This is a genomic window from Pseudomonas quercus (genome assembly GCF_012033695.1).
Lineage (GTDB): Bacteria > Pseudomonadota > Gammaproteobacteria > Pseudomonadales > Pseudomonadaceae > Aquipseudomonas > Aquipseudomonas quercus.
In genome coordinates this window covers 57,672-115,342 of record NZ_JAAVJI010000008.1, presented here as the reverse complement: position 1 = coordinate 115,342, position 57,671 = coordinate 57,672, and the positions used below count along the sequence as shown (strand labels likewise).

General features: G+C 62.8%; 36 protein-coding genes and 3 pseudogenes (2 of these 39 cut by a window edge). 23 read left to right on the top strand and 16 right to left on the bottom strand.

Annotation, left to right across the window (positions count from 1 at the left end; all coding sequences use genetic code 11):
* Together HBH25_RS14375 and HBH25_RS14370 are read right to left on the bottom strand one after the other, a co-directional pair.
* Nucleotides 1-1,499, bottom strand: the start of a protein-coding gene (locus HBH25_RS14375) for an ATP-binding protein (RefSeq protein WP_168084602.1). Its footprint begins 2,161 nt before the window's first position; only the first 1,499 of its 3,660 coding nucleotides appear in the window; it begins with the start codon at nucleotides 1,497-1,499; the stop codon falls past the left edge of the window.
* Nucleotides 1,493-2,119: a response regulator transcription factor gene (locus tag HBH25_RS14370; protein ID WP_168084601.1), complete on the bottom strand. Its 627-nt coding sequence runs from the start codon at nucleotides 2,117-2,119 to the stop codon at nucleotides 1,493-1,495. The genes HBH25_RS14375 and HBH25_RS14370 overlap by 7 nt, the downstream gene beginning before the upstream one ends.
* 174 nt (nucleotides 2,120-2,293) lie before the next feature.
* Here HBH25_RS14370 and HBH25_RS14365 point away from each other — a divergent pair, with 174 nt between their 5' ends.
* Nucleotides 2,294-3,343, top strand: coding sequence for a DNA topoisomerase IB (locus tag HBH25_RS14365; RefSeq protein WP_168084600.1), 1,050 nt, complete (start codon nucleotides 2,294-2,296; stop codon nucleotides 3,341-3,343).
* A 43-nt stretch (nucleotides 3,344-3,386) separates the two neighbouring features.
* Here the strand turns inward: HBH25_RS14365 and HBH25_RS14360 are convergent, their stop codons facing one another.
* Nucleotides 3,387-3,539, bottom strand: a complete 153-nt coding sequence (locus HBH25_RS14360) for a hypothetical protein (RefSeq protein ID WP_168084599.1) — start codon at nucleotides 3,537-3,539, stop codon at nucleotides 3,387-3,389.
* A 118-nt stretch (nucleotides 3,540-3,657) separates the two neighbouring features.
* Here HBH25_RS14360 and HBH25_RS14355 point away from each other — a divergent pair, with 118 nt between their 5' ends.
* The 5 genes from HBH25_RS14355 to HBH25_RS14335 all read left to right on the top strand — a co-directional run bounded on the left by HBH25_RS14355 (nucleotide 3,658) and on the right by HBH25_RS14335 (nucleotide 7,564).
* Entirely contained in the window at nucleotides 3,658-4,458 is an 801-nt protein-coding gene (locus HBH25_RS14355) for an SDR family oxidoreductase (protein WP_168084598.1), read from the top strand.
* A complete protein-coding gene (locus HBH25_RS14350) occupies nucleotides 4,451-6,274 on the top strand; it encodes a glycoside hydrolase family 15 protein (protein WP_168084597.1) in 1,824 nt (607 codons plus the stop codon). Before HBH25_RS14355 ends, HBH25_RS14350 begins: the two co-directional genes overlap by 8 nt.
* A 13-nt stretch (nucleotides 6,275-6,287) precedes the next feature.
* Nucleotides 6,288-6,518, top strand: a complete 231-nt coding sequence (locus HBH25_RS14345) for a hypothetical protein (protein WP_168084596.1) — start codon at nucleotides 6,288-6,290, stop codon at nucleotides 6,516-6,518.
* 272 nt (nucleotides 6,519-6,790) lie between these two features.
* Nucleotides 6,791-6,982 (top strand): carbon storage regulator CsrA, encoded by a 192-nt coding sequence (gene csrA / locus HBH25_RS14340; RefSeq protein WP_168084595.1) that lies wholly within the window; start codon nucleotides 6,791-6,793, stop codon nucleotides 6,980-6,982.
* Nucleotides 6,983-7,099: 117 nt separating this feature from the next.
* Nucleotides 7,100-7,564: an FAD/FMN-containing dehydrogenase gene (locus HBH25_RS14335; protein WP_168084594.1), complete on the top strand. Its 465-nt coding sequence runs from the start codon at nucleotides 7,100-7,102 to the stop codon at nucleotides 7,562-7,564.
* A gap of 42 nt (nucleotides 7,565-7,606) precedes the next feature.
* Here HBH25_RS14335 and HBH25_RS14330 read toward each other — a convergent pair whose 3' ends face one another.
* The gene (locus HBH25_RS14330) at nucleotides 7,607-8,509 is read right to left on the bottom strand and encodes a polyprenyl synthetase family protein (protein ID WP_229631948.1); all 903 of its coding nucleotides are present in this window, start codon (nucleotides 8,507-8,509) and stop codon (nucleotides 7,607-7,609) included.
* Nucleotides 8,510-8,771: 262 nt separating this feature from the next.
* Between HBH25_RS14330 and fni the strand changes: the two genes are divergently transcribed.
* From fni to HBH25_RS14305, 5 genes are read left to right on the top strand one after another with little or no spacing between them, the layout of a single operon-like run.
* Complete coding sequence (gene fni, locus HBH25_RS14325) at nucleotides 8,772-9,815, top strand: type 2 isopentenyl-diphosphate Delta-isomerase (RefSeq protein ID WP_168084593.1); 1,044 nt, start codon at nucleotides 8,772-8,774, stop codon at nucleotides 9,813-9,815.
* Nucleotides 9,812-11,092 carry a glycosyltransferase gene (locus tag HBH25_RS14320; protein ID WP_168084592.1) on the top strand — a complete coding sequence of 427 codons (1,281 nt, stop codon included), beginning with the start codon at nucleotides 9,812-9,814 and terminating at the stop codon, nucleotides 11,090-11,092. Before fni ends, HBH25_RS14320 begins: the two co-directional genes overlap by 4 nt.
* Nucleotides 11,089-12,258 (top strand): lycopene beta-cyclase CrtY, encoded by a 1,170-nt coding sequence (gene crtY / locus HBH25_RS14315; protein ID WP_168084591.1) that lies wholly within the window; start codon nucleotides 11,089-11,091, stop codon nucleotides 12,256-12,258. The genes HBH25_RS14320 and crtY overlap by 4 nt, the downstream gene beginning before the upstream one ends.
* Complete coding sequence (locus HBH25_RS14310) at nucleotides 12,255-13,745, top strand: phytoene desaturase (protein WP_168084590.1); 1,491 nt, start codon at nucleotides 12,255-12,257, stop codon at nucleotides 13,743-13,745. Before crtY ends, HBH25_RS14310 begins: the two co-directional genes overlap by 4 nt.
* Nucleotides 13,742-14,665 (top strand): phytoene/squalene synthase family protein, encoded by a 924-nt coding sequence (locus HBH25_RS14305; RefSeq protein ID WP_168084589.1) that lies wholly within the window; start codon nucleotides 13,742-13,744, stop codon nucleotides 14,663-14,665. Before HBH25_RS14310 ends, HBH25_RS14305 begins: the two co-directional genes overlap by 4 nt.
* On the opposite strand, the gene HBH25_RS14300 is transcribed toward HBH25_RS14305, so the two are convergent.
* The 4 genes from HBH25_RS14300 to HBH25_RS14285 all read right to left on the bottom strand — a co-directional run bounded on the left by HBH25_RS14300 (nucleotide 14,619) and on the right by HBH25_RS14285 (nucleotide 20,779).
* A complete protein-coding gene (locus tag HBH25_RS14300) occupies nucleotides 14,619-15,149 on the bottom strand; it encodes a sterol desaturase family protein (protein WP_168084588.1) in 531 nt (176 codons plus the stop codon). The genes HBH25_RS14305 and HBH25_RS14300 overlap by 47 nt on opposite strands.
* 55 nt (nucleotides 15,150-15,204) lie before the next feature.
* On the bottom strand, nucleotides 15,205-18,003 hold the full coding sequence (locus HBH25_RS14295; protein ID WP_168084587.1) for a sensor domain-containing phosphodiesterase: 2,799 nt from the start codon (nucleotides 18,001-18,003) through the stop codon (nucleotides 15,205-15,207).
* A gap of 149 nt (nucleotides 18,004-18,152) precedes the next feature.
* Nucleotides 18,153-18,857 (bottom strand): FadR/GntR family transcriptional regulator, encoded by a 705-nt coding sequence (locus tag HBH25_RS14290; RefSeq protein WP_168084682.1) that lies wholly within the window; start codon nucleotides 18,855-18,857, stop codon nucleotides 18,153-18,155.
* A 125-nt stretch (nucleotides 18,858-18,982) separates the two neighbouring features.
* Nucleotides 18,983-20,779, bottom strand: a complete 1,797-nt coding sequence (locus HBH25_RS14285) for a thiamine pyrophosphate-requiring protein (protein WP_168084586.1) — start codon at nucleotides 20,777-20,779, stop codon at nucleotides 18,983-18,985.
* A gap of 136 nt (nucleotides 20,780-20,915) precedes the next feature.
* On the opposite strand from HBH25_RS14285, the gene HBH25_RS14280 reads away from it, so the two are divergent.
* Together HBH25_RS14280 and HBH25_RS14275 are read left to right on the top strand one after the other, a co-directional pair.
* Entirely contained in the window at nucleotides 20,916-21,851 is a 936-nt protein-coding gene (locus tag HBH25_RS14280) for a class I SAM-dependent methyltransferase (RefSeq protein WP_168084585.1), read from the top strand.
* A gap of 79 nt (nucleotides 21,852-21,930) precedes the next feature.
* Nucleotides 21,931-24,213 (top strand): putative bifunctional diguanylate cyclase/phosphodiesterase, encoded by a 2,283-nt coding sequence (locus tag HBH25_RS14275; protein WP_168084584.1) that lies wholly within the window; start codon nucleotides 21,931-21,933, stop codon nucleotides 24,211-24,213.
* Here the strand turns inward: HBH25_RS14275 and HBH25_RS14270 are convergent.
* Nucleotides 24,181-24,909 (bottom strand): DUF72 domain-containing protein, encoded by a 729-nt coding sequence (locus HBH25_RS14270; RefSeq protein WP_168084583.1) that lies wholly within the window; start codon nucleotides 24,907-24,909, stop codon nucleotides 24,181-24,183. The two genes, HBH25_RS14275 and HBH25_RS14270, sit on opposite strands and share 33 nt — an antisense overlap.
* Before the next feature lie 122 nt (nucleotides 24,910-25,031).
* Here HBH25_RS14270 and HBH25_RS14265 point away from each other — a divergent pair, with 122 nt between their 5' ends.
* Nucleotides 25,032-25,406, top strand: coding sequence for a DUF4124 domain-containing protein (locus tag HBH25_RS14265; protein ID WP_324616906.1), 375 nt, complete (start codon nucleotides 25,032-25,034; stop codon nucleotides 25,404-25,406).
* A gap of 957 nt (nucleotides 25,407-26,363) precedes the next feature.
* On the opposite strand, the gene HBH25_RS23780 is transcribed toward HBH25_RS14265, so the two are convergent.
* The 5 genes and pseudogenes from HBH25_RS23780 to pvdP form a co-directional block, all read right to left on the bottom strand.
* Entirely contained in the window at nucleotides 26,364-27,128 is a 765-nt protein-coding gene (locus HBH25_RS23780) for a methyl-accepting chemotaxis protein (RefSeq protein ID WP_425503048.1), read from the bottom strand.
* Between the two features lie 90 nt (nucleotides 27,129-27,218).
* Nucleotides 27,219-28,256: pseudogene (locus HBH25_RS23775) on the bottom strand (HAMP domain-containing protein); the annotation flags it as partial.
* Nucleotides 28,257-28,349: 93 nt separating this feature from the next.
* The gene (locus tag HBH25_RS14255) at nucleotides 28,350-29,216 is read right to left on the bottom strand and encodes a TIGR03915 family putative DNA repair protein (protein ID WP_168084681.1); all 867 of its coding nucleotides are present in this window, start codon (nucleotides 29,214-29,216) and stop codon (nucleotides 28,350-28,352) included.
* Nucleotides 29,213-30,433: a putative DNA modification/repair radical SAM protein gene (locus HBH25_RS14250; RefSeq protein WP_168084580.1), complete on the bottom strand. Its 1,221-nt coding sequence runs from the start codon at nucleotides 30,431-30,433 to the stop codon at nucleotides 29,213-29,215. Before HBH25_RS14250 ends, HBH25_RS14255 begins: the two co-directional genes overlap by 4 nt.
* 308 nt (nucleotides 30,434-30,741) lie before the next feature.
* Nucleotides 30,742-32,349, bottom strand: a complete 1,608-nt coding sequence (pvdP, locus tag HBH25_RS14245) for a pyoverdine maturation tyrosinase PvdP (protein ID WP_168084579.1) — start codon at nucleotides 32,347-32,349, stop codon at nucleotides 30,742-30,744.
* 408 nt (nucleotides 32,350-32,757) lie between these two features.
* On the opposite strand from pvdP, the pseudogene HBH25_RS14240 reads away from it, so the two are divergent.
* Nucleotides 32,758-35,256 (top strand): annotated as a pseudogene (locus HBH25_RS14240) (glycosyl hydrolase family 28-related protein); the annotation flags it as partial.
* Nucleotides 35,257-35,375: 119 nt separating this feature from the next.
* Here the strand turns inward: HBH25_RS14240 and HBH25_RS14235 are convergent.
* Nucleotides 35,376-36,113: an alpha/beta hydrolase gene (locus tag HBH25_RS14235; RefSeq protein ID WP_168084577.1), complete on the bottom strand. Its 738-nt coding sequence runs from the start codon at nucleotides 36,111-36,113 to the stop codon at nucleotides 35,376-35,378.
* Between the two features lie 192 nt (nucleotides 36,114-36,305).
* Here HBH25_RS14235 and modA point away from each other — a divergent pair, with 192 nt between their 5' ends.
* From modA to HBH25_RS14210, 5 genes and pseudogenes are all read left to right on the top strand, one after another.
* Nucleotides 36,306-37,079 carry a molybdate ABC transporter substrate-binding protein gene (gene modA, locus HBH25_RS14230; RefSeq protein ID WP_168084576.1) on the top strand — a complete coding sequence of 258 codons (774 nt, stop codon included), beginning with the start codon at nucleotides 36,306-36,308 and terminating at the stop codon, nucleotides 37,077-37,079.
* 12 nt (nucleotides 37,080-37,091) lie between these two features.
* Nucleotides 37,092-37,772, top strand: coding sequence for a molybdate ABC transporter permease subunit (gene modB / locus HBH25_RS14225; protein ID WP_420708510.1), 681 nt, complete (start codon nucleotides 37,092-37,094; stop codon nucleotides 37,770-37,772).
* Nucleotides 37,773-38,861: a molybdenum ABC transporter ATP-binding protein gene (gene modC, locus HBH25_RS14220; RefSeq protein ID WP_168084574.1), complete on the top strand. Its 1,089-nt coding sequence runs from the start codon at nucleotides 37,773-37,775 to the stop codon at nucleotides 38,859-38,861.
* 377 nt (nucleotides 38,862-39,238) lie between these two features.
* Nucleotides 39,239-39,664 carry a nuclear transport factor 2 family protein gene (locus tag HBH25_RS14215; protein ID WP_168084573.1) on the top strand — a complete coding sequence of 142 codons (426 nt, stop codon included), beginning with the start codon at nucleotides 39,239-39,241 and terminating at the stop codon, nucleotides 39,662-39,664.
* 116 nt (nucleotides 39,665-39,780) lie between these two features.
* Nucleotides 39,781-41,081: pseudogene (locus HBH25_RS14210) on the top strand (APC family permease).
* A 16-nt stretch (nucleotides 41,082-41,097) separates the two neighbouring features.
* Here the strand turns inward: HBH25_RS14210 and arfB are convergent.
* The gene (gene arfB / locus HBH25_RS14205; protein ID WP_168084572.1) at nucleotides 41,098-41,511 is read right to left on the bottom strand and encodes an alternative ribosome rescue aminoacyl-tRNA hydrolase ArfB; all 414 of its coding nucleotides are present in this window, start codon (nucleotides 41,509-41,511) and stop codon (nucleotides 41,098-41,100) included.
* 415 nt (nucleotides 41,512-41,926) lie between these two features.
* Here arfB and HBH25_RS14200 point away from each other — a divergent pair, with 415 nt between their 5' ends.
* The 3 genes in view from HBH25_RS14200 to HBH25_RS14190 are tightly spaced (at most 43 nt apart) and all read left to right on the top strand, a layout consistent with a single transcriptional unit that may run on beyond the window.
* On the top strand, nucleotides 41,927-54,472 hold the full coding sequence (locus HBH25_RS14200; RefSeq protein ID WP_168084571.1) for a BapA/Bap/LapF family large adhesin: 12,546 nt from the start codon (nucleotides 41,927-41,929) through the stop codon (nucleotides 54,470-54,472).
* A 43-nt stretch (nucleotides 54,473-54,515) separates the two neighbouring features.
* On the top strand, nucleotides 54,516-55,949 hold the full coding sequence (locus HBH25_RS14195) for a TolC family outer membrane protein (protein WP_168084570.1): 1,434 nt from the start codon (nucleotides 54,516-54,518) through the stop codon (nucleotides 55,947-55,949).
* Nucleotides 55,946-57,671: the 5' portion of a type I secretion system permease/ATPase gene (locus HBH25_RS14190; protein WP_168084569.1), read on the top strand. 434 nt of this gene lie beyond the right edge of the window; the window shows 1,726 of its 2,160 coding nt (coding positions 1-1,726); its start codon is at nucleotides 55,946-55,948; the stop codon falls past the right edge of the window. Before HBH25_RS14195 ends, HBH25_RS14190 begins: the two co-directional genes overlap by 4 nt.

Genomic DNA, 57,671 nt, shown 5'->3' with positions numbered 1-57,671 from the left:
TGCTGGCCTGGCCCTGCTGCGAAGGCATAGCGCCGAGGCGTGACGGGGACGACGGCGCCGATACGTAAGGCCTTGCCCGAACTGCCCGCCAGCATGGCCTGAGCTTGCAGATAAGGCAGCACGGCCCCCGCAGCTCGGCGGCTGATGACCTGTTCAAGGGCATGGCGTGCCGAATCCTGCAGCTGCCAGCGGATACCGGGCCATTGCTGAGCAAGGGTGTGGTGAAGGCCCAGTGATGCCGGGACAGCGATGACCTGCCCCTCCCATTCGGCCAGAGGCTCATGGGGTAGCGTGGTGTCGGCGGTGACGAGCACGGGTACCGTGCTTATCCACGAGCGGCCGAGGCGTAGGCCAGGCTCGTGCTCTGCGTCGAACGCCATGGTCGCACCCAGGTCTACGCTACCTTCCTCCAGCGCTTCTACGAGGGCTCCGTGTGAGGCCATGGGCACTGGCACGAAATTGATCCCGGTGCGCTGACCGATGCGTGCCAGGAGGTCGGCCGCCAAGCCCTTGAACTGCCCTGCCTCATTTTCGAAACTCAAGGGTGCGAATTCCTTGAGGTAGCCCACACTTACCTGTGGATGGGCGGCGACCCAATGGCGGGCGGTAGCATCCACTGTCAACGGCTGAGCCTCACTGAGCCTGGCAGCGCCACGGCTCCACGTCTCGATCACCTGACGTTTCCAGGTGTCGCTGACTGCCGCCAGGGCAACGTTGATAAGTTTGAGCAAGCGGTGTTCGCTGTCACGTACAAGAAAGGCCACACCCTCAGGCCTTGGGGGGAGAAAACTGACCTGCTCTCGCCCGGCCAATGGGCTTTGGGCCAGCTGGGCGGCCACTGTCGACGCATTGGCGATCACGGCATCGGCTTGGCCCAATGCAACGGCGGCGAGGCCGGTGAGCAATGACGGCGTGGCCTGCACCTGATACCCCGGTGCCAGCCCGGAGGCAGTGGCGACCGACAGGTAGTCGCCTGGAACGACCAGAACAGGCGTGCGCTCCCTGGCGTCCATGCCGGCTGCATCTACGCGCTGTACCAGAACCGGCTCATCAGTGGTATAGGGCTGGCTGCGTAGCACCCCCTCCACTACCTCGTCTGTGCCGCTGCCCCCCGCAAGCAGGTCAATATCACCCGCGCGAAGCGCCCCCAGCGCTTGGTCGCGCGTGTCAAAAGGTACGACGTCAACCTGCAGGCGAAGCGCCTCGGACAGCATGTTCACGTATTCGGCAGTGATGCCTTCATAGTGCTGGCCGTTGCCGAGCATACCCAGTGGGGGAGAGTCTATTCGGGTCACGCCCAACCTCAACGTGCGCCGGCGCCATAGCCAGCGACGATCGTCATCGGGCAGCTCAAGCTTCACCGCATCAGCCGTGGCACCTGAAAGGCGGGAATGCAACAGAGGGCCTTGAGCACACGCCAGGGGTGTGGCCAGCCCTGCAATCAAGGCCAGAATCAGTATCACAAGGCGCCTGTTCAGGCGCTGCGTTCGGGTCAGCACAGGTGATGCCTCCGGGCGATTTCCGCCAGTGCCACCACGGAGGGTACGCCCAGCTTCTCCATGAGGCGGTACTTGTAACTGCTTACTGTCTTGGCGCTTAGGGCAAGGTGTTCACCTATCAGCCGATTGGTGTATCCCTTGGCCAGGTGGTGCAGCACCAGGATTTCCCGGTCGCTGAGTTCTGCCAGGCATTCCCGCTCGCTGCGTAGCGCATCCTGGCGGCGCACGCTGCTGAACGTCACGTCTGGGAAGTAGCTGTAGCCGGCGCGCACGGCGCGTACAGCCTTGCGCAACTCCATCAGCTCGTTGTTCTTGGCCACGAACCCGCAGGCACCCGCCTTCATGCACCGCAACGAGTAGAACTCCGCCGGCATGGAGCTCAGGACGAGTACCCTGGTAGGGAGGCGCAGGCTATGCAGCCGCTGGATGACGGTGAGGCCATCGAGCAAGGGCATGGAGATATCGACAATGGCCAGGTCAGGGGTAAGCTCCCGGGCGATCTGCAACGCCTCACGACCGTTGTCTGTTTCACCCGCCACCTCAATGCCGTCCTGGCTGAGCAACAACCCCACGCTTGCCCGAATGAAGGGGTGATCATCGACGATCATGGCCCGGTACATGTCCACCTCCTTGGCGCTGTCGTCTATTTTTTCAGGAGTGCATTATCATGGCGGCGTACCCAGTGGGTCTGTAGGACGTGTCCGAGTGATTTGTAGGAAAGGAGGAAATTTTCTGCCAGGGAGCATTGAGGGCGATGGCGCGGTCCATCTATCAAGCCCTGAAGGACACCCGCCATGCCGGACATCGCTTTATCTGACCTCCCCCCAGACCTGCACTATGTCGATGACAGCCAGCCGGGCATCCGGCGGCGTAAGCTTAGGGGCAAGTTTGCCTACTACCGCCCGGATGGCGAGCGCATCACCGCTGCCGATGAGGTACAACGCATCAATGCGTTGGCCATCCCGCCGGCCTATGAGGACGTGTGGATCTGCCCAGACCCCTGCGGCCACCTTCAAGCGACCGGCCGTGATGCCCGGGGGCGCAAGCAGTACCGTTACCACGAGCGCTGGCGAGAAGTGCGGGACGAGAACAAATACGCGCGCATGCTGGCTTTTGGCAAAAGCCTGCCCATGGTGCGGCGTCAGCTGGAAGAGCACTTGGCCACCCCTGGGCTATCCCGCAACAAAGTCATGGCGACGGTGATTTCGCTGCTCGATGCCACCTTGATTCGCGTCGGCAATAGCCAATATGCCCGTGACAACCATTCCTACGGGTTGACGACCTTGCTCAACGAACACGTTGCGGTAAAGGGCAGTGCGATCGCTTTCCAGTTTCGAGGCAAAAGCGGCGTTGAGCATCAGATAAGCCTGAAAGACAAACGGCTGGCTCGCATCATCAAGCGCTGCATGGACTTGCCCGGCCAGCACCTGTTCCAGTACTTGGATGACGAAGGGGAGCGTCACCATGTCAGCTCCCACGATGTAAACGAATACCTCAAGGGGCTACACGGCAGTGATTTTACCGCCAAGGACTACCGTACCTGGGCCGGCAGTGCGCTGGCCTTGGCCATGCTACGGGAGCTTCACTGGCAACCTGAGCCTGACGCAAAAAAACATATTGTGGACATGGTCAAGCAAGTGTCTCGGCAATTGGGCAATACGCCGGCGGTGTGCCGCCGCTGTTACATTCACCCAGCGGTTCTTGAACGGTTTGTGCTGGGTGAGCTGGCGAAGCTACCCAAGCCTCGACAGCGCAAAGGCTTGAGGCTGGAAGAAGTTGCGCTGGCTACCTTTTTAGAAAACTTAGTCGACGTCACCGAAGCGCCTGCGCGTAAGGCAGGCTGAGGGGGGCGGTACCTGGCTTGAAAAACCAGGTACCTCAGCACGCCTATTGTGTGGGTACCGGTGCATTCCCCGGCTCATTCTTGTTTTCAGGCCGCTGCGCCTCCCCTTGCTCATTGAGCTTCTTGTGGGTTTCGCCCACTTTGGTAGCCTCGTCGGGGTTATGGTTCAGGTCTTCTCGCTCAGAGTGTTGTGTCATGGCCGTTTCTCCAAAGGGTCCTAAGGTTTGGCAACGCAAACATGAAGAAAGTTTGAGCTGAACTCATCAGCGTGCTCGCCAGTCCTCATAAAAGTGACTTTTGAAAGGCAACGTTCACATGCAGATCTCCCTAGACAAACAAGTGGCATTGGTCACAGGCGCAAGCTCCGGCCTAGGCTATGCGGCGGCCAAGGCACTGGCAGAAGCCGGCGCGGCGGTGGTGATCAACTACAACCGTCATGCCGAGCCCGCCGAGGCCCTCGCCCAATCGATTCGGGACGAAGGTGGCCAGGCAATAGCCGTTGGTGGGGATGTGAGCCAGGAAGCGGACGTAGAACAACTGTTCGCCGCCGCCATTTCAGAGTTTGGCGCTTTGGATATTCTTGTGGCCAACTCGGGCTTGCAAAAAGATGCGCCTATCACCGAAATGAGTCTGGAAGATTGGCGCACCGTGATTGATGTCAACCTCACAGGGCAGTTTTTGTGTGCCCGCGCAGCACTACGCCAATTCAAGAAGCAAGGCCAGAGCAGAACCGTTTCCCGAGCACTGGGCAAGATCATTCACATGAGCTCCGTGCATCAGGTCATTCCTTGGGCCGGCCATGCTAACTACGCCGCGTCCAAAGGAGGTGTGGACCTTCTGATGCGTACCCTGGCTCAGGAAGTTGGCGAACTCCGCATTCGCGTCAATGGCATTGCCCCAGGTGCGATCCGCACTGCCATTAATGAGAAGGCAACACAGGGCGATGCTGAGAAAAAGCTGCTCACCCTGGTGCCTTATGGCAGGGTGGGTGAGCCGGAGGACGTCGCCAATGCCATTGTATGGCTGGCCTCGGACCTGTCCGATTATGTACACGGGACCACGTTGTTCGTGGATGGCGGCATGAGCCTGTATCCGGAGTTCCGCAACAATGGATGATGCCCGTAAAACCGCCCAGGTACCGATACAACGCCACGGTGTGATCGGCAATATGCGCGCCATCGCGCTCGTCGCCGACACGGGCAGTATCGATTACCTGTGCTGGCCCGAGTTTGACAGCCCGTCCCTCTTCACTGCATTGCTGGATACGCCTGCAGCTGGCGTATTCGACCTTGCACCGCGATTGCCAGATGCCCGGCGCCTTCAGATCTATCTGCCCGGCAGTAACGTGCTGCGCACCCGCTGGCTGAGCCGCGATGCGGTAGTGGAAGTCACTGACCTGATGCCGGTGGTAGCGGACCCTGCCCTTCCGCCTCTGTTGCTACGTAGGGTCAAAGTCATCACTGGCGCGTCGCTTATTCGCATGCGTTGCAGGGTGCGCCACGACTATAGCCGCGCGGACACCCATGCTGAAGCGGATGGCAATGGCATTGTCTTCAGTGCGGCAGGTCAGCCTTCGGTCCGTATCACGGGTAACGTGCCGCTCGAACTGGACGATCACACGGCCATCGCCGAATTCGAACTCCAGGCCGGGCAAACGGTGGATTTCGTATTCGGTAATGCTGACGACGAACGGGTTGAGCCCAGCAACCTGGATTGCTTGCTGGATGAAACACTCACGTTCTGGCGGCACTGGCTGCGTAAAAGCAACTACCGGGGCCGCTGGCGTGAAAGTGTGGAGCGTTCTGCACTGGTGCTCAAGCTGCTCACTTCTCGTACTGAAGGCGGCATTCTCGCAGCGGCCACCTTCGGCTTGCCAGAGTTGCCGGGGGGTGAACGCAATTGGGATTATCGCTACTGCTGGATTCGCGATGCTTCCTTTACGGTGTACGCCTTTATGCGCCTGGGCTTCAATGATGAAGCCAATGCCTTCGTGCAGTGGGTGCGTAGGCGGGTGAGCTCTTGCTCTGGGGAACCTTCTCCCTTGCGCATCGTGTACGGCATTGGCGGTGAAAAGGAATTTCCCGAAGAACACCTTGACCACCTGGCTGGCCATTTGGCCTCACGCCCTGTACGCATTGGCAATCAAGCCTACGAGCAGAAGCAGCTGGATATCTATGGCGAGCTGATGGACGCCGTGTACCTGGCCAACAAGTACGGCGAGGCCATTTCTCACGAGGGCTGGGAAAATTGCCAAGTGCTTGTAAACCGGTTGTGCGAGCAATGGAACACAACCGATGTAGGTATCTGGGAAATGCGCGGGCCGCCGCAACACTTCCTGCATTCTCGGCTCATGTGTTGGGTGGCCGTGGACCGTGCCATACGGCTTGCCTACAAGCGCTCATTGCCTGCTCCCTTCGAACAGTGGGACCAGACCCGCCAGGCTATACATAAAGATATCTGGAATAACTTCTGGAATGCAGACGCGGGGCATTTCGTTCAAAGGTTAGGGAGTACGGAGGTAGATGCAGCCATGCTGCTGATGCCGCTGTTCCGGTTTGTAGGCGCAACTGACCCGCGCTGGCTCGCCACCCTGGAAGTGATCGAACGCGATCTGGTTCGGGATGGGATGGTCTACCGTTACCGTAACACTGAGGGTACCGATGGCCTCAGCGGCGAAGAAGGTGCTTTTACAGCCTGTTCCTTCTGGTACATAGAATGCCTGGCTCGGGCTGGGCAACTGGACAAGGCTCACCTTGAATTCGAGCAACTGCTGCGCTATGCCAACCCCCTGAACCTATATGCCGAGGAGTTCGACCGTAACGGTCGTCACTTGGGCAACACGCCACAGGCACTCAGTCACTTGGCGTTGATCAGCGCCGCAACGTTCCTGGATCGCAAACTCACTGGCGACAACAGCACCTGGCAACCTTGATGAGGAATTCACCATGCAAAGCGAACTTGAAAGAGTAATACTGACGCGCCTGCTTCATGCCCACCCTAAAGGTTTGGGCAAAGAAATTCTCGATGACCATCGGGGTGCCGAGCAGGTGCAGCTCTGCGTGCAAACGCTTCGAGACAAGGGGCTGATTCATACGCCTGAGGACGATAAGATGGTTTATCCGGTCAAGCTCAGCGCCTCGGGCGTTGAGGCTGCAAAAGCGTGCGAGCTTCCTTAGTGAGCCCGGCCCTTTGCCCTTTTGATCCAGCTCACCGGCCAAACGCGTAAGGGTTTTACTAAGTTTTCATGTTTTAACGCCTTACCCGTCTAGGCGCAGCGGCGGGTTACAGGCGATACTCCACGTCCGTTATCACGCCTCCTCTTGTAGTACTTTTCTTCACAGGGCGAAGGATTAATACGGAATTAAACTGTCCAACCCGCGTCTTTACAGTTCAAGCGTCGCATGTGCGTCGACAGACCGGATATTTAGCAAGACTCAAGGAGCATTAAATGCTGATACTCACCCGAAAGGTCGGCGAAAGCATCGTCATCAATGACGACATCAAGATCACCATCCTTGGCGTAAAGGGTATGCAGGTTCGCATCGGCATCGATGCACCCAAGGACGTGCAGGTTCATCGTGAAGAGATCTTCAAACGGATTCAAGCCGGAACGCCAGCGCCAGGCAAGACCGACCTCTGATTCCTCAACACACGATACTCTCTTTGGGCCAGACACTCTGCGGCTTACTCCTAACGTCGCTTCTCTAGGCCGGGCTCCCGCCCGGCCAGGCCCACGTCCTTCATGCCAGGCCTACCCATGCTCAAGCGTGTTACCCTCGCCCTTACCCTTACCTGTGCCAGCGGTTCCGCCCTTGCGTTGCAGCCAGGCGATCCCATCACGCCTTGGACCTTGCTCGATCAATTCGATCAGCCTTTCACCCTCACGAGCGATACTCGCGTATTGCTGATCGCACGCAGCATGTCGGCGGCGCGATTGGTCAACGCAGCTTTGGAGGCATCCTCAAAGGGTTACCTGGAAGGACGGCACACAGCCTACATTGCTGACATAGAGCGCATGCCGGCTGTTGCCCGAGCTTTCGCGGTTCCGGCTATGCGATCTGCCCAGTACCGCATTCTGCTGGACGCTGAGGGCCGCGTAGCGCCCCGCTACGAAGGTTCACGCGAGGGTGTGCAGTGGCTGGAGGTGCGCGATGGCAAGCTGGCCGCCCAGCGTCAGTTCAGTGACTCTGGTGAGCTACGAAAGGCACTTGAAGCGCTCTAGGCACGCTACCTAATGTGGAATCGCGAGCACGTGGCGCGCCTCTCAGCCGAAGCGGGCAAACAACTCGCTCACGAACAACCGCACCCCTTGCTCAGGTGCGTAAACCTTGCCTAGGAGCTGGTCAGCATTACGCACATGTTGACGCAGGCGGGCCTTGACGCCTTGGCAGCCGAGCACCGCTACCAGGGTGGATTTGCCAGCATCCTTGCCTACGTCTTTGCCGATCGAAGCGTCGCTCTTTGCACCGTCCTGAAGGTCGTCCAGGAGCTGGAAGGCCTGGCCAAGTTCCAGCGCGAAGGCACCGAGTGCTTGCCGTGTGCCATGATCGGCGCCCGCAGCGATGGCGGCCATTTGCAGCGTGGCATCGAACAACACGGCGGTCTTGAGTTCGTTTGTACGGGCGATGGCATCTGCGCTGCGCGCGCCGCGGCCTTCGCGAAGGTCCTCATATTGACCCCTCACCAGGCCTTGGCTACCCACAGCACGAGACAACTCGGCCACTAGCGCTGCACGCCGGTCAGGTTCGATGTCCAGGCTGGCGAGCAGGCCAAACGCGCGGCTGAGCAACGCAATAGCCGCTAGGATGGCAACGTCCTCACCAAAGCTCAAATGCAGCGTGGGCTTGCCACGGCGCAGCTTGGCGTTGTCCATGCAGGGCAGGTCGTCCAGTACCAGTGAGGCGGCATGGACCATTTCCACCGCACACGCCATGTCCACCACGGCAGGCCGAGACTCCCCCAGCCCTTGGGCAGCCAGTAGCAGGAGCAAGGGCCGAATGCGTTTGCCAGGCGCCAGCGTGCTTTCCCGCATGGCAGCTGTAAGCAACTCATGATGGTCGCCTGGCTCAGGCAAGAGCACTTTGAGGCGCGCGTTCACAGCCTCACGCATTCCGCCCCACGCGCAGGAAGATTGTTCGTCGAGCTGTGCGAGGTTGTTTGGGCTCATGCGTGCAATCCTTTTGGGCTGTAGCAGCTATGTTATAGGCAAGGCGGTAATCTGCATGCCTGAGGTAGGCCTGGGGCTCACCCTGTCGGGCCTGGCGCAAGCCGAGTATCGACCACAAAAATTTCAAGGTTACTGCATCCTGGGGGGAACGCATTCTGTCGGCCGCTGCCTTAACAGCGCGCGGACACTATACCAACCTTCTACAAAATAGCTGACCCTGCATAACTGACAGTGGAAAACCTGGAACGCTCCCGGAGCCGCGATGAACCCTGGCGATTTGCTAGACCGAAAGAACGACCACCTGGAAATTGTGCTCGACCCCACCCGTGCCATCAGCCAGGGGCGTACCGGTTTCTCACAATGGCGCTTCGAGCACTGCGCCCTCCCTGAGCTGGACCTGGAAGCTATCGACCTGAGCACCACCTTCCTAGGCAAGCCACTGAAGGCGCCGGTGTTGATCAGTTCGATGACAGGTGGCGCAGTCCGCGCCCAGGACATCAACCTCAACCTGGCCGAAGCTGCCCAGCATTTGGGCGTTGCCATGGCCGTGGGCTCCCAACGGGTCGCCTTGCAAACAGGCTTCGACCATGGGCTTACCCGCGCACTTCGCCAGCGTGCGCCTGACATTGTGCTACTGGGCAATCTGGGCGGCGCGCAACTTCGAACACCTCAGGGCCTGGACCTAGCCCGGCGAGCCGTGGATATGATCGAGGCTGATGGTTTGATCATCCACCTCAACCCGCTCCAAGAGGCTGTACAGCCAGGCGGCGACACGGACTGGCGCGGCACGGTCGATGCCATTGCACAGGCCGCCCTGCAGCTGGAAGTGCCCCTGGTTATCAAGGAAGTGGGCAGTGGGCTTAGCGCGGCCGTGGCCAGCCAATTGGCCCAGGCCGGGGCTGCGTGCCTGGATATTGCTGGCCTTGGCGGAACCCACTGGGCGGCGGTAGAAGCCGAGCGCGCTACTACGCCAGCGCAACGGGCCATAGCGGCTGCGTTCAGCAATTGGGGCGTTCCTACGGCTGAGGCGTTGCAGGCAGTACGCCAGCGCCTGCCTCACATGCCGCTCATTGCGTCAGGTGGTATCAGCAACGGTGTCGACATGGCCAAAGCCATTGCCTTGGGCGCTGACATCGTAGGCCAGGCAGCGGCCGTACTGGAGGCCGCGACCCAGTCTCCAGCAGCGGTTATCGAACACTTCCAGATCGCCCTTCGCCAGTTACAGATTGCCTGTTTCTGTACCAGCTCAGCTAACCTTGCACAGCTGCGTCAGGTGCCCCTGGTACGGGAGGTCGCGTCCCTGTGAGCCACTTTGGCGTGGTCGCGCCGCCTTTGTTCAGTCATTTTCAGGCCATGCAAGCCCTGGCGGCTGCGTTGATCCAGCGCGGGCACCACGTCACCTTTTTTCAGCAGGTCGAAGCGGGCGCGCTTATCCAGGACAGCACCATCGGGTTTCATCCTTTGGGCTTGAACACTCACCCCGTGGGCAGCCTGGCTAACGCCTTGCGCCATGCCGCCCGGCCCTCCGGGCTCTCCATACACCGCGTGATCCGTGACCTGGCTGCGAGCACAGCCATGCTCTGCGACGAGTTGCCTAAAGCGGTTACGGCGCTGGGTATAGATGCGCTGATCTGCGACCAGATGGAAGCCGCCGGTGGGCTGGTGGCCGAGGCGCTTGGCCTGCCTTTCGTATCTGTAGCCTGTGCCCTGCCCGTTAACAGGGAACCTGGGGTGCCCTTGGCCGTGATGCCCTTCAAGTGGGGTGAAGACCCGCGTACGCGCACCCTGTATGACACCTCCGCGCGGGTATACGACGCGCTCATGGCGCCCCATAGGCGTGTGGTGGCTGCGCGGGCGAAGGCGTTTGGCCTGCCGCCACGAGAGGGCCTTCACGAGTGCCTGTCAGGCCTCGTGCAGGTCAGCCAGACGCTACCCGGCCTGGAATTCCCCCGTAAAGCGTTACCCGCGTGTTTCCACCACGTAGGCCCATTGCGTTCATCCGATCACGGCACCGAAGCCTCCCGTTGGCCCATAGACCCTGGCCAGCCCTTCGTGTTTGCCTCGCTCGGAACGCTGCAAGGGGATCGGTATGGCCTGTTCAAGCGCATTACCAAGGCCTGCAGGGCGCTAGATGTGCAACTGCTGGTCGCCCACTGTGGTGGGTTAGCGCCCGCTCAGGCTCAGCGTCTTCACCACCTGGGTGCCACCTGGGTGACCGACTTCGCCCACCAACCCACTGTGCTGCGCCAGGCCAGCGCCGTGATCAGCCACGGCGGGCTCAATACCGTGATGGACGCCATTGCTGCGGGCACACCTATTCTCGCGCTGCCCATCGCCTTCGACCAGCCTGGTGTTGCCGCCCGTGTGCAACAGGCCGGGGTGGGCGTGCAGGCCTGGCACCGTAGCCCTTGGCAGGTCCTGGCCCGTCGGCTGGCCACGGTGCTCGACGCCTCCCGCTATCAAGGCGCCCTTGCGGTGCTTGAGGCCCAGCGTCAGGCCGCAGGCGGGGCCGCACGCGCAGCCACCCTTATCGAGAGCGCGGTAGCAAGCCGCCGCCCCGTGTACAGCGAGGCAACACCATGAAGCCCGCATGGGACCTTATCCTGGTCGGCGCAGGGCTTGCCAATGGCCTGCTGGCCTGGCGGCTGGGCCAAGTGCGCCCAGACCTGAATGTACTCGTGATCGAGCAGGCACCTGTGCTGGGCCTGGACCACACCTGGTCCTTTCACAAAAGCGACTTGAGCACGCAACAGTGGCAGTGGGTCGAACCCTTGGTCACCCACACCTGGCCAGGGTACGAAGTACGATTCCCTGCCCTGCAGCGGGCGTTCGAGGGCCATTACTGCACCGTCAGCGGTAGTCAGTTCGCCCAGGTGCTGACACAGGCCCTAGGGCGTCAGCTCATCACGGGCGCCGTTGTACGGCGGTTGACGCCTGATACGGTACAGCTGGAGACGGGTGAAACCCTGTATGCCCGCGCCGTGTTCGACGGCCGGGGCCTGGCCCCCAGCGACCACCTGTGGCTAGGCTACCAGAGCTTCCTGGGCCAGGAAGTGCTATTGGCGGCGCCACATGGCCTCACACGGCCCATTGTGATGGACGCTACGGTTCCACAGCACGACGGCTACCGATTCGTGTATGTACTGCCGCTGGCTGAAGACCGCCTGCTGATCGAAGACACCTATTACAGTGACAGCGGCAACGTGGACCCTGCCCTCTTGCGCCAACGCATCGAGGCATACGCCCGCCAGCAGAGCTGGACAGTGACCCAGGTGATCCGCGAGGAACAAGGCCGCCTGCCTATCACGTTAGGCGGCCATTTCGATGCCTTCTACGGCCAAGGGCACGGCGTAGCCCGGAGCGGCCTGCGCGCCGGGCTGTTCCATCCGGTCACCGGCTACTCCTTGCCTGAGGCTGTGCGCCTGGCCGATTGGGTGGCGGCGGTACCTGACGTGGCCGCAGACACCCTGCAGCCGCTTCTGTATCGTTATCGGCGTACCCTGTGGCAGCGCCAGCGCTTTTTCCGGCTGCTCAACCGTATGCTCTTCCTGGCCGGCCGGCCTGAAGACCGCTGGCGGGTGCTGGAGCGCTTCCACCGCTTGGCCCCTGGCCTGATCCAACGCTTCTACGCCGGCCAACTGCGGGCTACGGACAAAGCGCGCCTGCTGATGGGCAAGCCTCCCGTGCCCCTGATACCTGCTGTCAAAGCCATGCTTGCTAATGCACCCTCCGTACAGGAAAACCGATGACAGACACTCCAGTGACCGTGGTAACAGGTGCCGGCTTTGGTGGCCTGGCCCTGGCCATCCGCCTTCAAGCCGGTGGGCAGCAGACCCTGCTACTCGAAGCACGGGACAAACCCGGTGGGCGCGCTTACGTCTACGAAGACGAAGGCTTTGTTTTCGATGCAGGGCCTACTGTGATCACCGACCCCACGGCCATCGAGGAACTGTTTACCCTCAGTGGCAAGCGCATGGCCGATTACGTGGAGCTGCTACCCGTTACGCCCTTCTATCGTCTGTGCTGGGAGGACGGCAGCCGCTTCGATTATGCCAACGACCAGGTAGCACTCGAGCAGCAGATCCATCGCTTCAACCCTGCTGACGTGGCGGGCTACCGGCGTTTTCTAGACTATTCACGGGCGGTGTTCGAGGAGGGCTACCTCAAGCTGGGCACCGTACCGTTCCTGTCCTTCAAGGATATGCTTCGTGCAGGCCCCGCCTTAGCCAAGCTTCAGGCCTGGCGAAGCGTGTACAGCATGGTGTCGAAATTCATCCAGGACGAACGCCTGCGCCAGGCGTTTTCGTTTCATGCGCTGCTGGTAGGCGGCAACCCGTTTGCGGCGTCTTCCATCTACACGCTTATTCACGCACTGGAGCGGGAATGGGGCGTGTGGTTTCCAAAAGGCGGCACCGGCGCGCTGGTACAGGCCATGGTTCGCTTGTTCAAGGACCTGGGCGGCCAGCTGGAACTCAACGCCAAGGTAAGCGAGATCGAAACCTGTGACGGCCGGGTAAGTGGTGTGCGCCTGGTCGACGGCCGCCAGATCCCTGCGGTGGCACTGGCGTCCAATGCCGACGTGGTGAACACCTACAAAGACCTACTGGCCGGGCACCCCCGAGGTCGCCGCCATGGCAGGACATTGGAAGGCAAGCGTGCCAGTAACTCACTGTTTGTACTGTATTTCGGCTTGAACAGACTGGAGCCTGGCCAGGCGCACCATACGGTGTGCTTTGGCGCACGTTACCAGGCGCTCATCCAGGAGATTTTCCACGGAAAGCAACTGGCCGATGACTTTTCCCTCTACCTGCATGCACCGTGCGTGACGGACCCTTCCCTCGCCCCGCCTGGCTGCAGCGCCCATTATGTACTGGCGCCTGTGCCTCACTTGGGCAATGCACCTTTGGATTGGCAAGTGGAAGGCCCACGCCTGCGCGAGCGCATTTTCGATTACCTGGAAGCGCGTTACCTACCGGGCCTACGCAGCCATTTGGTCACCAGCCGGATGTTTACCCCAGAAGATTTTCGCGATGAATTAGGCGCGCACTTGGGCTCGGCCTTTTCCCTGGAACCCCTGCTTCGTCAAAGTGCATGGTTCCGCCCGCACAACCGCGATGCGGAGATTCCCAACCTGTACCTGGTCGGGGCGGGTACACACCCAGGGGCGGGCGTACCGGGGGTGATCGGTTCGGCTAAAGCCACGGCGCGTTTGATGCTAGAGGACCTGCGTTCATGAACCAAGCATTGCTGGACCATGCCAGCACTACCATGAAGCAGGGGTCCAAAAGCTTTGCGGCGGCGTCCAGGTTGTTTGACCCAGCCACCCAACGCAGTGCATTGCTGTTGTACACCTGGTGCCGGCACTGTGACGACGTGATCGATGGCCAGGCACTGGGGCACAACGGCCATGTGCCGCCTGCCGGCGAAGCCTTGGCCAGGCTCGAAGGTCTTAAAGACGCCACCGCCGCCGCCTACCGCGGCGAGCCCATGAGCGACCCTGCTTTTGCAGCGTTCCAGGCCGTGGCCCAGGCCCATGGCATAGAACAGCGCCATGCGTTTGCCCATTTGGAGGGCTTTGCCATGGACGTGGCAGGCCGCCGCTATGAAACCTTGGACGACACCTTGGAGTACTGCTACCACGTGGCCGGGGTAGTAGGCCTGATGATGGCCCAAGTGATGGGTGTGACCGCGCCCGCGACGCTAGCCCGTGCCTGCGACCTGGGCCTGGCCTTCCAGTTGACCAATATTGCCCGGGACCTCGTCGAAGACGCACGTGTGGGGCGGTGCTACCTGCCGGCACAGTGGCTCAGGGAAATGAACCTGTGCGCTGACACACTGGCCGCGCCTGCCCACCGCCTTGCCCTGGCCGTACTTGCCAAGCGCCTGGTGGACGCCGCAGAGCCCTATTACACTTCAGCCATTGCTGGCATTGGGGCGTTGCCGCCGCGTAGCGCCTGGGCGGTAGCGACTGCGCTGGAAGTGTACCGGGCCATTGGCTTGAAAGTACGTGCTGCTGGTGCTGCGGCCTGGGACCGGCGCCAAGGGACCCATACAGCCGAAAAAGTGGTGTTGTTAGGCAAGGCGGCCTACGTGGCCGGCAGGGCGCGGGTTACTGACCATCCACCTCGCCCTGAGCACCTGGCGCGCTTTGTGTAGCCAAAGGAGGCTTGCTGCCGGTTGCACCTGACCTTCCGCGCTTCAACTGCTGCTTGAGTACTGCCACCGGTGGCGCATACAGGAAGCCAAAGGATACGCACCCGTCTTTGCTACCCACGGCATGGTGAAGCCGGTGCGCCTGGTACAAGCGCTTGAGGTAACCTTTGCGTGGCAGGTAGCGCAAAGGCCAGCGGCGGTGAACAAGGCCATCGTGGGCGATGAAATACAACGCGCCGTACGCGGTCATGCCGGCGCCTATCCACTGCAAAGGCCACATGCCACGGGTGCCCAGCGCGATCAACACGATCGCCAGCCCGGCAAACACGATTGCATACAGGTCATTTCGCTCGAACCACCCGGTCCGCGGCTCATGGTGGGACTTGTGCCAGCCCCATCCCCAGCCGTGCATGATGTACTTGTGGGCATACACGGAGAACACCTCCATTGCCACCACGGTGACCAGCACTATGAGTGTCTCGACCATCTGCTTACTCCTCGACAGGCCTTGGGCAGCAGGCTGGCCTACAGGTTCCCACCCGTTACAACCAGCCCTGTTGCAAGGCCTCCACGGCCATGGGCCTAGCGAAGTGGTAACCCTGGGCCTGGCCTGTACCCATTTCCCGAAGCAACTTCAGTGCCTCGGCGTCCTCGACCCCCTCGGCGACTACAGACAACCCCAAGGATTCGGCCATACGCACAATGGCCCTGACAATCGCACGGCTACGGCTGCTGCTGGTGAGTTCGAGGATAAAGGATTTGTCGATCTTAAGCCCGGTGAACCGAAACTGATGGACGTAACTTAACGAGGAAAAACCCGCGCCGAAGTCGTCCAGTACTACCGACATGCCTTGATCGGACAACTTCTGCATGCTTTGACGGGCCAGCTCAGGCTCCGCTACCAGGGCCCCTTCGGTGAGCTCCAGGCAAATACGCCGGGGGCTGACGCCGAACGTCTCCAGTAGCTCAAGCACTTCTTCGGCAAACTCTGGGCGGGTAATGCTGTAGCTGGAGCAGTTCACATGCACTGGCGGCCAATGGCCGTTCTCGGGCCGGGCCAGGATAGAGGCGACACACCGCAGCATGTAGAGATCCAACCGGCCAATGAGCCGAAGGCCTTCCAGCGCAGGAAGAAATGCCCCAGGCGCCAGCACCTTGCCGTCTGGCTGCTGCCACCGAATCAATGCCTCCAGCGCCACAAGCTGGCCGGTGGCAACATCTACAATGGGCTGGAAATATGGCACCAGCTCATCATTGACCTTCATTGCGTTGCGCAACGCGCCTTCCCGGGCCACCTGATCGGAAAACTCCCGGCGTAGCTCCTGGTTGAACACCGCGTAGCTGTCCCTCCCGGCATTCTTGACCCGGTACATGGCCGTGTCAGCGTCGCGCAGCAAATCAGCAGGCTTTTGGTGAAATTGCTCGTCGGCGCTCACAATGCCGATACTGCAGCTGGAAAACACCGCTTGCCCATCGATATGAAAAGGCCGGTCAAAAGCAGCGAGAATGCATTCAGCAATGCTCACAGCCGTGTCCACGGGGGCGTCGGGTGCGAGCACGGCAAACTCGTCGCCGCCTAGCCTGGCCAGCAGGTCGGTGTCTCGCAGGCAGCTGCGCAGGCGGGCTGCCGCTTCCATCAGCAAATGGTCGCCGAAGTGGTGGCCACGGCTGTCATTGATCAGTTTGAAACGGTCCAGGTCCAGGAACATCACCACCAGTTGACGGCCCTGGCCACGAAACTCATTCCAGGCCTGGCCCAGGCGCTCCTGCAGATGGCTGCGGTTAGGCAGGCCAGTGAGGGCATCATGGGTGTTTTCGTGGTGCAGCTGCGCGTTGGCCAAGTCCAGCTCACGGGTACGGTCCTGTACCCGGGCCTCTAGCTTGAGGTTGGCGGCGTGCACGGCCTCGGCGGCGCTGCGCCGGGTCAGCGCGGTATCGATATGGCGCGACACGAAGGTGAGCAGTTCCTGGTCGCGCAATGTGTAGCGTATCTGGGGAATGTAACTTTGCACCACCAGCACGCCCCGCACCTGATCGTCATCGAACAGGGGGATGCCCAGCCAGGACTGGGAGCGCACCGGTTCATTGCTGCCCTCGATTTCGCCGGCCTCGGTCAAGCGGCTGGTGTCGTCGAAATCGATCAAGCAAGGGCGGCGCTGGCGGATGACATATTCGGTCAGCCCGCGGCGACCCTGGCGTGGTGGCGGGCGGTTATTCAGTACTTCGTCAATGTAATAGGGGAACGTGACTTCTTCGTGTGCAACGTCGTAGAGCGCTATGTAGAAGTTTCGGGCATACAGCAGCTCACCCACAATGGCGTGGAGCCTTGAAAACAGCTCTGCCATGTCCCCTTGCTGGCTGGACAGCTCGGCGATCTGGAACAGGGCGTTTTGGAGGTGCTCGGCCCGCTCGCGCTCCGTGACCTGCTGGCGCAGGGCATCATTGAGCTGAGAGAGCTCGCGGGTGCGCTCTGCCACCGTACGCTCCAGGTGAGCCCGGTGCAGGATGCGGTCAAGGGCCATGGCCACGTGGCGCGCCACCACCAGGAACAACGCCCGGTCCTCTTGGCTGTACACGCGGTCTACGTCGTACACCTGCATGGCAATCATGCCAAACACTTGGTCAGAAGCGTTCTTGAGGGGTGCGCCCATCCAGAATTCGGGGCGGTGACCCACGCAGTAGAACCGGTGCTCGGCGCTGGCCCGCGCGATGCCAGCCGCATCGATAAGCATGGGCTGGCCCGAGGTGAGCACGGCTCCGGTCAGTGACAGCCTGTCGGGGTCCAGGTACTCATTGGCGTCGGCCTCCACCGCCTCGATGTCGGTCGTGTCCACATAGTAAGGGTAGGTGACCTGCCCCGAGCGCTGGTCGTACAGGGCCAGGTAGAAGTTCTCGGCATCGATCAAGTCGGCCAACTGGCGGTGTACTCCCACCATGAAGGTGGCACGGTCATGAATGGAACTGGCCAGGTTGGTGATGTTGTACAGCACCCGCTGGGTATGCTGGGCACGAATCAAGGCATCGCTTTGCAGCCGCAACCCCAGGCGCATGGCCAGGGCAGCACACCGTGAGCCATCAGTGCCGTCCTCCATCGCCAGCAGCCAACCCAGCACACTCTCGCCTCGGCCGGTGGCCCAGCGACGTACCTTCGCCTCTCGGCAAAAGTCATCGAGGCCCCGCTCGTCCAAGGTCTGCGGCCACTCAGCGGCTGCTTCGCTTCGGCCAGTAAGCTGCAGATGATCACCCGCGCGGTAGAACGCCCACGCGTGGTCAGGAATTTCTTCACGTGCTCCGGCCAATAACCGGGCAAGGCTGGGCAACGTCGACTCCTGCGAACTCATGCATGCTCCAAGCTAAAACACGGATCCTGTTCACCGCGCCCGTAGCTTATAGCACCGGGCCACCACTTTGCTTCAAATTGTTTCAAGCAACCACTGTATTAAGGGCAACGGCCCCGGCCATTGTGCGGCAGCAACCCATGTGCTACGCCCTAATACGACTTGATCACCCTGGCCCGGCTATTGGCCAGGTGCACCCGCATGGCTGCCCGAGAGGCTTCGAAATCCTGGCGGGCAATGGCGTTGTAAATATGTTCGTGCTCGCCTACCAAGCGGCTATGGGCCTGCTGGCGGTCCAACCGCGCAATTGTCACGGTGTTGAGGCGGGCACGTGGAAACATGCTGGTACCAAAATGCGTGACTATTTCCACAAAATAACGGTTATTGGTGGCGTTGGCGATCTGCAGGTGAAACTGAAAATCTGACACCAGGGAACTACCCGTGTCGCTGGCACGTTCGAAGCGCTCCAAGGCCCGGGCCATGTCAGCCAATTGCACTTCGGTGCGCCGTAGCGCAGCAAGGCCAGCGGCTTCCACTTCAAAGCTCATTCGTACATCCAGAATGGCAGTGACGTCCTGAAGGGTGACCACTGTAGAAGGGTCCAGCCGTGGGGTGGCGCTGCCCAAAGCATTGAGCACAAAGGTACCAATGCCCCGGCGGGTTTCTACCAGACCCGCCACCTGTAACCGGGACAGCGCTTCTCGAACCACCGAACGGCTGACCCCACCCGCCTCCATCAGCTCCACTTCACTGGGGAGCTTGTCGCCAGGCTTTAGAGCCCCCTCGCCTATTCGCCGGGAAAAATCATCCACCAGGGCTTGAGCAAGGTTGCGGGGCCGGCCAAGCAGGCCGGGCATAGCAGAGGGTTCGGTTGCCAAGGCGTTCTGTCTTTGCCGGAAAAAGTGGCACTAGCATATAGGAATGCCAAGAAAAGTGGCCAAATGGCAACGTGTACTTAGGCCACACGTTGCCCTAGCGTCCGCTAGTCCTTCTTGTGACCGGGCAATACTGCCCCCAACACTTGCCGTGCGGTCTGCACCAGAATGCCCGCCTCGTTGGGATCGCCTTTGAGCAGGGCAGTTGCGAACTTCTTGGCCTGCTCCAACTTGATGTGAGGCGGCAGAGGTGGCACATCAGGGTCTGTCTTGAACTCGATGACCACGGGCACCTCGCTGGCCAGTGCCTGCTCCCATGCCCCCGCCACCTTGTCGTCGCTGTCCACGAAAATGCCCTTGAGGCCGATGGCCTCGGCAAAACGATGGTAAGGCACGTCCGGTATGGATTGGGAGGCTTCGAACTTAGGGTCGCCTTCCATCACACGCTGCTCCCAGGTCACCTGATTCAGGTCTTCGTTGTTGAACACTGCGCATATCCAGCGGCCGTTGCCCCACTGACGCCAGTACTTAGCCACCGTGATCAACTCGGCCATATTGTTCATTTGCATGGCGCCGTCGCCCACCAAGGCGATCACCGGGCGGTCAGGCCAGGCAAACTTGGCGGCGATGGCGTAAGGCACAGCGGCGCCCATGGAAGCCAACCCGCCAGAGAGCGAGCACTGCATGCCTTTGCGGATTTTCAGGTCGCGGGCAAACCAATTGGCGCATGAGCCCGAATCGCATGTGATGATTGCCTCATCTGGCAACTGCGGTGACAGTTCGTACACCACGCGCTGCGGGTTGATGGGGTTGGCGGTCACCAGCGCCCGCTTGGCGAGGGTTTTTTCCCAGCTTTCGCGCCAGCCTTCTACCCGCTTGCGCCAGGCACTGCGGTCTTTGTCCAGGAGTAGGGGCAGCAGCGCTGACAGGGTTTCGGCAGCATCGCCGGTCAGGTTTACTTCCATGGGGTAGCGCAAGCTGAGCATATCTGGCGCCAGGTCGATCTGCACGCCACGGGCCTTGCCTTCTTCAGGCAGGTACTCCGAATAAGGGAAGCCGGAGCCGATCATCAACAAGGTGTCGCATTCGGTCATCAGCTTGTAGCTTGGCTCGGTTCCCAGCAGCCCGATAGAGCCTGTTACCCAAGGCAGGTCATCGGGCAGCACGGCCTTGCCCAGTAGCGCCTTGGCCACGCCTGCACCCAGTTGCTGCGCCACTTGAATCACTTCATCTGCAGCACCCAGTGCACCTGCCCCCACCAGGATGGCCACCCGCTCGCCACTGTTGAGTACATCCGCCGCACGCTGCAGGTCCTGTTCGTAAGGCACCACCTTGGGCTTGCTGAACCCTACCCCTGAGTGAACGGTGCCATGGGCACGGGCAGGCTCGCTGTAGGGTTCTTCCTGGAGGTCGTTGGGCAGGATCAGTGCCGTGACCTGTCGCTCGCCCACCGCCGTGCGCACTGCCCGGTCCAAGAGGTGCCGTACTTGGGACGGTGCGCTGGCCTGGTGCACGAATGCACCGGCCACGTCCTTGAACAGGGACACCAGGTCCAGCTCCTGTTGATAGTGGCCGCCAATGGCCGTGCGTGCCTGTTGCCCCACAATGGCCAGCACGGGCATGTGGTCCAGGCGCGCATCGTAGAGGCCCGTCAGCAAATGGCTGGCCCCTGGCCCGGAGGTCGCCATGCACACGCCCAGTTCGCCTGTGAACTTGGCATGTGCGCTGGCCATGAAGGCTGCCATTTCTTCATGGCGGGCCTGCACGAACTCGATCTTGCCCTGCGCGCGGGCCAGGGCACCGAACACGCCATTGATGCCATCGCCCGGGTAGCCGAATATCCGGCGTACCCCCCACTGGTACAGCCGCTCGATCAGGAAGTCGCCAACGGTCATGCTGCTCATGCCTTCGCCTCTCAGCCAACAGGTACGTGTCACGTCTAGACTGCGGCCCGCCGCACCGGGGTTCCATTTTTTTCCGAAAACCTAGGCTGTGTCCGTTACACTCCCCGCCCCTTCGCCGTTGCTGAGCCCGTTTACCATGCACGCCACTGCCCTCGCCTCTTTACACCAGGCCCTACTGGACGTGCTGGCAGCGCCCCCGCCCGAAGCTCGGCGCGTGCTCCATGGCCGCGGCCGATGCTGGCCTGGCCTGGAGCAAGTGACGGTGGACTGGCTGGAGGGCGTCGTCCAGGTCACGGTATTCAAGGCACTGGAAGGTGATGGGCGGGCGCAGTTGATTGCCGTATTGCAGGCGGTCATTCACAGCAGTGAGTGGGTAGCGTGCGGCGCCACTGGCCTACTGCTGCAAGAGCGTTACCTGGAAGGCAGCCCTAGCCTTTGGCTCACCGGCAGTGCCCTGGGGCCGCTGCGTATTCATGAGCAGGGCCTGGCGTACTGGATCGAACCGGGGCGCGCTCAGAACAGCGGCTTCTTTCTCGACATGAGCGAAGGCCACCGCTGGGTGCGTGAGCAAGCAGCGGGCAAGCGTGTGCTGAACCTGTTTGCCTACACCTGCGCCTTCTCGGTAGCGGCCTTGGCAGGCGGTGCCAGCGCCGTGGTCAACCTCGACATGTCCAGCCCCGCGCTGGCCCGTGGCCGAGACAATCACCGCGCCAATGGCCAGGACCTGGCCAAGGTCAGTTTCCTGGCCCACGACCTGTTCAAGTCTTGGGGAAAGGTCAGCCGCCAAGGCCCCTACGACCTGATCATCGCAGACCCGCCTTCCTTCCAGCGTGGCAGCTTTATTCTCGCCCGAGACTACCCCAAGGTGTTGCGCAAGCTGCCAGGCCTGTTGAATGCCGAAGGGAAGGTGCTTGCCTGCCTGAACGACCCGGCCCTGCCCACGGCTTTTCTGCGACAAACCATGGCTGAGCATGCCCCTGAGCTTCGTTTTGTGGAGCGCTTGGCTAACCCTGTGGAATTTCCAGAGCGTGACCCCGAGGCTGGCCTGAAGGTGCTGGTGTTCAGCCGATAGCCAAGAAGCGGCTGGCCTTCATTTTTTTCGTCTATAGCCGATAAGCAGGGCATCAGCAACTTGCTCACCTGCCTGCCTTATGACGTTTTTCAACCTTGCCGCCCATCCCTCAGCACGCTCGATCAGGCGCGCTATTGCCTTGTTGCCGGTGGGCATACTGGTGGTGGCGTTGATCATGGCCTTGTGCATCGGCCAGCTGGATGTTCGCCACGCCAAACGGGAAATGCGGGCGGACGTTCGCCTTAGGCTTGCGGCGATCGGCGCGCAGGCACAAAGTCACGTTCGCTCAGCGTTCAGCGAATCGGAAGGGCTGGCCCAGTTGATTGCCGTGGACGGTGACATCAGCGCCCCGCGGTTCAGTGGCATGGTGCGACAGCTCACTGCCACCATCCCGTACCTGAGCCATATTGTGCTGGCGCCTGGGGACGTGGTCCGTGATGTTTACCCTCGGGAAGACAATGAAGGCCTCATTGGGGTGGACTTAAGTACCTTGTCTACGCAAGTGGCCCTGCTGGAGCGATCCCGGCAGGAACGTCGCAGCGTGCTGGCCGGCCCACTCAGGCTGCATCAGGGGGGCACTGGGCTGATTTTCCGTCGGCCCGTGTTTACGTCAGGGCACCTGGGGCAGGCGCAATACTGGGGCACCCTGTCTATTGTGGCAGGGGTCAAGGGCCTGCTGGATGCGACCGGGATTACAGACCAGGCGGGCCTGGAAATCGCCTTGCGGGGCTGCGACGGGCGCGGTGGCGAAGGCGCAATGATCTGGGGGGACCCGGCCCTGTTCGACGCTCACAACGTGGTGGCCGACATCGATGTGCCTGGTGGACAATGGCAACTGGCGGCGCGGCCGGTTGGCGGCTGGCCGACCATCGGCCTGATGAACTCTCAGTTGTTCGAGCTGTGCTTGATTGGGGGCCTGCTGCTGGCCCTGTTCTGTGCCCTGCTCGCCAGGGGGCAGTTGCTGCTGACGCGCCGCAACAACGACCTCAAGCATGAAGTTGCCGAGCGCCAACAGGCTGAGGCGGAGCTGGCCCGCATCGCTCACTACGACAGCGTCACCCAGTTGCCCAATCGGGTGTTGTTCCGGCACCACCTGGACCAGCATGTGCAAGACACCACGCCAGGCTATCGCTTCTCCGTGCTGCTGCTGGACATCGACGGCTTCAAGGTTATCAACGACACCTTGGGCCATGTGATGGGCGACCTGCTGTTGCAACAGGCCGCGCAGCGCCTTGAGCAGCACATTCTGCCGGGGGACAGCCTTGCCCGGCTGGGCGGAGACGAGTTCGGGTTCATATTCCTTCACGCTGAGGGCGCTACACCGGCGGCTGTTCGGGTAGAGCACCTGGTGCAGGCGATGCAACAACCCTTCGACCTGCAAGGCAACGCTGCCCTGGTGTCGGCCAGCATAGGCGTGGCCCTTTACCCCACAGACGGCAGTTGTGCCGCAGACCTGCTACGCCATGCCGACACGGCCATGTACAGTGCCAAGGAAGCAGGCCGTAATGGCCTGTGCTTCTATCAACCGGCCATGACCTCGGCCATTCGAGCGCGCGTGGTGCTGGAGCATGCCTTGCGCCGTGCGCTGCACAACGAAGAGTTCGAGGTGTGGTACCAGCCCAAGGTCCACCTGCGCACAGGCGTCGTGACCGGTGCAGAAGCCTTGCTGCGCTGGCGTGACCCGACCCAGGGCATGGTGTACCCGGATGTCTTCATCCCTATAGCAGAGCGCACGGGGCTGATCATTCCCATCGGCCAGTGGGTGGTCAACGAAGTCTGCCGCCAGCAACAGGCCTGGCGGCAGCGTGGTGTGTTCGATGGGCGTGTGGCCATCAACGTCGCTGCGCCTCAGATAGACCGCAGCGATCTCGTTGCCTGTGTACTCGCAGCCCTGGCCCAGTATCAGTTGCCCGCTGCGGCGCTAGAGGTGGAGGTGACTGAAAGCCTATTGATGGAAAGCCCGGAGCGAGCCCGCGAGGCCTTGGCCCGCCTGCAGGCTGAAGGGGTGAGCACAGCCATTGACGACTTCGGGACCGGTCATTCTTCCTTGGCGTACCTGAAGCTGTTGCCTGTGAACCACTTGAAGATCGACCGCGCATTCGTGCGAGACCTGCCCCATGATTTAACCTACGGTGCCATCACCGAAGCGATCATCTCACTCGGCCAAGCGCTGGCCTTTGACATCACGGCCGAAGGCGTGGAAACCGCCGAGCAATGCACCTTCTTGCAACAGGCAGGCTGCGCCTATGGCCAAGGCTATTATTTTGGGCGGCCCATGCCGGCGTCCGCATTCGAGGGCTGGCTGGCCAAGCGCGCCGTTGGCCACGCGTCAGTCGCGAGCCAAGCGCTCCAGCACCCCTAGGCCATCCGCAACGGCCGCACCCGCTGCAGTGTTGTCGAAGATGCACCACGTGGGCTGCGTCACTTGGCCAAGCCTGTCGGCCAATGCATCCAACGTGGCGGGCGAATAGGCTGAGTAATAGCGCTTTGGGGAGCCGTGCAGGCGAAGGTAGGCCACACCGGGCCGGCCTTGTGGGGCATGTTCGGCCAGGGGTGACGGATCGGCCTCTACCCACACGACCTGCAGCGATCGCAGCAATTCCCATGCCTCAAGCCAACTGTGATGCCTGGGTTCCAGCACGACCAAGCCGTGGTAACAGTGGCGCAGGGTACCGAAGAACGCCTGTGCGATGGCCGGCTCATAGGCCAGTGAAGGGGGCAGCTGTACCAGCAGGCCACCCAGCCGGTCTTCCAGCGCGGTGCATTGAGTCAGAAAGTCGTTCAGTAGGCTTTCACAGCCCACCAAGCGGTGCTCGTGGGTGATCTGCTTGGGCACTTTGACCGAGAAGCGGAAGCCGTCAGGCACCGAGGCTGCCCATTTGGCATAGGTGGCAGGCCGGTGGGGCCGATAGAACGATGAGTTGATTTCGGTAGCGTTGAAGCGGCTGGCGTAGCGCTCCAACTGGCTGCCAGCTGCGTCGAAACGCGACCACTGCGCGCGCGGCAGGCTCCAACCGGCGCACCCCAGGTACAGCACGGAGGAGGATAAGGGCGTCATGCAGGTGTGACTAGTCAGGCCGTGCGAGCGTTCCGTCGGCCCGGATTGTGTCAGGCCGGAGGCTGCATTACCCTGCCGCCCATGACGTTTTGCCACTATGGATGACCTTGATGCGCCCTGGAGTGCTCCTATCCCTTGCCATGCTGTGTGTAGCCCCTTGCGCGTGGGCAGATGCCTACAAATGCACCGGCCCCGATGGCCGGGTGGGCTTCAGCTTCGTGCCCTGCCCTGTCATGCAGGGGGATACGCAATGGGCCCGCAAGGTGCAGCAGGCACGTTGGGTGAGCGCGAACCCGGAGGATGCCAAGCCGGACGTGATCAACAAGCGCGCTACTGACATCCTTCGCGCCAGCTACCGTACCAAGGTGCGCTACACCGTGCACTACCTTCCTGGCAACGCGCCCGCACCGGTCAAAGCGCCTAAGGTCAAACCCAAGCCGCTGCGCTGTCAGCAGCAGACCGGCCATACCGCCTGCGACGGCCTGGCACGGCCCTGACGGCCTTTGGCTGAACCGGTCTGCGCCTTATGCAGTCCCTTCGCAGGCTGGCGCCTGCTCCCACAGGGTTCATAGGGCTTTGGTGATTGATCCTGGCGGATCCTCCTGTTGGACCGGGCGCCGCCGAAGGCGGAGGCCGGGAAGCTGCGGTTCCTTCGCAGGCTGGCGCCTGCTCCCACAGGACTCGTAGGGCTTTGGTGATCGATCCTGGCGGATCCTCCTGTTGGACCGGGCGCCGCCGAAGGCGGAGGCCGGGAAGCTGCGGTTCCTTCGCAGGCTGGCGCCTGCTCCCACAGGACTCGTAGGGCTTTGGTGATTGATCCTGGCGGATCCTCCTGTTGGACCGGGCGCCGCCGAAGGCGGAGGCCGGGAAGCTGCGGTTCCTTCGCAGGCTGGCGCCTGCTCCCAGGGTTCATAGGGCTTTGGTGATTGATCCTGGCGAAGCTTCTTGTTGGACCGGCCGCAGCCGAAGGTGGAGGCCGGGAACTTGCAGTTCCTTCGCAGGCTGGCGCCTGCTCCAACAGGGCTCATAGGGCTCTGGTGATTGATCCTGGCGAAGCTTCTTGTTGGACCGGTCGCAGCCGAAGGTGGAGGCCGGGAACTTGCAGTTCCTTCGCAGGCTGGCGCCTGCTCCCACAGGGTTCACCGGAGGTTCCGGTTATTGAACTCCGGCGGCGCCTCCTGTTGGACCGGCCACAGCCGAAGGCGGAGGCCGAGAACTTGCGGTTCCTTCGCAGGCTGGCGCCTGCTCCCACAGATTTCATAGGGCTCTGGTGATTGATCCTGGCGAAGCCTCCTGTTGGACCGGCCGCAGCCGAAGGCGAAGGCCGGGAAGCTGCGGTTCCTTCGCAGGCAAGTGCCTGCTCCCACAGGGTTCACGGGAGGGCCGGTTATTGAACCCCGGCCGACCCCCTATGAGGGACAGGTAGCAGCCGGGGACCCATAGACGACGCGGCTTTAGATCCTGAAACTGCCCACCAGCTGTTTCAACCGGCCGGCCTGCTGTTCGAGGTCGGTACAGGCCCGTAGCGTGGCTTGCAGGTTTTCAACACCTTCCTGGTTCAGCATGTTGATTTCAGTGATGTCCACGTTAATGGCTTCCACCACAGAGGTCTGCTCTTCGGTAGCGGCTGCCACGGACTGATTCATTCCTTCGATTTCGCTGATGCGCTGCGTTACGCTGCCCAGCTGCTCTCCCGCCTGGTTGGCAATGCTCACACTCTGATCACTTTCATGCTGGCTGTCGTTCATGATCGCTACCGCTTCCTTGGCGCCCACTTGCAGCTCTTCGATCATGCCCTGAACCTGCTGGGCCGATTCCTGAGTGCGGTGTGCCAGGTTGCGCACTTCGTCGGCGACCACGGCAAACCCACGGCCGGCCTCGCCTGCACGGGCTGCCTCGATGGCCGCGTTAAGGGCCAACAGGTTCGTCTGCTGGGAAATACCGGTAATCACTTCAAGAATCTGCCCGATATTGCCGGTCTTGAGGTTCAGCTGTTCGATTTTCTCGCAGGCGCCGCTGATCTTCGAACCCAGGCGATCCATAGCGCTGATGCTTTGTTGCACCACCGCTTGCCCGTGGGTAGCCAGGTTGCTGGCATCGCTGGAATGACCAGATGCCAAGGCAGCATTCTGAGCGATCTCCTGAGCAGCGGCGCCCAATTCATTGATGGCCGCCGCCACGCTGTTGGTGCGGTTAGCCTGCTGGTCAGAATTGACCATGGACGAGTTCGACGCACTCACCACCCGCGCTGCCACCTCATTGAGCTGCACGGTAGAAGACGACACCTCACGCATGGAGTCATGAATCCGTTGCACAAAGCGGTTGAAGGCCAGGCCCAGTTGACCGAATTCATCGTGGTTATGAATGTCCAGGCGGCGGGTAAGGTCGCCTTCGCCAGCGGCAATGTCTTGCATGGCACGGCCCATCACGTTCAGGGGGCGCATCAGGAACGTGATCAGCATGCTCAGCAGCACCATGATCACGACCACAGCCACCGTAGTAGCGACCACAGCAGAAGCACGGAAATCGCTCAGGCTGGCGTAGGCTTTTTCTTTGTCTACGGCCAGGCCGATGTACCAGTCTACCGAGGGCAGCCCGTCCACATGTGTAAAGGTCACCACCTCAGTGCGGCCCTTGTGATCGCTTTCGCTGATATCACTGCTCAGGCGTGGGGTGGCCTGGGGGTAGGCATCCTTGAGGGTTTTGTTTACCAGCCCTTGGTCAGGGTGCACAAGAATCTGACCACTGGCGTCGGCCAGGAAGGCATAGCCATTACCGTGGAAATCCAGGCTGTTGAGTGTCTTGACCAAGGCATTGAGGTCCAAGTCGCCCCCTGCTACGCCAATGGTCTGGCCATTGGCGCCCTTCACCGGCGTTGCAATGGTGATCAGCAAGGCCTTGGTCACCGCATCGGTGTAAGGCTCGGTCAGCGTGGTGTTGCCCGCCGCTACCGCCCCTTTGTACCAAGGTCGAGTTCGTGCGTCGTAATCGGCCGGCATGTCTTCCGGCGGTTGCAGCACGTACGCCCCGTTGTCGCGGCCCAGGTACACACTCAGGAAGGTGGAAATAAGGGTGTTCTGCTTCATCCACCCTGAAGCGGCGGCATCATCAGGCACTGTAGCAAGGCCCTCGGCCATGCCTTCCACCAACAGAATGCGCCCGGACAGCCAGTTGCGCACATTGGCAGCCGCGCTTTCACCGGTTTCGGTCAGGTAGCTGTCGAGCTCAGACTCAATAGCATGGCGTTGCAAGTAATCGTTATAGAGCGAGAACAAGGTGAACGCGAGCACCACCACAAGGGAGGCGGCCAACAATATCTTGTGGCTGAATTTTAGGTTACGGGTCATGGCTGCTGGCAATCCGCTATTAGTCACTGATACCGGTGTTATCGGCTCGTGACAGCATGGATTAAGGGCGTATGACAAAAATATGTACAAAAATCATTGACTTTTTGGATCACTTTTCTTGCTGTCGCGCATCCCTTCAGTGCCTTGGGCAATCGTTTTGCCACGGCGCTCCCCTACCGCCTGGGCCTGCCCGTCCCGCTGCTTGCCATGGCGGGCCTGCACCACCAACTTGGGAATAAGATCGCCCTCGGGCAACAACTTCCAGAACCGTGTAGGCATATGGCCTTGCATGGCGGCAGGGTTGACCCGCGCCGGGTTGAAAATATGGGTGTAGTAGGCCCGCCACAGCGCATGAGTATCGTCCCCCTGCCCTTTGGCCAGCTCCCGCCACTGAGGTGGGCACGGGCGTTCGTAATGCAAGGTGCTGCCGTCATAGAACACGCCATCGCGCGGCGTGGCGATCAACCACCGCTGGCGCCCCATGCGACCAATGAAATGCTCCGAGGCGCGTTCAAGAATGTCGTGGGCCGGCTCATGCCACGCCACGTAAGCCGGGCCTTCATCCTCGGCTGGGCGTTCCACGAACCTGAGAAAGGCATGCAGGTGATGTGCCTCGCGGCTTACCTGCTTGATGCGGCGGTGCAGCTCACTGCCAACAGCATCCCCCGCCAACATGGCGGTACGGTCACCCTGGCTCACGCGCCACAGCACTTCGTATAACAGGCTCCAGCGCTGATCTCCCAGGTACTGGGATGCCGCTTCGAGCAGCGGGGGCAGCGCCTGGGGGATACGGGCCTGGAAGGGCCCTGGTTCGGTGGGCAATCCATGGGGCGCAGCAAACAGGTCAGCCTCGCGCTCGCCGTTCCAGCTCACCTGGCTGGGGTCTATGCCATGGCTGAGCAACCAGCGTGCTTGGGGGCGCCACTGACTGAACAACCCCTCGCATTCCAGACAGATCAACCCCACAACCCCAATTGCTGGGGCTGTGGGCGCTCGACCATCGCCATACGCAATGACTGGCTGCTGCTGTCGCCCTGGGGAGGGTGATAATCGGCAGTAACCACAAAGGGTTTAGCCTTCGCCAATACGCAGCGCAGGCGTGCCAGGTCTGCATAGCGGATACGGCGCTGGCGGCGCAGCTCTACGATGCGTTTGGTGGTACGAATGCCAATGCCAGGAATGCGGGCAATCATGGCGGGCTCGGCGCGGTTCAGGTCCAGTGGGAACAGGTCCCGATGCTCCAGCGCCCAGGCCAGCTTGGGGTCGATATCCAGTGCCAGGTTGCCAGGGCCTTTCAATAGTTCATCCGCCTGGTAGCCATAGCCTCGCAAGAGGAAGTCCGCCTGGTACAGCCGGTGCTCACGCAACAACGGTGGCGGTGCCAGGGGCACGCTGTTGGGGCTGTCCGGGATAGGGCTGAAAGCCGAGTAATACACCCGCCGCAGCTTGAAGTTGCCATAGAGGGATTCGGCGCTACGCAAGATGGTGCTGTCGTCCGTGGTATCAGCGCCGATGATCATCTGGGTGCTTTGCCCTGCCGGCGTAAACTTGGGTGCTCTGGCCTCCCCGGCCACAGCCTGCTGGCCCTGGTGAATGGTGTCCATGGCCTGATGGATGGTGATGAGTTGTTTCTCGGGCGCCAGCACCTTCAGGCTTTCGCCGGTGGGCAGCTCCACATTTACGCTGAGGCGGTCGGCATATTGCCCCGCCTGCTCGATTAACCGCGGGTCGGCATCTGGGATGGTTTTGAGGTGGATATAGCCACGGAACTCGTGATCCTCCCGCAAGCTGCGGGCCACTGCCACCAGTTGCTCCATGGTGTAGTCGGCCGAGCGAATGATGCCGGAACTCAGAAAGAGCCCGCTAACGTAGTTGCGCCGGTAGAAGTCCAGCGTGAGCCGTACCACTTCCTCCGGGTTGAACCGGGCGCGCGGCACATTGCTGGACCGACGGTTCACGCAGTACTGGCAGTCGTACAGGCAGAAATTGGTGAGCAGGATCTTGAGCAGCGATACACAGCGGCCGTCCGGTGTATAGCTATGGCAGATGCCCATGCCATTGGTGGAACCCAGCCCGCCCTTGCCCTCGGAACTGCGCTTGGGCGCCCCGCTGCTGGCGCAGGACACATCATACTTGGCCGCGTCGGCCAAAATGCTCAGCTTGTCGATCAGCTCCATAATGCACTCGGCTACTGGTTTTTTGTACAGTAGCGGGTTACTTGTACAACCTCAAGTGCCCTTGGTCGCCTGCCTGTGCTTAAATCGCACGCAACAAAAAACCCGCCGAAGCGGGTTTTCTTTCACTGCCATTCCAGCGTCCTGCCGGCAGCCGTCCAGGCCATGGCTAATCATCCTTGATCCCTGAAGCAACTCCTTCGCTTCAGTTGATGGGTTCAGAATACGGGGCGCCGGCTTCCAAGGCGAGAGCGAAACGCTGCGTTGTGGTGTAGGACATTGGCTATACCTGCCCTGGGCAAAAGCTGACGTCAAGTACGTTGCAGGGGCGTCGAGGGCAGGTTGCGCGCATACCAGGGCCGTTCCTGTGCACGTTCGAGTGCATCTCCCAACGTGCTCCGGGGCTCTACAGCCAGGCGAAGAGCAATCTTCATCACCTCCAGGTCATTTTCCATAGCGGTGCCCATCCAGATACCCGGCCCATCGGCGCACCCATGGCTTACAGGGCCCATCCAGGGATTGTCCTGTTCCACCCATTTGCCTTGTTCGAACCAACGTACACCGCGAACCTGCACCACGTTCACTTCGCCAGGGTGGGACAGCTCATGGGCGGCGTGCCAGTCGTCGATACGGGCGTCGATCCAGCCATGGAAGCCCCAGAACAGCGGATGAACGTGAGAGGAAAATGGGTCACCGAGAAAATCGTTGCCCGCCTGGAACCAGCCCTCTGCGAAGTCCGTAGGCTGTCGCGCCATCGGCAGCGGTTGGCCGTTGAGCGGCGCGCGGGCCACGCTGGCCCAGCACATGTGAAGCCAGTCGTGCAGGCTCAATTCGAGTTCCGAGCCGAACTGGCCCAGCGTCATGTTGGCCAGGTACTCGGGGTCCCGGTAGCGAGACTCCCACACCTGAAAATTGCCGTCGTAGACATCCCGGCTTTTGATAGAGGCCATGCCCTGGCTGTAGGTTTCGTCGCCCGGCGCCAGCCAGGTGGGCGGAATGGAGCGGCCGTCGTGGTTCTCGAAATAGCGGATAAACGCGACACGGTCGGTGTCCACGGCCGGCCGCGGCAATGGGAAAAACGCCCACGGTTCAGGGGCACCCAGCTTAGCGGCTTCACCGAGCATGAAGCGGTGCATGTAGAGAAAATCCACACCCGAGCCGTTCTTATCCTTGTAGCGGCCGCGCGAATCCCGCTCCTCGCCTCTGGGGCCGGGCTGCCAGCCCAGCCCTCGCAGGGCTTGGCGGCGGTCATCGCCGATCAGGTGCCACTTGTCCCGCACGGTATGCCAGAGTTGGTGTGCCAAACGGTGCTGGGGCGTGATTAACCACTGCATGAAAGCGGGCTCAAGAGCGATTCGCTCACGGGCTTCAGGAAACGCCAGCTTGCGGGCGGAGAACCCTACCGTGGCGTGGCTCCCTTCACCTGATGTTTGAGCCACAGTCCCGGTCAGCAGGTCGTTGTCCGCCACGCCCACGCCGCCCCACAAGTCGGTAAGGGTGGCGGTCAAGGCATAGGCTGTTGCACGGTTGCCGGCGCTTTGATCGATCAGCCGCCAGCGCACCTGCCGGGCATTGGCACCTACCAAGTCCCCTATCACCTTGAACCGGGGAATAGCACCACTGGCCAACCGCTCATAGGTATCGAGGTAGCCCCGTAGGCCCCGGCCTCGTTCGCCGGCATCGAGCAACAACGTGGTGCCGTGCAACTCGCTGGTGTCGGGTGCAGTGACTCGCCATACCCCTCGCAGCAAATCGGCAAGGCGTTGGGTAGGTACGTCTGCCAGCTCCACGCGTGCTTCGCTAGGGGTGCCTCCTTCGGCCCACCACTTCTTGGCCCGCCGGGCACCTTCGTAACCGGCTGGCACCATCAGGCCGCTCAGTGCTGCACCTGCGAGAAGTGTGCGCCTTGACATTCGCATCGCGTGGTATCCGTTCTAAACTCTGCTAATTAAATGTTATTAATCAACAGGTTACCTATGTATCTAGCATTTTTTAGGAAAAAGGGCCGGTCGATTGACATTAACAGTAACAGATTGCGTGATGGCAGTGTGGAACTATTTGGCACTTAGCCATCACTTATAGCGCGACGCCCATTTTGGCTACAAGCCTTGTATCACGGGCGTTACAGCCGATTAGCGATGTAGTGGCAAAATTATATTTCACTCACATAGGGGTTATGGGAAAACTTCCTCTCAGCGGCTTGGTCACAGCTGGCGAGGTGCCCCATGCCCCTCTGATTTTCCCGAAACGACAAACTATTGACACATCAGGATTGACAGCGAGCCCCTCCCGGCGCCCGCCGTCTAGCGATGGACCAGGAGCAGGCAATGATCTTCAATGTTAAAGATTACGGTGCAGTAGGCGACGGCGTTACAGACGACACCGCGGCCATCCAAGCGGCCGTGGACGCCGCTTCGGCTGCTGGCGGCGGGCAGGTTTATGTGCCGAGCGGCACCTACATCGTGTCTGGCGGCGAAGAGCCCTCCGACGGTTGCATCATGCTCAAGAGCAACGTCTACATGTCTGGCGATGGCATGGGCGCCACTACGCTCAAGCTGGCTGATGGCTGGAACCAGGCAGTTACCGGTATCGTGCGCTCGGCCTATGCTGAGGAAACTCATGATTTCGGCCTGAGCAACCTCACCATCGACGGCAACCGCGCCAACACCAGCGGCAAGATCGACGGCTGGTTCAATGGCTATGCCCCTGGCCAGGAAGGCCAGGACAGCAACGTGACCTTGGACGGCGTTGAAATCAAGGACTGTGAGGGCTATGGCTTTGACCCGCACGAGCAGACCGTGAACATGGTGATCCAGAACTGTGTCTCCCATGGCAACGGCCTGGACGGTTTCGTAGCGGATTACCTGATTGACAGCACGTTCAAGAACAACGTGGCCTACGGCAACGACCGCCATGGTTTCAACGTGGTCACCAGCACCAACAGCTTCAGCCTGGTGGACAACGTAGCCTACGGCAACGGCAGCACCGGGATCGTTGTGCAGCGTGGTAGCGAGAACATTCCGTCACCCCACGACATCACCATTACGGGTGGCGCCATTTATGGCAACGGTGCCGAAGGCATCCTGGTCAAGATGTCTTCTGACGTGACCGTCAGTGGCGTGGACATCCATGACAACGGCAGTGCTGGCGTTCGCCTGTACGGTTCCAATGGCGTGACTGTGGTGGACAACACCCTTACGTCCAACGGCCAGACCAACCCGGTGCCTGAGATCATCATCCAGTCCTATGACGACACCACCGGGGTGTCTGGCAGCTTCTATGCTGGCAACAACAACACCATCGAAAGCAACACTATCACCGGCGGCATGGGGTCGACCTACGGCGTTGCCGAGCGTAACGAAGACGGCACCGACGGCAACGCCATCGTGGGCAACACCATCACTGGCACCACCAAGGGCAGCACCCTGGTGTACGGCGACGGCAGCTATGCGAGCGCTACCGTACCGCTGCACGAAATCGACGGCACCGCCGGCCGTGACACTTTGGACGGCACTGCCGTTGCGGACCTGATCCTGGGCGGCGCCGGTAACGACACCCTCAATGGCGCCGGTGGTAATGATGTGATCGTGGGCGGTGCTGGCAAGGACACCCTCACCGGTGGCGACGGCGCCGACACCTTCCGTTTCGATGCCATTACCGACAGCTACCGCACCAGCACCACCTCCAACACCGATCTGATCACTGACTTCAATGCTAGCCAGGACAAGATCGACCTGGGCCAGTTGGGCTTCACCGGCTTGGGTAACGGTTACAACGGGACCCTGTCCGTGGTGTACAACAGCACCACCGACCGCACCTACGTGAAAAGCCTTGAGGCCGATGCCAACGGCAACCGTTTCGAGCTGGGCCTGGCCGGCAACCTGGTTGCCAGCCTCACCGCTGACAACTTCGTGTTCAAGTACGTGGTGCAGGGCACCGACAGTGCCGACACTTTGACCGGCACTGCCATGAGCGAGACGCTGTACGGCCTGGGCGGCTCGGACACCATCAACGCTGGCGCCGGCAATGACGTGATCTACGGTGGCGCAGGTGCCGACACCCTGACCGGTGGCGACGGCGCCGACACCTTTGTGTATACCGCTGTCAGCGACAGCTTCCGCAGCTATGCCACAGGCGGTACGGACCAAGGCGACCGCATCACCGACTTCGACGTGACCACTGACAAGATCGACCTGTCGGCCCTGGGCATCACGGGTATTGGTTCTGGCTACAGCGACACGATCCAAATCGTGCTCAACGATGCCGGCACCCGGACCTACATCAAGAGCCGCGACATGGATGCCAACGGCAACCGTTTCGAGCTGTCGATCCAGGGCAACCACGTCAACGACCTGACCGCCTCCAGCTTTGTGTTCGCAGCGCCAGCGACCGGCACCACGGTTCAGGGCACCAACGGTAATGACGTGCTCAATGGCACGTCGGGCAATGACATCCTGATCGGCGGCGCAGGCGTGGACAAGCTGAGCGGCGGTTCGGGCGCGGATACCTTCCGCTTCGATCACCTGACCGACAGCTATCGCACCGCCAGCACCAGCGCGACCGACCTGATCCTCGACTTCAATGCAGCCGAAGACAAGATCGACGTGTCGGCACTGGGCTTCACAGCCCTGGGCGACGGGCACAATGACACCTTGTCCATTGTGTACAACGCGGCCAGCAACCGTACCTACCTCAAGGACCTGGACGCGGACGCCAGTGGCAACCGCTTCGAAGTGTCGTTGTCTGGTAACCACAGCACCGACCTGACGGCGGCCAACTTCGTGTTCGCCACCACCACGCCAGCCAGCACCGCCACCACCAGCACTACGGCGACGGATGCCGGCACCCACACCGATGTGGTAGTGCTGGGGACCACCCCTGACACCGAGCACCACACCACCACCGCGTAACCCTGCTGGTAACCCTGCCGCCTCGTGTGGCAGGGTTACTGCGCGGCGGCGCCCTTCTCCATCACCTGCATCAGCCAGGTGCGCACGTCACCCACCTCTGTGTCACTCACACCATGGCCCATGCCCGGATAGGCATGAAAGCTGGGGTGTATGCCTGCCTTTATCAATTGCTCATTGGCCTGTGTCGCGTCGCCGTAAGGCAATACGCTGTCAGCCGTTCCGTGGCCGATAAACACTGGCACAGGCGAACGCGTAGTGGCCTTGGCGAGGTCCTGCCGTAGATCGGCATTCAACTTGCCGCTCAGCGCCACAATGCCGCCAACAGCCTGCGGGTCCCGCAACGCCACTTCATAGCTCATCATGGCCCCTTGGCTGAAGCCTACAAGGTAGGTACGGGCAGGTCGCACGCCGTACTTGGCCTGGGCCCGGGCAATAAAGGCCCGCAGGTCAGCCAGGCTACGTTTTACGTCCTCCTCGACACCCTCGTAGGGCCCATCGCTTGGCGTTTTGCTGAACCACTGGTAGCGCGTGTCGCCTACCTTCAAAGGCGCGCGCAACGATAGGCACGTGGCATCGGGTACCAGTTCGTCACACAACGAGAACAGGTCCTCTTCGTTTGATCCAGAGCCATGCAAGAGAATGATCAGGGGTTGAGCGGGTGGGTTTGTGCCGGGCTGGGCCAGGTAACCCAGTGGCAGGTCCTGCTCCAGCACGGGTTGTGCCTGGGCAGTCGCGGCAATGAAAGGAAACAGCAATACGGCTAACCGCTTCATGGGGTGCAGGCTCCTGCGCGTAAAGGGGGTGGCAGAGGGTATCATTGCCGCCTTTCATCGCACTCGATGATTTGCCTCGATGCCGTGACAACCCCAGCCTTGCCAGTGCACCTTGGCACGCTAGCGGCGGGTGGCAGATAGGCCTGCTGCGTTATATAGTTCGCTGCATAACGCAACGTCTCAGGATACCTCATGCCTTTCGCCCGCTTGTCTCCCCTTTCAGTGTTCACCCTTGCCAGCCTGCTGAGCGCGCCTGTTTTTGCAGACGATGTGCACGTCGCCGTGGCTGCCAACTTCACCGCCCCGCTGCAGGCCATTGCCGCTGCCTTTGAACAGGACACAGGGCACCATGTGGTGGCCTCGCCTGGCGCTACAGGGCAGTTGTATGCGCAGATCAACAACGGCGCACCGTACGAGGTGTTCCTCTCAGCCGATGACACCACGCCAGCCAAGCTGGAAAGCGAAGGCGCCACGGTCAAGGGGTCGCGCTTCACCTACGCCATTGGCACTCTGGCCCTGTGGTCCCCCAAGGACGGTTACGTCGATAACAAGGGTGAGGTGCTCAAAGGCAACACCTACCAGCACTTGGCAATCGCTAACCCCAAGACGGCACCCTACGGCCTGGCAGCCACCCAAGTGCTGGATCGCCTGAAGCTGACCCAGGCCACGCAGTCGAAGCGGGTTGAGGGGCAGAACATCACCCAGGCGTTCCAGTTCGTCCAGACCGGCAATGCCGAACTGGGCTTCGTGGCCCTCAGCCAGGTCTACAAGGATGGCAAGATCACTTCAGGTTCTGCCTGGCAGGTGCCCCATACCTTGTACGACCCTATCCGCCAGGATGCGGTAATGCTGAACAAGGGTAAGGACAATGCCGCAGCCAAGGCGTTTGTCGAGTATCTGCGTGGCGCGAAGGCCGCAGGGGTGATTCGTTCCTATGGCTATGCCCTGCCTACGAATACGCTCTAGATGCCGCCACTTATTGACCTAAGCCCTGGCGACTACGCGGCCCTCTGGTTGACCCTGAAGCTGGCGGGCGTTACCACACTGCTGCTATTGCTCGTGGGCGTACCTGTCGCGTGGTGGCTGGCCTTTACGCGTTCGCGCTGGCGCTCGGTGGCCAGCGCCGTGGTAGCCCTGCCCCTGGTGCTGCCGCCTACCGTGATCGGGTTTTACCTGCTGCTGTTGATGGGGCCCCATGGCTGGGTGGGGCAATTCACCACGTGGTTAGGCCTGGGTACGCTGGTATTCACCTTTGGGGGCTTGGTGGTGGGTTCTGCCCTGTATTCCCTTCCCTTCGTGGTGCAGCCCTTGCAGAACGCCTTCCAGGCCATGGGGCAGCGCCCGTTGGAAGCGGCGGCCACGCTTGGCGCCTCGCCCATGGACCGGTTTTTCACCGTGGCACTCCCCCTGGCCAAGCCAGGGCTGCTCACCGCCACCGTCCTGGGCTTTGCGCACACGGTGGGCGAGTTTGGTGTGGTGCTGATGATTGGCGGCAATATTCCGGACAAGACCCGCGTGGTCTCCGTTCAGTTGTTCGACCATGTGGAGGCCATGGCGTACGCCCAGGCTCACGGCCTCGCGGCGGTGATGGTGGTGTTCTCCTTCGCGGTGTTGTGGCTGCTGTACCGCAAACGCAGTGAACCCGTGGGGGGCCGTTGAATGAGCCCGCCTATCGAGCTTCGCGCAGGCCTGGTTCGGCCGGGGTTCAGCCTGGACATCAACCTGAGCCTGCCAGGATCAGGCGTCACCGCCATCAGTGGGCCGTCCGGCTCGGGCAAAACAACCCTGCTGCGCTGGCTGGCCGGCCTGGAACCGGCGGGCACAGGGTTTATCCAGGTCAATGGCGCTACCTGGGAAGACACCGCGAGCCGCACGTGTATGCCCACGCACCGTCGCCCGATCGGTTATGTGTTCCAGGAACCCAGCCTGTTTCCTCACCTGACAGTGGCCGGCAACCTGGCCTATGGGTGGCGCCGCCTGTTGCCAAGGCGACGTACCCTGAGCCAGGCAGCGCTGTGCCGTACGCTGGGTATCGACCACCTACTGGCCCGGCGACCGGACGGGTTGTCAGGCGGCGAGCGCCAACGGGTCGGCATTGCACGGGCCCTGCTGCGTGAGCCACGGTTGTTGCTGATGGACGAACCCCTGGCCGCGCTGGACAGCGAGCGCAAGGCTGAGATCCTGCCGTACCTGGAGCGCCTGCGCGAAGACCTGGCCATTCCCGTGATCTACGTTAGCCATGCGGCCGAGGAAATCACCCGCCTTGCCGATCACTTGGTGTTGCTGGACCAGGGGCGGGTGACCGCCAGCGGCCCGCTGAACGACCTGCTGACGCAACTGGACCTGCCTGTGGCCCGCGGCCTGGATGCCGGCGTGGTGATGGAGGGCCAGGTGACCGGGTACGACACGCAGTGGAAGCTGCTGCACCTGAGCGTTGGTACATGCGGCGTCACCCTTCGCGTTCCTCACCATGAACGCCCAGTGGGCAGCCGCCTGCGGGTGCGGGTACTGGCACGGGATGTAAGCCTGAGCCTGGACGCCCACAGCCACAGCAGCATTCTTAATCGGTTGCCGGTGGTGGTAGGTGAACAAGCCGGCGGTGAGGGCCTGGTTGATACGGTGCTGGCCTTGGACTGCCGCGGCACGCCCCTGCTGGCGCGGCTGTCGCGCTACTCCGTTGCCCACCTTGGGCTGCAGCCGGGCATGCACGCCTGGGCACAGATCAAGGGTGTGGCGGTGTTGGGCTAGCCCCTCTGCCGAGCCTTGTCTACCGTCATTTCAACAGCTGTTGCCCCTACACGGGTTTCTTTAGGCTTGCGGTCCAAGACACAGCGTATTGGTGCCGTGTCAGCCCCTGAAGGAAGCGACCATGAGCAAACAGGAAATCAACCTGAGCCTGGACGACTTGGACGGTGATAAATCGCCTGAGGCCTTCATTAGTTTTGTGGAATACAGAACGTGTGGCCGCCACGCTATCTGACACGTCTTCGTGATGCCCCTGTTAAGCGGTTACGATGGCCAACCAGGCAGCTTTTACTAAGGTCGCTGGAAACGTTCTGCTTTTCTGCTAGGTTGTACGATGTCCGCTAACTTGGCGGACATCATAACAACAAGGAAAGCACTGAATGAATGCATCACGATTGCTGGTAGGGCTGGCTTGTCTGTATGCAGGGGCAGTAGCTGCCGCCGCCCCTGAGCAGGAGGTGGCTGACGCGGTAGACAAGCTTACCCAGGCGATGTGGCATAAAGATATTCCCCAACTGCAAGCCTTGACGGCGGATAACCTTAGCTATGGCCACTCCAGCGGCAAAGTACAGGACAAGGCCGCGTTTATCGCCGACATCGAAACAGGACGTAGTGGTTTCAACTGGCTCAAGATGGTCAACCAAACCATCACCCTGTCCGGTGACACAGCGCTCGTACGCAACCACTTTTCCGCTGAAGCCGTGAATAGCGGCAAGGTGGTCCCGACCGAAATTGAAAACTTCCAGGTCTGGCAGAATCAGCATGGCACATGGCTGTTGATCGGTCGCCAGGCGTTCCGGTTCTGAGTGTACCGGTAAGCGCCGCAACGGTTAGCAGTTAACAGCCGAGCAGAACCATTGCCCAGGCAGGGCGCTCTCACCTAGCACTGCGGCATCTGCCGCCTTGCTGGAGCGCTTCCCATATGACTACTGCTACCCAGAGCCCGCCACACACCCTTCGGCGCGTCATCACCACCCCTTTGCTGTTGCTGTTTATCTTGGGCGATGTACTGGGCGCCGGGGTATACGCCTTGGCAGGCACCATTGCCGGGCGTGTGGGCGGGGCGATCTGGGCGCCGCTGCTGATTGCCCTCTTCTTCGCCTTGCTCACGGCAGCCTCCTATGCCGAGTTGGTTACCAAATACCCTCGGGCGGGAGGCGCTGCGGTATTTGCTGAGCGAGCGTTTGGCAAGCCGTTGCTGTCCTTTCTGGTCGGGTTTTCCATGTTGGCCGCTGGGGTAACCAGTGCTGCCGGGCTGGCCAAGGCCTTTGCCGGTGACTACCTGGGTGTGTTCGTGCACTGGCCCTCCAGTTGGGCAGCGGCTGTTTTCTGGTGATTGTGGCGCTGCTCAATGCCCAAGGCATCAAGGAGTCGCTGCGCGCTAACCTGGTGATGACCCTGGTTGAATTGAGCGGCCTGGTGATGGTGGTGGTGGCCGCAGGCTGGTTCGCAGCGGGTGGCCAAGCCGTGCCAGCGCGTTTATTGGAAGTGGATTCCCAGGCCCCTGCCGCTGCGATTCTAGGCGCCTCCCTGTTGGCCTTCTATTCATTTGTAGGCTTCGAAACGTCTGCCAACCTGGCCGAAGAGGTGCAGGACGTACGGCGCGTATACCCGCGCGCGTTGTTCAGCGCCCTGCTCATTGCCGGGGCGATGTACCTGTTGGTAGGGGCCGGCGCCGCACTGGTACTGCCGGTAGACCAGCTCAAGGCGTCCAGTGCACCGCTGATGGATGTGATCAGCGCGTCTGGCCTGGGTATTCCTTCACGCTGGTTTGCGGTGATCGCCCTGATCGCCGTCGCCAATGGCGCGCTGCTGACCATGATCATGGCCAGCCGGCTGGCCTATGGCATGGCCCGCGAAGGCTTGTTGCCTGAGGTGCTCGGGCGCGTTCTGCCCAAACGGCGGACACCGGGTTGGGCCATCCTGGCTACCACCCTGGTCGCTATCGCCCTAACGTTTACTAGCACCCTGGAAATACTGGCCGAAACCGTGGTGCTGCTATTGCTGTTCGTGTTCCTGAGCACCAACGTGGCAGTACTGGTACTCAAGCGGGACACGGTGGCTGAAGCCCACTTCCGCGTGCACTGGGTATTTCCAGCCTTAGCGGTGGTGTCTTGCGTGTTGTTGCTCGCCCAGCAAGGGCCGGCAACCTGGCTGCGCGCCGGGGTGATGCTGGTGGTAGGGCTGGTGTTGTACGGAGTGACCCGCCAGCGCCACGCCTGAGGCTAACCCCTCAGGCTCAGATATCGACCTTCCCCCGCCCTGCCTTGATCGCACTTCGCTTGGTCTTGCCCTCCAACCGCCGCACTTTCGAGGCCTTGGTGGGCCGGGTGGGCCGGCGGGCCTTCTGCACCACAACCGCCGCCAGAATCAGCTCCCGCAAGCGCGCCAGGGCATCCTCACGGTTCTGCTCCTGGGTGCGGTACTGCTGCGCCTTGATAATCACTACACCGTCGCTGGTGATGCGGCTATCCCTTAGCGCCATCAATCGCGCCTTATGAAAGTCAGGCAGCGACGACGCCTGGATGTCGAAGCGCAAGTGGACGGCACTCGACACTTTATTCACGTTTTGCCCACCCGCACCCTGGGCCCGGATGGCCGTGAGCGTGATGTCGCTGTCGGGCAGTTGAACGGTGTTTGAGATGTCCAGCATGGGCGACCTGTGGCTTGCGTAAATACCCGCCACCTTGCCCCGGTTTGAATGGCGCTACAAGCACATTGGGCCGCCACTGATGACTCAATGGGCGCAGCGGCCATTTCATAACGACAGACGGCATGGCCGTCTGTCGGGGAAACGCCATCCAATAAATAAGGATTTTCACGCGCACTGCCGCGTGAGGGCCTTGTGCGACAGGAGTTTCGCGTGAGGCAAATTCCAATATTTAACGCTCATTACCTTGATTTTTAAACAAATTAGCGCGCCAAGGATGCAAAAACCTCAGGCGGCACAGTGCCTTCACTGCTATACAGATAACGGATCCCACAGAAAACGGGCACTAGGTTCGGGCGGCTTCCTCTCTCGCAGCCAGAACACTCCGCCCCACGGTGATGCTTAAGCAAGGAGCGCAATGGCTGTTTCAGACAACATCGTCGTCGCTGACAAATCCACCGCCCAGCTGTCCGCCCGTACTTGGGGAGATATTGAGCTGCAGCAACCGGGGGTGGTGCAAATGCCTGTTGCACCTGCCCAGGTGGCATCGGTCGCACGCGTGGGGCAGAACGCGGTCGTTACCCTCAAAACCGGTGAGCAGGTCACCGTCGGCAACTTCTTCCAGGCCACCGCCGAAGGTGTGCGCAGCGACATGGTGTTCCAGGGCGAAGACGGTGTGCTCTGGCAAGCCCAATACAGCGCGGAGGCGTTCAATGGCTTCAGTTTTACCGAGCTGTCTTCGGTAGATACCTTGCTGGCCAGTGCTGGCGTGGTGGGTAGCGCAACGCCGGAATGGGCCATCGCGGGCCTGGGTGCGTTGGGGGCTGGCGGCGCGGCTGCAGCCGCCAATGGTGGCCTTACGGGCGGGGGCGGTGGTGGGGGTGCTGCCGCCACGCCACCGGCCACGGATACCCTGGCCCCCGCCGCTCCCACTGGCTTGAGCCTGAGCAGCGACGGCCTGACGCTCGCCGGGTTAGGCGAAAGCGGCGCTAGCGTGCGGGTATTCAGCGCTGCAGGGAACCTGTTGGGCACGGTGACGGTAGGGGCCGACGGGCGCTTTGCGGTGGTGCTGAATACCGCACAGCTTAATGGCGAAATCCTGGCCGTTGCGCAAACCGACGCGGCCGGCAATGTGTCCCCGACGGCCAGCTTCACGGCCAATGATGTCACCCCTCCTGCCCTACCCGCCAACCTGGCCGTGGACGCCACGGTGGGAGTACTCAGTGGTACGGCCGAAGCTGGCGCTACCGTAAGGGTGAGAGACGCCAACGGCACGGGGCTGGGCTCGGCCATTGCGGGAGCTGACGGCACCTTCAGCGTAACGCTTACCCCGGCCCCTGGTGCAGGCGTTACCCTGAGCGTCAATGCCACGGATGCTGCCGGCAACACCTCGGCCGATGCTACCGTAGGCCTTCCGGCGCTTCCGGACGGCCCTGACGTCACCGCACCTGCGGCGGCCACGGACGTTGCCATCAGTGGCGACGGCACTGTGCTCAGCGGCCGCGGAGAAGCCGGCGCCACGGTTACCCTGTATGACGCGGCGGGCAATGTGCTGATAACCGGCACCGTTGCCGCGGACGGGGCCTTCGAACTGCCCGTGGTCCCTGGCGTGATCAGTGGCCAGGTGCTTCAACTCACCCTCACCGACGCGGCAGGCAATGTGTCGCCCAACCTGCCGGTGCAGGCTCCAGACCTCAGCCAGCCCCCCGCCCCCACTGACCTGGTGATCAGCAGCGATGGCCTGACCCTGACCGGTGTTGCCCGTGGCGGTGTGCGCCTGCTGGTGCGCAACAGCCTAGGCCGGGTGATCGCGACGGCCCGTGCCGGGCTGGACGGCACCTTTACGGCGGCGCTGGATACGGCCTATACCAATGGCGAAGCCTTTGACGTCACCGCGACAGCGGGCAACGGCAACAGCTCGATCCAGGCCCTGGTCACCGCGCCCGACAGTACACCGCCCTTGGCCGTCACCGACCTGGTGGTGAGCAGCAACGGGCTGGCATTGTCTGGCCAGGGTGAAGCAGGTGCCACGGTGACGGTGGCCAATGCCACCAACGACGTACTGGCCACAGGCACCGTGGCCAGCAACGGCACCTTTGTTCTGGCCCTGACCCCGGCGGCCAACGTGGGCGGCCTATTGACCGTGCGCCAGGCCGACGCGGCCGGCAACCTGTCTCCTAACGCCAGTGCGGTGGTGCCGGTTTCTGCACCGGTGGCACCCACGGCCCTGGTCGTCAGCACCGATGGCATTACGGTCACCGGGACTGCCACGGCAGGCGCCAGGGTGGACGTGCGTGCCGGTGACGGAAGCCTGCTGGGGACAGCCACTGTGGCTGCCGATGGCACCTTCAGCGTGGTGCTGGCTACGGCTCAGCAGAACGGCCAATTGCTGGATGTCAGCGTGGTCGATGGCTCTACAGGCATATCGGTGACCGCGCTGGCCACAGCGCCCGACCTCACCCCGCCGGGCGTTGCCACCGACGTGGCGATCAACCCTAATGGCGCTTTGCTCAGTGGCCGTGGGGAAGTGGGCGCCACGGTGACCGTGCGCGATGCGAGCGGCGCACTACTGGGGACTGCGACCGTAAACGCGGTGGGCAGCTTTGCCGTACCGCTCAACCCGGTGCAGCTCAATGGCCAGGGCCTGCAAGTCAGCCTCAGCGACGCCACCGGCAATGGCTCTGCCGCCGCAGCCATAACGGCACCAGACCTGAACGGTCCGCTGCTGCCTGAGGCCCTCACCCTGGACGTGAGCGGCACCGTGCTCAGCGGCCGTGGCGAGGTGGCGGCGACGGTCAGCGTGCGGGCCGCCGACGGTACGCTGCTGGGCAGCGCTGTGGTGGGGGCCGATGGACGCTTCGCGGTCAACCTGCCAGCCGCGCAACTCAACGGCCAAGCCTTGCAGGTCAGCGCGGTAGACGCAGCAGGCAATGCCTCCGCTGCCGTGCCCTTGACCGCTGCAGACCTGCAACCACCGGCGCCGGTGACCAACGTACTGATCGACACACTTGGCCTGACCGTTACCGGCAATGGCGAGCCCGGTGCCACGGTGCGCGTACTCGACGCCACCGCGACCACGATCGGAATCGCGACCGTGGGTGCCGACGGTACGTTCAGTGTGCCGTTGGCTACCCCTCAGTTGAGTGCTCAGAGCCTATGGTTACTGGCCACGGACACCGCCGGCAATATCAGTACCGCCCTTACCGTGACAGCACCGGACCAGACACCCCCTGCTAACTTGGCCGACCTGAGCCTGTCAGCCAACGGCCGGCTGCTGAGCGGCACCGGCGAGCCGGGTGCAACGGTGACGGCCGCCGATGGAGCCGGCGCGGTAGTGGGCACCGGCATCGTGGGCGGCAATGGTCGCTTTGAGCTCACGCTGGCCACCCCCCAGGTAAACGGGGAAACCCTGCAAGTGGTGCAAACGGACGCGGCCGGCAATACGTCCCAACCTGGCGCTGTGCAAGCGCCAGACATTCTGGCCCCCGCAGTGCCTACGGCGCTGAGCTTTGCAGCAGACGGCAGTGCCCTGAGCGGCCAGGGCGAGGCATTTGCCACTGTGCGCTTGCGCAGCTTGGACGGCACTGTGCTGAGCACCACCACCGCCAACGCCGACGGCCGTTTTACCCTGGCCCTCTCCCAACCCCAGTTCAATGGCCAGGCCCTGCAAGTGGACGCTGAGGATGCCGCCGGTAACCGGTCAACGCTGCTGAGCCTGACAGCTCCCGATGGGACAGCGCCTGCACGCGTAGACGACCTGCAGCTCAGTGGCAACGGCGCGGTGCTGACCGGCACGGGTGAAGTGGGTGCCAACGTGACTGTTCGGGACGGCGCAGGTGCTGTACTGGGCACGGCCCAAGTGGACACCACCGGGCATTTCAGTGCCCCGCTCACCCCGCCTCAGTTGAACGGCCAGGCGCTGACCGTGGAGCAGGCCGACGCCAGCGGCAATACCTCGGCCACACAGCCGGTCACTGCAGCCGACCTCACAGCGCCACTGGCCCCAACTGGCCTGACCGTGGACCTGACCGGGCAGGTTCTGCGTGGCGCCGCCGAAGCGGCCAGTTCACTAGAAATCCAGGACGCGAGCGGCACCGTGCTGGGCACGGCGACGGCGGCAGCCGATGGCACCTTCGTGTTCAACCTGCCTGCCCCGTTGCTCAATGGCCAGGCTTTGCAAGTGATCGCGACCGACCTGGCCGGCAACCGTTCACAGCCCAGTGGTACCACGGCACCGGACACCACACCGCCCGCAACCGTCAACACCCTGGCTATCAGCCCCGATGGCAGCACCTTGTCCGGCACGGCCGAAGCCGGTGCCACCGTCACAGTGTCCACCGCCGCTAACGTCGTGCTAGGCACGGCAACCGTAGGCCCGGATGGGGTGTTCAGCCTGACCCTCGTACCCGCCGCCGTCAGCACCGATGTGCTAAGCGTGGTGGCCGCAGACGCACTGGGCAACACGTCCGCTCCTGCCACCCTCAACGGCCCCAGCGGGACCGAAGTACCCACACCTGGCAACCTCGCGCTGACGGGGGACGGCTTTACCGTTACGGGCACCGGTGCGCCTGGCACCACCGTGTCGGTCGTCGACAACGCCGGCAGCAGCCTGGGGGCGGCCCTTGTCGGCAGCGATGGCAGTTTCCGCGTGCTGATGCGCGCCGCCCAGCTCAATGGCCAGTTGTTGCATGTGAGCGCGACCGACGCCAGCGGCACCACTTCGGTGGCCACCACCCTCGCCGCCGCCGATGTCACGGCACCCGAGGCACCTTCGGCCGTCGCCAGTGCCAGTAGCGGCACGCTGGTCACCGGGCGCGGTGAAGTGGGCGCCACGGTGACCGTACGCGATGCGGCCAATACCGTACTGGGCACGGCGCTGGTGGCCAACAACGGCGCCTTTGCCGTCACGGTGGTGCCGGCCCAGCTCAATGGGCAAGTGCTGACCGTGGTGCAAACAGACGGGGCCGGTAACACATCCCAGGCCAGCACCTTGGTCACCCCCGACCTGCAAGGCCCTGTGGCTCCCACAGGGCTGGCAGTCAATACCTTCGGCACGGTGGTCAGCGGGCTGGGCGAGGCCGGGGCCCTGGCCACCGTACGTGATGCCGCCGGCACGGTGCTGGCCTCAGGCACGGTGAACCAGAGCGGTGTGTTCCAAATCACCCTGCCCCTGGCCCAGAACACCGGTGCGGCGTTGAGCGTGGAACTTACCGACGCCAGCGGCAATACCTCACCTACCGCCGCCGTGGGTACACCTGACAATACGGCGCCCACCGCCGTTACCGGGCTGTCAATCGCAGCGGATGGCTCAGCCTTTTCCGGGCTGGGGGAGCCCGGCGCGGTGGTACGGGTACAGACGGCCAATGGTACGTTGCTGGGCACTGGCACAGTCGATGCCAACGGCGGTTTCAACCTGAGCCTGGCGCCCCCCCCTATCAACGGCGAAACCCTGGACATCATTCAGACCGATGCCAACGGCAATGCCTCGGTCGCTACCAACTTCCTGGCCCCCGACATCAGCCCGCCCGCCGCCCTGAGTGGCGTGGTGCTCAATGCTGACGGCGTGACCCTGACCGGGCACGGTGAGCCTGGCGCTACCGTCTTCGTGCGCGATGTGAGCGGAACCGTACTGGGGACGGGCCTCGTGGCTGCCACAGGCGCCTTCAGCCTTGCCCTGGGCAGCCCGCAGCTCAACGCTCAGGCGCTGACCGTGAACCAGGAAGACCCACCCGGCAACGAAGGGCCGGCTGTGAGCCTGATTGCGCCAGACATCACACCACCCGACAGTCCGACGGGCCTGGCGCTCACGCCCAATGGCCTGCAGCTCAGCGGCCTTGCCGAACCCGGGGTGCAAATCACCGTGTTCGATGGTCAAGGAACAGCCCTAGGCGTGGCCACAGCCGCCCCCAACGGCCTGTTTGCGATTGCACTCAGCACGCCCCAGCTTAACGGGCAAACCTTGTCGGCCATTGCCGTTGACCCAGCAGGTAACCTTTCGCCGGTGGCGACGCTGGTGGCCACTGACATTACGCCGCCCTCACCCCTGACCAGCCTGGCCGTGTCGGCCGACGGGGTTACGCTGACCGGGCTGGGGGAGGCGGGCTCGCAGGTCACAGCAACCGCTGCAGATGGCACGGTATTGGGCACTGGCTCTGTGAATGCCGAGGGCCGCTTCACCCTGGCACTGGTTCCCGCAGCGGCAGGCGGTGATAGCCTGCTGGTCATCGCTACCGATGGGGTTGGAAACGCCTCGGCCGCCACTGCTGTGATCGCACCGGGGCAACTGGCGCCTACCACCGCCAGTAACCTGCTGCTCAGCGCCGATGGCTTGAATGTCAATGGCACGGCCGACGCTGGCAGCCTGGTCAGGGTCTACAGCGCCACAGGCCAGTTGCTGGGCATTGCACTGGCAGGCAGTGATGGCACCTTCAACGCACCGCTTACCGCCGCTCAGCTGAACGGCGAGGCGTTATCGGTCATCGCCACGTCTACGGATGGCATCAACGCGGAGCCTGCGGCCCTGGTGGCGCCGGACGTGACACCGCCCGCACAGGTCACCACGTTCAACCTGGCCCGAGACGGCGTTAGCTTGATTGGCTTTGGCGAACCCGGCGCCACCGTGAGGGTACTGGCCCAAGGCGGGCTGATTCTGGGCACGGCCACCGTCAACAGCGACGGCACCTTCGCCTTGACCCTGGCACCGCCACAAGTCGCCGGGCAAACCCTGTCACTCAGCCAAACCGATGGAGCCGGCAATGAGTCTGTGTCCACGGCGGTGCTGGCCCCCGACCTGACCGCTCCTGACGCCGCCAGCGGCCTGGCCCTGAGCGGCGATGGCCTGTTGCTGTCCGGCAGTGGCGAGGCCGGTGCTCAGGTGCGTGTCGTAGACGCCACCGGTGCGCAAGTGGGCAGCGGTACCGTTCGCCTGGACGGCACGTTCCAGCTGACACTGGCCTCGGCACAGGCCAACGGCCAGTTGTTGTCCGTCACGCTGACCGACGCCGGTGGCAATGCGTCGCTGCCAGCAAGCGTACTGGCCGCAGACACCACAGCCCCGAACGCTGTCACTGCCCTCAACATCGGCGCAGACGGCGCCAGCATCACCGGCCGTGGCGAGGCCGGTGCCAGGGTCACTGTCAGCGACGCCGATGGCGTGGTGCTGGGCACGGCCGTGGTAGGCAGCACGGGCGCCTTCAGCCTGGTATTGGGCACACCCCTGCTCAATGCCCAGGTGCTGACCTTTACCCAGGCCGATGCCGTGGGCAATGTATCGGCGCCAGCCACCCTGACAGCGGTGGACCTGACTGCGCCGGACGTGTTGGCCAACGTGGCGATCAATGCTGCCGGCGCTGTGGTCAGTGGCAATGGCGAGGCTGGCGCAACGGTGACCGTGCGCGACGCGGCGGGTACGCTGCTAGGCAGCACCGTGGTGCTGGCCAACGGCAGCTTCAGCGTGGGGCTGAACCCGCCCCAGGTGAACTTCGAACGGCTGACGGTACAACAGGCGGACCCACCCGGGAACATCAGCCAGCCCGTGCAGATCGACGCACCTGACTTGACCCCGCCGGGCTTGGCCACGGGCCTGGTGCTTAATACCCTGGGTGATCTGCTCACGGGCGTTGGCGAACCCGCAGCGCGCGTGCGCGTTACCCTGGCTGACGGGACGCTGTTGGGCGAAGGGGATGTGGGCAGCACCGGCCTGTTCTCAATCGCCCTTACAACCCCTGCCTTGAATGGCGAAACGCTGCAGGTGCGCCTGGTTGATGCCCAAGGCAACCTGTCGCCCGTTGCCGCATTCACTGCACCTGACACCACGCCCCCTGCGGCAGTGGCCGGGCTTTCTCTGGACCCTGCCGGGGCCGTGCTCAGCGGCACGGGTGAAGCGGGCACGGCGCTGGTGGTCACCAATGCCACTGGCGATACCCTGGCGCTGGGCACCGTGGCCAGCGATGGCACCTTCGCTCTGGCCCTGGTGACACCGCAGCTCAATGGGCAGGTGCTGACGGTGACCGCCCAGGATGCCACCGGTAACCCCTCCGGGCCGACCCGCCTGACCGCGCCTGACCTCACACCGCCCTCTGCCCCCGTTGTGACGACCTTGAGTGCCGATGGCCTGACCCTGGCCGGCACCGGTGAGGCCAACGCCGCGCTGGTAGTGACTTCAGCGAACGGCACGGTGCTCGGCACCGCCACCGTGAACGCAGACGGCACCTGGACGGCCGCCTTGGGCAGTGCCCAACTCAATGGCCAGGTGCTCACGGTGGTGCAAACCGATGCCAGCGGCAATGCGTCGATTCGCCTCTTGTACCAGGCGGCGGATGTCACCGCAGCGCCCGTGAGCAACCTGGTGCTCAGCGCGGATGGCCTGGTGCTCACCGGTACCGCCGAAGCCGGCGCGTCTGTAAGCGTGACCGGCCCTACCGGCCTGGCTTTGGGCACCGCCACAGCCGGGCCAGATGGGCAGTTCACTCTGGCGCTTAACAGCGCCCAGGTAAACGGCCAGACCCTTAGCGTGACTCAGGTGGACCTTGCCGGTAACACCTCGTTGCCAACCCCGGTCACCGCAGCGGACATCACAGGGCCCGCCCTGCCCGTAGTGGTTCGGCTGGAAAACAGCGGCGCTCAGCTGATTGGCACCGCCGAAGCAGGGGGCCGCGTTGAGGTACGGGCGGCCGATGGCACACTGCTGGGCAGCGGCCCCGTGGACGCGAGCGGTGCCTTCAGCATCGTCTTGAACCCGCCCCAGGCCAATGGCGAGACCCTCAGCCTGGTGGCCCAGGACGCTAGAGGCAATGCCTCGGCCTCCCTGGCCTACACCGTGGCTGACATCACAGCGCCAGGCGCCGTGACGGCTTTGGCCATCAGCAACGATTACACCCTCCTGGGCGGGCGCGGCGAGCCTGGGGCGCTGGTAACCGTGACCCGTGGCGGGCAGGTACTGGGCAGCGCCACGGTCGATGCCAGTGGTGCCTTTGTGGTGAGCTTGCCGGGCACCCTCGCCGCCAGCGATACCCTGAGCGTGATCCAGGCCGACGCCGCAGGTAACCTGTCTGCGGCCCAGACGTTCTCCGTGCCTACCGTACCACCGCCACCACCCCCTACCACACTGGCACTCGCCGCCGATGGGCTGACTCTGACAGGCAATGCCACAGCCGGCAGCCAGGTGCGGGCCTACAGCAGCGCAGGGGCCGTGCTGGGCAGCACCACGGCAGCCCCCGATGGCAGCTTCAGCCTGACGTTGAACACCCCACAGACCAACGGCCAAGTACTGGAGGTGACCGCCACCACATCAGCCGGTGGGGAATCCCTTTCTGCACCATTGACGGCGGCGGACACTTCCCCGCCGGCGGCCTTGACCGATGTGGTGATCAACGGCACCGGCACGCTTGTCACCGCACGTGGCGAAGCAGGCGCGACGGTGACGGTGCGTGCTGCAGATAACACGGTGCTGGGCTCCGGGCTGGTGGACGCCACAGGTGCGGTGAGCGTACTGCTGAGCCCGGCCCAGGCCAACGGCCAGGCCCTTACCGCAACCCAGGCGGATACCGCCCTCAACACCTCGCCAGCCGTGAGCATCACGGCACCGGATATTACGCCCCCCGCCGCCCCGGCAGCACTGGCCCTTACCAGCGCAGGGCAAGTGCTTACCGGCACGGGTGAGGCCGGCGCCACGGCCACCGTGCTCTCCAGCAGTGGCGCCGTGCTGGGTACGGCACTGGTAGCCAGCAATGGCACCTTCAGCGTCACCCTTAGCGCCGCGCAGTTGAACGGCCAAGCCTTGAGCGTGACCCTTAGCGATGCGGCGAGAAACGTATCGGCTGCCACGCCACTGGTGGCCGCCGACACGACCCCACCTGCCCCCTTTACCAACCTGCTGCTGAGCAGCAGCGGCCTGCAGGTCACGGGAACCGGCGAAGCGGGGGCCACCGTGAATGTGACCAGTGCCACAGGCGTTGTATTGGGCACAGCAGTCGTGGGCGCCACCGGTGCCTTTGTGGTGCAGCTCAGTTCAGCCCAGCTCAATGGCCAGGTACTGACCGTGCGCCAGGCAGACCCAGCGGGCAACAGCACCAGCGCTGCCCTCACCGCCTCGGATGTGACGCCACCGCTGGCGCCTGCGGCCCTGGCCGTGGCAGGAGACGGCAGCGCCGTGACCGGCAGCGGTGAGGCCGGCGCCACGGCAGGCGTCTACAGTGCCACAGGCACCTTGCTGGGCAGCGCGACGGTGGGCAGCACCGGGCTGTTTTCCGTCACACTCAACCCGCCCCAAGCCGACGGCCAGGCGCTAACGGTGCGCCTCACCGACGCCGCTGGCAACGCGTCCTCCCAGGTGGGGCTTACCGCGCCCGACATTACGCCACCTGGCGCGCCGGCTACCGGGGTGGTTGGCGCCGCGGGCACGGTGGTCACAGGGACCGGTGTCGCGGGCGCACGTATTTTTGTGCGCAACGCACTGGGCGTATTGCTGGGCAGCGCCACGGTCGCCGCCAATGGCACCTATTCCGTGGCGCTTACCCCCGCCCAGATCGACAGCCAAGCCCTGAGCATTACCCAGGCTGATGCGGCGGGGAACCTGTCTACAGCCATCACTGCCACCGCGCCGGACCTTACGCCACCGGCCGCTGCCGCCGCGCTGGTGGTAGCGGCAGACGGCACCAGCGTGAGCGGTACAGGCGAGGCGGGCACCACTGTGACCCTGCGCAGCGCCGCAGGGGTGACCCTGGGCACGGCCACGGTGGCAGCCAATGGCACGTTCACCGTGGCTTTGAGCAGTGCGCAGATCAATGGCGAAGTGCTCAGCGTGACCCTGCGCGACAGCAGTGGCAACCTGTCTGCCATCCGCACGGTCACTGCGCCGGACGTGGACGTGGACCGCCCGGTGATCGCCACCGACAACCTCACCACGGCCACCGTCAACCTGGCCCCGGCCGTGACCACTCGTACCTACTCGGACAGCTTTAGCACACCCCTGGCCGGCTTCAACAAAGTCTATGCCTTCACCGTAGACGCTGGCACCACAGCCGACCCGCTGCTCACCTTGGCTACGGGCAACGCTGCAGCCCTGTACAACGGCGCTACCTATACCTTGCAAGTGCAGGACGCTGCCGGCAATTGGGTGACCTTGGGCACGGCCAACAGTGGGGCTTTGCTGAATGTGCAAGTGATTGCCGGGCAGGCGGTGCTCGTAGATATCGCCAAGCTGCTCAGCGGCAACTATCGTTTGGTCGTCGCCAGTGGGGGCATCGGCGTGCTCACCAACGTGTCCAGCACCCTCCAGCTGGACGTCACGGCACTGAACCAGTTCGTGGGAACGGCCGGTGCGGTGCTCAATGGCAACGTGGTAACGGACGTGGGCACCAACGGCAGCACCGACGTGACCGGGCCGGACAACGGCGCCGTGGTGCAGGTGCTGCGCAATGGTGCGTTCGTGAGCGCGTTGACCGGCACCACCGTACAAGGCACTTACGGCACCCTGAGCATCGATGGCCAGGGCAACTACCGCTACACCGCCAACGGCAGCGCCAACAGCGTCGGCAAGGTGGATGTGTTCACCTACCAGTTGGTGCACCCCAATGGCTTGAGCAGCACCGCCAACCTGTATGTGCGTATCGACAGCCCACAGGCCACAGAGGTGTGGAACAGCGGCAACTTGGCTGCGCCCGCTACGGTGGTGGATGCCACCTTCGACGTGGCCAGCACGGCCCTGAGCCTGGCCAACCGGGTGACCACCAACACCTCCGCCCTGGGCACGGTCAATGTGCTACTGGGCGGTGGCAGTGGTGCCTTCGCCTTTAGCGTGGCGGCCAATACCGTTAGCGACCTGACCGTATCGCTCACCTCCTCCAGCTTGCTGTCGCTGCTGGGGTCGCTCACGCTCGGGCTGTACAAGCTCAACACCGCCAACGGGCAATACGTGCTGGTACGTAGCTGGGGTGGCAGCGCGCTGGTCAGCCTGGGCGGCGGCGCCTATGGCGTGGTCGTGGACGACCAGACCCAGGGCACCTACCAAGTGCGCCTGGCCACGGGTGGGGTGGGTGTGGCGACCTCCATCAACGTGGGCCTGACCAACGTGGCCACCTATACCAACCAGTTTGTCGTGAGCAGTTACACACCGGTGGCAGGCAACTTGCTCACCGACACGGCCGGGGGCGGTGTGGATGTGCTGGGTTCCCCCTACACCCTGCTCAGCGTGCTGGCCGCGGGCAACTTTGTAGTACCAGGCTATAACGGCACCGCTATCACGGGGACTTATGGCACGTTGCTGGTCAAGGCCGATGGCAGCTATACCTACACCCTGGCCCCTGGGCAGACGGACGCTGTGGTAGGCCGCCAGGACGTGTTCACCTACGAGCTTACCCACCCCAACGGTACGGTGGATACCGCCACACTCACCGTTAACCTCAACCCCGCCGGCGCGGCCATCAGTGCGGCGATGCTTATGGCCGATACCGTGACGGCACCGGTGGACGGTACCACCCTGCTGGTCAACAGCAGCCACGGGGACACGCTCCATGGCTCCAGTGGAAACGACACCTTGGACGGCTCGCACGGTGGCGCGCTGACCCTGCTCGGCGGCGCTGGCAATGACACGTTGATCATCGTGGACCAACAGTTCACCGCTGTGGATGGCGGCCCCGGCACCGACACTTTGCTGTGGGCGGGCGGCGCGGCCAACATCGACCTGGGCAACCTGGCAGCACGGGTACACAACATCGAGGTGATCGACCTCAATACTACAGCGCCGGTAAACCTCACCCTCAGCCTGGCCGACCTGGTGAGCGTTGTGTCCAGCGACACTCAAACCCTGTTGATCAAGGGCACGGCCCAAGACAGCGTGCACATTACCGGCCATTGGGGTGCAGAGGGCGCGCACCAGGCGGCGGGCATCGAGTACATCCAGTACACCCCTCAGGAGGACCCCAGCCATCACTTGTGGGTACAGAGCGGTATCCAGATCGTTTGACACGGACAGCGGCGCCATTGCGCAACCACAGTAAGGGATAGCGGTGATTCGAGGGTTCGAGACAACGGTAAGCGGGCGGGCCGTGCTGGCACTGGCCCTGTTCGGGATTCACCTGGTGGCGCAAGGGGCGCCAGAACACATTGACCCGCAGTGGCTGCGGGCCAGCCCTCATCCCAGTACTCAGGCACAGGCCCCACGCCGTGCCGCACCGGCCTTGCGTGCCGCGCTCCCCGAGCAGGGGTTCACCTTGGGGGAGGCCATACGCCAGGCCGTGGAATGGCACCCCAGCATTGCTCAGGCGGTGGGCGTGCTGTACCAGCAAGGGGAAGGCATCAACGCCGCTGAAGCGGGCTATTACCCGCAAGTCAGCGGCGGCCTCAAGGCGGGGGTGGACAGCGGCTACAACGGTGAGCGCGGCAGCCAGTCCCTCAGCCTGTCGCTCAAGCAGATGCTGTACGACTTCGGCAAGGTGGACCATGCCGTGAGCGCTGCCAAAGCCAAAGCCGCCCAGGCCCAGGCCCAGCTGCTGCTGACCATCGACCAAGTGGCCCGTGACACGGCCTTTGCCTACATCGAAAGCCAGCGTTACCGGGCCCTGATGGCCATTGCCGAGGCCCAGTTGCAAGGGCTGAGCAAGATCGTGGACCTGGCCCAGCAGCGCAGCGACATGGGCGCCAGTACCCGGTCGGACGTGGTGCAGGCCGAGTCCCGCGTAGACGGCGGCAGGGCCACCTTGCAGGAATACCGCGCCGCCTATGCCCGCTGGCAGGCGACCCTGGCCAACCTGCTGGGCCGTGCCACCACCCCGGAAGGTACGGACCAAGCGCCCCCCGAGCTGCGCCAGGCCTGCCAGGCCAGCGACACCGGCAGCGATGCCTTGCCGGCAGTGCTGTCGGCCTTTGCCCAGCGCGACCAAGCCCAGGCAGAACTCGCCCAGGCCCGGGCACAAGCCTATCCCACCCTCTCCTTGGAGCCCTCGATTAACCATTACCTGGACAACAGCTACAACGAAAACAACCCCTACCTGGACCGCACCCAGGCCGGCCTCTACCTGAACGTGGAGGTGCCCATCTACCAGGGTGGTGCCACCAGCGCCCGCAGCCGCGCCGCTGGCTATGCGCTCACGGCGGCGGACGCTGCCGAGGATGCCGCCCGGCTTCAGGCGCGGCAGGGGTTGGCCGAAGCGCGGGTGCAAACCCTAGGCCTGAACAACCGGCTAGAAGCCCTGCACCGGCGCCAGGGCAACATCACAGAGGCGCGCGAGCTGTACGGCCACCAGTACCTGGAGTTAGGCACACGGCCATTACTGGACCTGCTCAACGCCGAGCAGGAAATTCACCAGGCCAGCTTCGACCTCACCACTACCCAAGCGGACCTGCAGCGGCTGAACATCGACTGCCTGTACAACAGCGGCGCCCTTCGCCGGGTATTTGCCCTTGAGGGCCGTAACCTGCAGGGCGTGGAGGTGCTGCCATGACTCAAACCACTCACGTGCCTGCCCCGACAGCCACGCCTGATTTTACCCCCTGGAGGGAAGCTGTTCTGGCGGTGGCGCGGCATTACCGGCTGGACGTTTCACCCGAAAGCATCCGCCTGGCCGCCACCCCTGCGAACGAGCCGGTCGAACAGGTGGTACGGCACATGGCCCGGCAGGCGGGCCTCACAGCGAAATTCAGCGGGGCCGACGCCAGGGTGCTCAGCCACTGGCGCTTGCCTCTGGTGATCGAACTCAACGACGGCCAAGTGGGCGTGGCCCAAGGCCTGGGCGCTGCAGGTGAACGCGGTGTAGAGCTAGGGATCGCGTTCAGCGGTGACCAAGGCCTGCAAAGCCGCTTGCTACTGGCAGACCTGACCGGCCAGGTGCGGCGCATTCTGGTACTGCGCCCTGCCCGGCCCCTGGCCGACGCCCGTACCGACGACTACATCGCCCCTTATGACGAGCATTGGTTCCGGCGCATCGTGTTGCGGGACCTGCGGCCCTATGGCCATGTGATGCTGGCCTCGCTGGTGGCCAACGTGTTGGGCATGGCCGGGGTACTGTTTTCCATGCAGGTGTACGACCGTGTAGTGCCCGCCGAATCGCTGCCTACCCTGTACGTGCTGTTTGGCGGGGTGCTATTGGCCATGACCTTCGATTTTCTGATGCGGCTGATGCGCCTGCGCATTACGGACCTTTTGGGCAAGCGCGCGGATCTACGCGTCTCGGACCTGGTGTACGGCCATGCCCTGCGCCTACGTAACTCGGTTCGGCCACGCTCCACCGGCTCGTTCATTTCACAACTGCGCGAGCTGGAGCAGATCCGCGACCTCATTACCTCCAGCACCGCCACAGCTTTGGCCGATGTGCCCTTCTTCTTTCTGTTCGCCGTGGTGTTCTACCTGATCGGCGGGGCGCTGGTGGCCATTCCCCTGTTCGCGCTACTGGCCATGGTGATTCCCGGCGTGCTCTGCCAACGCCGCCTGGCCCGGCTGGCCAATGCCAACCTGCGCGAGTCCTCCTTGCGCAATGCCATGCTGGTCGAAAGCATTCAAGGCCTGGACGACCTGAAAGGCCTGCAAGCCGAGCAACGCTTCCAGCAACAGTGGAACCGCTACAACGCAGCGTCCGCCCAGAGCAGCCTGCAACTGCGCACCCTCACCAATACCCTGGTGACCTGGACCCAGAACGTGCAAAACGCGGTCTACGCGGTGGTGATTGTGGTGGGCGCGCCCTTGGTGATCGGTGGCGACCTTACCACCGGCAGCCTGGTGGCCCTGTCCATGCTGGCCTCACGCATGATGGCACCCATGGCCCAGCTCACCAGCGTGCTCACCCGCTGGCAGCAAGCCAAGGTAGCGCTGCAAGGGTTGGATAAACTGATGCGCCTGCCCCTGGACCACCCCGAGGGCAGCAGCCGGGTGCACTTACCCACCATCAAGGGTGACTATGTGCTGGAACAGGCCACCTTCCGCTACAGCCAGGAAGACACGCCTGCCCTGACCGTCGCCAGCCTGCGCATTCGCCCCGGCGAGCGGATCGCGGTGCTGGGCCGCAATGGCGCGGGCAAGTCCACCCTGCTGCAAGCCTTGGCCGGCAGCATGGACCTGGCCACTGGCAAGGTCACCCTGGATGGCATTGCGCTCAACCATATCGACCCGGCGGACCTTCGCCGGGACGTCGGCCTGCTGTTACAACAGGCCCGGCTCTTCCATGGCACCT

Bases quoted from the DNA above. Each gene is read 5' to 3' on its own strand.
- HBH25_RS14365 (WP_168084600.1), top strand. From the start codon at position 2,294: ATGCCGGACATCGCTTTATCTGACCTCCCCCCAGACCTGCACTATGTC.
- pvdP (WP_168084579.1), bottom strand. From the start codon at position 32,349: ATGCGAATGTCAAGGCGCACACTTCTCGCAGGTGCAGCACTGAGCGGC.
- HBH25_RS14335 (WP_168084594.1), top strand. From the start codon at position 7,100: ATGCTCAAGCGTGTTACCCTCGCCCTTACCCTTACCTGTGCCAGCGGT.
- HBH25_RS14330 (WP_229631948.1), bottom strand. From the start codon at position 8,509: ATGAGCCCAAACAACCTCGCACAGCTCGACGAACAATCTTCCTGCGCG.
- csrA (WP_168084595.1), top strand. From the start codon at position 6,791: ATGCTGATACTCACCCGAAAGGTCGGCGAAAGCATCGTCATCAATGAC.
- HBH25_RS14285 (WP_168084586.1), bottom strand. From the start codon at position 20,779: ATGAGCAGCATGACCGTTGGCGACTTCCTGATCGAGCGGCTGTACCAG.
- modA (WP_168084576.1), top strand. From the start codon at position 36,306: ATGCCTTTCGCCCGCTTGTCTCCCCTTTCAGTGTTCACCCTTGCCAGC.
- HBH25_RS23780 (WP_425503048.1), bottom strand. From the start codon at position 27,128: ATGGTCAATTCTGACCAGCAGGCTAACCGCACCAACAGCGTGGCGGCG.
- HBH25_RS14250 (WP_168084580.1), bottom strand. From the start codon at position 30,433: ATGGAGCTGATCGACAAGCTGAGCATTTTGGCCGACGCGGCCAAGTAT.
- HBH25_RS14300 (WP_168084588.1), bottom strand. From the start codon at position 15,149: ATGGTCGAGACACTCATAGTGCTGGTCACCGTGGTGGCAATGGAGGTG.
- HBH25_RS14275 (WP_168084584.1), top strand. From the start codon at position 21,931: ATGACGTTTTTCAACCTTGCCGCCCATCCCTCAGCACGCTCGATCAGG.
- crtY (WP_168084591.1), top strand. From the start codon at position 11,089: ATGAAGCCCGCATGGGACCTTATCCTGGTCGGCGCAGGGCTTGCCAAT.
- HBH25_RS14295 (WP_168084587.1), bottom strand. From the start codon at position 18,003: ATGAGTTCGCAGGAGTCGACGTTGCCCAGCCTTGCCCGGTTATTGGCC.
- HBH25_RS14280 (WP_168084585.1), top strand. From the start codon at position 20,916: ATGCACGCCACTGCCCTCGCCTCTTTACACCAGGCCCTACTGGACGTG.
- HBH25_RS14305 (WP_168084589.1), top strand. From the start codon at position 13,742: ATGAACCAAGCATTGCTGGACCATGCCAGCACTACCATGAAGCAGGGG.
- modC (WP_168084574.1), top strand. From the start codon at position 37,773: ATGAGCCCGCCTATCGAGCTTCGCGCAGGCCTGGTTCGGCCGGGGTTC.
- HBH25_RS14290 (WP_168084682.1), bottom strand. From the start codon at position 18,857: ATGCCCGGCCTGCTTGGCCGGCCCCGCAACCTTGCTCAAGCCCTGGTG.
- HBH25_RS14360 (WP_168084599.1), bottom strand. From the start codon at position 3,539: ATGACACAACACTCTGAGCGAGAAGACCTGAACCATAACCCCGACGAG.
- fni (WP_168084593.1), top strand. From the start codon at position 8,772: ATGAACCCTGGCGATTTGCTAGACCGAAAGAACGACCACCTGGAAATT.
- HBH25_RS14350 (WP_168084597.1), top strand. From the start codon at position 4,451: ATGGATGATGCCCGTAAAACCGCCCAGGTACCGATACAACGCCACGGT.
- HBH25_RS14235 (WP_168084577.1), bottom strand. From the start codon at position 36,113: ATGAAGCGGTTAGCCGTATTGCTGTTTCCTTTCATTGCCGCGACTGCC.
- HBH25_RS14355 (WP_168084598.1), top strand. From the start codon at position 3,658: ATGCAGATCTCCCTAGACAAACAAGTGGCATTGGTCACAGGCGCAAGC.
- HBH25_RS14310 (WP_168084590.1), top strand. From the start codon at position 12,255: ATGACAGACACTCCAGTGACCGTGGTAACAGGTGCCGGCTTTGGTGGC.
- HBH25_RS14270 (WP_168084583.1), bottom strand. From the start codon at position 24,909: ATGACGCCCTTATCCTCCTCCGTGCTGTACCTGGGGTGCGCCGGTTGG.
- HBH25_RS14345 (WP_168084596.1), top strand. From the start codon at position 6,288: ATGCAAAGCGAACTTGAAAGAGTAATACTGACGCGCCTGCTTCATGCC.
- HBH25_RS14370 (WP_168084601.1), bottom strand. From the start codon at position 2,119: ATGTACCGGGCCATGATCGTCGATGATCACCCCTTCATTCGGGCAAGC.
- HBH25_RS14200 (WP_168084571.1), top strand. From the start codon at position 41,927: ATGGCTGTTTCAGACAACATCGTCGTCGCTGACAAATCCACCGCCCAG.
- arfB (WP_168084572.1), bottom strand. From the start codon at position 41,511: ATGCTGGACATCTCAAACACCGTTCAACTGCCCGACAGCGACATCACG.
- HBH25_RS14215 (WP_168084573.1), top strand. From the start codon at position 39,239: ATGAATGCATCACGATTGCTGGTAGGGCTGGCTTGTCTGTATGCAGGG.